Raw genomic sequence first — 44824 nt, forward strand, 5'->3', positions numbered from 1 at the left:
AAATAAAAAAGTAAGTTTTTTTATCAGGAAAAATAGCTGATATTATTGGTATTCACGAATCTTATGTTGTCAATGCCCATTTGTTTTGGTTACTTGCTGTTCTTTGGTTTTATAGCCAAAAAGGTATTAGCTAAACAAGGGATGGCTATTGTTATAAAGGGCAGTAATGAGGTCCATTTTTGATGTGTTTCTTAGGCAGAAGAAGATAAAGTTAAAATCGTAAAAATAAAAAGATATCTTGGATCGAATAATAATTATGGAAGTGATTTTTAGCATTATCTTTTTTGTTTTTATTACATTTGTATTCGAATAAAAAAATGACCAATAAAACAAGTTGCCTTGTGAAAATGAGGGAACTTGATTTACGATAACTAATTAAGTAATGAAACAAATATATCTGGATAATGCCGCTACAACTTCTGTTCGACCAGAGGTAATTGAAGAGATGGTGAAAGTATTGAGAAATGATTTTGGTAACCCCTCATCTACCTATTCTATCGGTCGGCATGCGAAAGCGTTAATTGAAAGTGCAAGAAAAACAATTGCCAAGCAATTTAATGTCAATTCTTCAGAGATTATCTTTACTTCTTGTGGAACAGAAGGAAATAACTGGATTTTACTTTCTGCTGTACGCGATTTGGGAGTGAAGCGAATCATTACAACTAAATTAGAGCACCATGCAGTTTTAAATACCGTAAAACACTTGGAGCAAACCTATGGAATCGAAGTGGTGTTCTTAAACATCAACCCAAGTAGTGAAATTGATTATGCTCAATTAGAACGTCTTTTGCAAGAAGATACAAAAACACTAGTGAGCTTGATGCATGTGAACAACGAAGTGGGAACGGAACTTGATTTGGAAAAAGTAGCCCATCTATGTGTCGCTCACGATGCGCTTTTTCACTGTGATACCGTACAATCTGTAGGGAAGAAAAGACTAGACTTAAGTGCGTTACCCATTGATTTTATCGTAGCAAGTGCGCATAAATTTCACGGACCTAAGGGAATTGGATTTGCCTTTATCCGCAAGAAAAATGTTTTAAAACCCGTTCTTTACGGAGGTGAACAAGAAAAGGGATTACGTGCAGGAACAGAAGGAGTACACCAAGTTGTGGGGATGGCAAAAGCACTCGAAATGGCGTATGAACTATTGGATGAGGAAAGTGCTTATATCGCAGCTATTAAATCGTACTGTCAACAACGCTTGATTGAAGTATATCCAGCAGTAAAATTCAACGGAAACCAAACTGGTTTTTACAATATCTTAAACGTGCTATTACCCCTAACACAAGAAAAAGCAGCGATGATGTTGTTTCAATTGGATATGAAGGGAATTGCCGTTTCAAGAGGAAGTGCATGCCAATCAGGAAGTCAAAAGCCTTCTCATGTTTTGGCGCAATTCTTAGACGAAGAAGATTTGAAGAAACCGAGCTTGAGATTGTCGTTTAGTCACGAAAATACAAAAGAAGATATCGATAGACTTATTGAACTTCTTCAAGAGATTTAAGAAAAAAAATCTACTAATTCAAATTAGTAGATTTTTTTGTTTTTCAATTATTCAAAAAATAAATAAAAAAGAGGTAAAAAAATGTTAATGTAAAAAGCTTTGTTTTACAATAACATTCGCATTAAATTTGCACAAACAACACACTATTTATGAGTTCAAGTAATAGATACGCGTTACGCGGAGTTTCTGCTGAGAAAGAAGATGTTCACAATGCCATAAAGAACATAGATAAAGGATTGTTTCCTAAAGCATTCTGTAAAATTATTCCCGATCACCTAACTGGAGATGAAGAATATTGTTTGATCATGCATGCTGATGGAGCAGGAACAAAATCGTCATTAGCTTATATGTATTGGAAAGAAACAGGAGATCTTTCTGTTTGGAAAGGGATCGCACAAGATGCCTTAATCATGAATATTGACGATTTATTATGTGTAGGTGCAACAGATAATATCTTGTTGTCTAGCACAATTGGACGCAATAAAAACTTAGTTCCAGGAGAAGTGATCTCTGCTATTATCAATGGAACAGAAGAACTAATAGAAGAATTAAAATCGTTTGGCGTAACAATTCACTCAACAGGTGGAGAGACAGCTGATGTAGGAGATTTAGTTCGCACGATTATCGTTGATTCTACTGTTACAGCGAGAATGAAGCGAAGTGATGTAATTGACAATGCTAATATTCAAGCAGGGGATGTAATTGTCGGATTGGAGTCATTCGGACAGGCAACTTACGAAAAACAGTACAACGGGGGAATGGGGAGTAACGGACTTACGTCTGCAAGACACGATGTTTTCGATCATTCTTTAGCGGCTAAATATCCAGAAAGTTACGATGCATCTGTACCGGAAGAATTAGTGTACTCTGGTCAAGTTAAGTTAACGGATGCCGTAGAAAATTCGCCTATTGATGCAGGAAAGTTAGTATTATCTCCAACGAGAACCTATGCGCCGATTATCAAAGCCATTTTAGATCAATACAAATCAGATCAAGTGCATGGAATGATTCACTGTAGTGGGGGAGCGCAAACAAAAATTTTACACTTCGTAGATCATCTCCATATTATTAAAGACAATTTATTTGACGTACCGCCGTTGTTCCAATTGATTCAAGAACAATCAAAAACAGATTGGAGAGAAATGTATCAAGTTTTCAACTGTGGACACCGTATGGAATTGTACGTAAACCCTGCCATTGCAGAAGATATTATCGCTATTGCAAAATCGTTTAACGTTAGAGCACAAGTGGTAGGTCGCGTAGAAGCTTCAGCGGATAAAAAATTAACAATTCAATCAACATACGGGACATTTACCTACTAGGATGGGACGTTTATTAGCTATTGATTTCGGACAAAAGAGAACAGGTATTGCGGTAACCGATGAATTGCAAATCATAGCATCGGGGTTAACAACAGTCAATACGAGCGAATTGATGTCTTTTTTAAAAGATTATTTTCACAAAGAACAGGTAGAGCAAGTCATTATAGGAGAACCGAAACGGTTAAACAATGAACCTTCGGAAATTACCCCTATTTTAAATGCATTTATCGAGGCATTTAAAAAAGAGTTTCCTACAATGCCGGTAGAGCGTATTGACGAGCGTTTTACCTCTAAAATGGCCTTTCAAACGATGATTGATAGTGGCTTAAAGAAAAAACAAAGACAGAATAAAGCGCTAATCGATGAGATTGCGGCTACCATCATCTTACAAGATTATATGGGACGTAATGCGTTTTAATCGATTCTTTTTTAAAATTTTAGCATTAAAAAACGAATTTTCCTGTAGATAAAAATTAATTTTGCACATAAATAAATATTCGATATAATGTCAAGTATACAAAAATATGAGGTTGACGTTGTTTTGGTAGGAGCTGGAATCATGAGTGCTACTCTTGGTATCTTACTAAAAGAATTGAATCCGAACCTAAAAATTGAGATCTTAGAGCGTTTAGATCGCGCTGCAGCTGAGAGTTCAGACGCAATGAATAATGCGGGTACAGGACACTCTGCATTTTGTGAATTAAACTATACACCAGAAAAAGCGGATGGTAGTGTTGATGCTACAAAAGCAATTAGCATTGTAGAACAATTTGAAGTATCAAGGCAGTTCTGGTCATACTTGGTAAATAAAAATGTTTTAAAAGATCCTAGAAAATTTATTAACTCTGTTCCACATATGAGTTTCGTTTGGGGAAAAGACAACGTAAGTTTCTTGGAGAAACGATACAAGGAGCTTCAAAAATACCCGTTGTTTCACGGGATGAAGTTTTCAAAAGACGTCGACCAAATTAAAACTTGGGCGCCTCTTTTAATGGAGGAAAGAAAACTCGATGACGTATATGCTGCTACGTATATGCCGATCGGAACTGATGTAAACTTCGGTGAGTTAACACGTGAGATCTTTGCTCACTTAACCACAGAGGATGGCGTTAATGTTCACTTTAATCACCAAGTTACGGATATTAAGCGCAAAGGCGATAAATGGAGCATTTCAGCAAAGGACGAAAAAACAGGTGAACAGAAAAAAGTAAAAGCGAAATTCGTTTTCGTTGGTGCTGGTGGTGGAGCAATTTTATTGTTGCAAAAAGCAGATATTCCAGAAAGTAAAGGATACGGTGGTTTCCCTGTTGGTGGAGAATGGCTAGTTTGTAGCAACCCTGCAATTGTGCAAAAACACATGGCTAAAGTCTATGGAAAAGCATCTGTAGGTGCACCCCCGATGTCTGTACCACACTTAGATACTCGTTTTATTGATGGTAAACACTCGTTGTTATTTGGTCCATACGCTGGATTCTCAACGAAATTCCTGAAAAGAGGATCAAATTTAGACTTGTTTAAATCACTTGAATTAAACAATATCGGACCCATGCTTGGCGCGGGTATGAGAAACTTAGATTTGACGAAATACCTAATCGGACAAGTATTGCAATCGGATAAATCAAGATACGAATCGTTAAGAGAGTATTTCCCAGATGCAAAAGAAGAAGATTGGAAAATTGAACATGCAGGACAACGCGTGCAAGTGATTAAACGCGATAAAGACGGTAAAGGTATCTTGCAGTTCGGAACAGAGGTAGTTAACTCCGCAGATGGATCTATTGCCGCTTTATTAGGAGCCTCACCAGGAGCTTCAACAGCAACAGCAATCATGTTGAAGTTATTAGCTAACTGTTTTCCAACGGAGTTTAATTCCCCCGCATGGCAAGCAAAATTTAAGGAAATGATCCCTTCTTACGGATTAAAATTAAATGAACACCCAGAGATGGTTGCTGATATTAGAGAAAACTGTTCGAAAGTTTTAAAGATTTATCCCAATAACTAAAGAACACTGAAATATATAACACCTTTATTCTTAGAGTAAAGGTGTTTTTTTTGAATAGCTGTTTGTTGTTTGTCGTCTTGTTGCGACCAACAACCAACAATAATATAGTATTAGTTTTATTTATCTAATTTGAATTAGTCATAGTTTTTTCTTATATTGATATAACCTAATGGTATAAGAATATCAACTGTAAAGATATGGTTATTAGTATCTTTGGATTAGAAAATAATAAATAAAGCAGATAACTATGGAAAACAAAAAACTAACAACGGCCTCAGGAAGACCTTATGTAGAGCATGAAAATTCAATGACAGCTGGTGAAAGAGGTCCAGTATTATTGCAAGATTACATCTTGCATGAAAAGATGGCTCATTTCAATAGAGAGCGTATTCCAGAACGCGTAGTCCACGCCAAGGGATCTGGGGCATATGGTACTTTTACAGTAACCCACGATATAACGAAGTACACCAAAGCCAAGTTATTTAACGAAGTAGGAAAACAGACCAAGGTATTCTTGCGTTTCTCAACCGTTGGTGGAGAAAAAGGTTCAGCAGATTCTGAGCGTGATCCACGTGGATTTGCTGTTCGTTTTTATACGGAAGATGGAAATTGGGATGTAGTGGGAAATAACACACCTGTATTCTTTATTAAAGATGCGAAAAAATTTAGCGACTTTATTCATACCCAAAAAAGACACCCACAGACGAACTTAAAATCAGCGACTATGATGTGGGATTTCTGGTCCTTAAACCCAGAGAGTTTACACCAAGTTTTGATTTTAATGTCGGATCGCGGAACACCTTTCGGATACCGTCACATGAACGGATACGGAAGTCACACTTTCTCGATGATCAATGCTGAAAACGAACGCGTATACGTGAAGTTTCACTTTAAGACAGCACAGGGAATCAAAAACTTAACTGGACCAGAAGCAGATCAAATGCGCACTACGGATATGGATTATGCACAACGTGATTTATTCGATCACATTGCAAAAGGAGAATTCCCGAAATGGAATTTGAGAATTCAGGTAATGACGGAAGCGGAAAGTAAAGCAGCGAAAGTTAATCCGTTTGACGTAACAAAAGTATGGCCACATAAAGACTATCCGTTGATTGATGTTGGAGTATTAGAGTTGAATGAAAATCCTCAAAATTATTTCCAAGATGTAGAACAAGCGGCTTTTGCACCTACGCATATTGTTGATGGAATTGGGTTTTCACCAGACCGCATGTTACAAGGACGTATTTTATCCTATCCCGATGCGCAACGCTACCGTTTAGGCGCAAACTACGAACAAATCCCTGTAAACCGTTGTCCTTTTGCTACCAATACGTACCAAAGAGACGGCGCTATGCGTATCGACGGAAACGGAGGAAGTGAGCCAAATTACTATCCAAATAGTTTTGATTCAATTGTTGTTGATCAAAGCTACAAAGAACCAGCCTTAGATTTAGGAACAAACGTGGTAGCAGATCACTACGATCGAAACGGAGTAGGAGAAGATGATCACTTTACACAACCAGGTAACTTATACCGCATCATGACGGATGAAGCAAAAACCAATACGGTAAACAATATCGTAGGAGCTATGAGTGGTATCGATGGACCAAAACGCGAAGAAATTATCTTCCGTCAGTTGTGCCACTGGTTTAGAGCCGATGCAGATTTAGGAATGCGCATTGCTAAAGGATTACAAGTAGATGTTAGTCAATTTATGAAATAGTTTATATTTAATTATTAAAAAAAAGGCGAATTAATTTTATTGATTCGCCTTTTTTATTATTTTAGCTTAAGTTTAACATAAATAAATAGAGTTGAAAAAGATACTTATTTTTTGCTTTCTCCTTGTATTCGGCTTGTCTTCTTGTGAACCGCTCTATTTTGATGGCTCAGAACGTTACGTAGTGAAGGGAACATTTTTAGTAGAAGGAGAACCCCTACAAGACGAATTAATCACTATTGATGCGTTTGCAACTAATTCGCTAGTTATTAGCACTACTTATACCGATAAAAATGGAGCCTTCACGGTGAGTTTTCCCAGAGGAAATTATGACTTTTGGTTGGATGTAAAAAATTATAGCACAAAAATAGTAGATGGTAAGCGTACAAGTACTCGTGAATTAATTGACTTAGGTGTAATCGATATTGCAAAAAAGGAAAAATAAGATGATAAAAAAGAATATAAGTAGGTTTATTGCTTTAATCAGTGGAATAACCCTGCTAAGTTTTCCTGTTTATGGGCAGGAAAAAGAGACGCAGGACAAGGTGATTTGGTTTCGCAATACGGGTGTTTTTTTTGGGAATTCCTTTTACTTCGGTGACAATATGATTGCTGATTCTCACCGTTTACACAATATGGGAGCTGAAATTAAACTCGGCATTGCTAAATACAAAAATGTAGGACTGACTTTATTTACTGGTTTCACCACGTTAAAAGTAGACGACACTCGAATGATAGGAGAAGTTAATTCTTCTAAAGAAGTAAAAGGTGGAGCTTCTGTGTTTTATCAAATGGATATAACAGAAAAAAGCACCTTCAAACCTGAGCTTGGTATTTATGATGTATCTTTCACATCTACAGGTGTTGGGATAGATGTTGAATCTATGTCGGGAACAGGTTTTTTAATAGGAACAGATTATCAATATAATCTTACAGCGCGATTTCGAACGGTTGTTGGGTTACATTATCACTGGAATACCTATAACGTAAAAACAGCGTCTCAGTATAAAAATTACTTTGAACGTGCCCAATTCATCCAATTGTCTGTTGGAATTAATTTCTAACGGATGACCCTTTATTACTCTTCTCCATTGATTTTCTTCAGTGCTCGATTCAACGTTCGCGTTGTAATTCCCAAGTAAGAGGCCATATCTTCTTTGGAGATATCCACCTGATTTTTCTCTTGTAAGTGTAATAGTTTTTCTAACGCGTGTTCAACGGTATATAATTGTTGAAAAGAAGCGCGCTCACTCGTGTGATAAACACGTAAAGCTTCTACGGATAATAACACATTATTGAAGGTAATATCCGTTTTAAGTAAGTGATCAAAGATAGACAGCGGAATTACATAGGCTTCTACAAAGGATAAAGCTTCTACCGAACACAAACAAGGCATTTTACCTAAATATTCTATTTCTCCCATGATTTCTCCTCTACTTAAGAATTCTGGAATATACTCCTTCCCATTCTCCTCTGTAATGAAACACTTCGTTATTCCCTCTCGAATAACGATGATCTTCGTGATCTGCTCTCCTTGAGTTAGTAAAATGTCTTTAGGATTATATTGAATCAGTTGAATTTTATCTGCAATAATGTCTTTATGCGCAATGGATTCGATATAAGATAAAAAATCAAGATTTATTCTTAACATATATTTATCATTGGAAGGACAAATGTCCTATTAAAGGTTGAAATTAATGTGGAATTTTGTTTTGTTCAAATGTAAAGAATTAAATCTTAGCGTTGTGTTGCGTTAAGATAGATTTAAACAAATGGAACGCAAAAACAAGATAGCAAAAATACAACCTAAATAAAAACAGAAGAAATGTGTGTAAGTGATAAAAAAATCTTCTGTTTTTTTACGTATAAAATATCGTGTTGCGTTATATGTAAAAACATATAACGATGTGTTGTTTTTCAAATGATAAATTTGAAAATAAAAAAAGTGTGGTTAGATTAAAAAAAAGTCCTTTAAAAGGACTTTTTTTTTGGTCTATTTTTAAAACATACAGAAGATAACCGATCACGCATAACCGGTCTAGGTTCTTTCTTCAAACCGGATCCTTATAGACACGGTGGGGGATACTATTTTTGGCGGGTAACTAATAAAACACAAGAACGATGATTGAGCGTAAAGCGGTTATTCGCCATGATTGGACAAAAGAGGAGATTCAATCTATATATGATTTGCCTTTAATGGAGTTGGTGTATCAAGCAGCTACCATCCACAGACACTATCACAATCCTTTAGAAGTACAGGTAAGTACCTTGTTGTCGATTAAAACAGGGGGCTGTCCTGAAGATTGTTCCTATTGTGGACAAGCAGCTCGGTACCATACCGATATTAAGGTACAGCGTTTATTGCCTTTAGAAACGGTATTGGATCACGCTAAGAAAGCGAAAGCCAATGGGTCTTCTCGTTTTTGTATGGCAGCCGCTTGGAGGGAAGTTCGAGATAACCGCGATTTTGATAAGGTCATCGCTATGGTTGAAGGAGTGAATGCCTTAGATATGGAGGTTTGTTGTACCTTGGGTATGCTGACAGAAGACCAAGCGAAGCGCTTACAGGAAGCTGGGCTATATGCCTATAATCACAACTTAGATACTTCAGAATCTCATTATAAAGATATTATCTCCACAAGAACTTATGATCAGCGGTTAAATACCATTCAAGCTGTGCGCAAAGCGGGTATTACCGTTTGTTCCGGAGGAATCATTGGGTTAGGTGAGACAGATCAAGATAGAGTTTCTATGTTATTAACCCTGTGTACCATGGAAAAACACCCAGAATCAGTGCCAATTAATGCATTAGCACGTGTAAAAGGTACACCACTAGAAGATTTGCCTAAAACAGATAGTTGGGAAATGGTTCGTATGATTGCTACAACCCGTATTCTAATGCCTAAAACAATGGTGCGCTTGAGTGCAGGACGCATGGAAATGAGCGAAGCAGAACAAGGTTGGTGTTTTTTGGCAGGTGCTAATTCAATTTTTGCTGGTGAGGAACAGACGTTGCTGGTTACCCCCAATCCCGCTTTGAGTCAAGATCGTCAATTATTCGAAAATCTTGGACTAAATCCTATGTTTTCAAGCAAAAAAAAGTAGTAGAAAAAAGTATAGTTCCGTAATCGGAAAAAAAAGATCGTATTTGTATGTAATGCGATCTTTTTTTTTTAGAATCTTATTTTGTGATTTTTTAGTAAAAAAATAGTGCATTTGGTTGGCTTCATTTACCGTTATTTTATATCAAGCGGGGGTGTGTAACGAAATGTTTAACGCGATTCTTTTAAAGACTAAAAATGTTTTTAAAGATACATTTTGTTAATATATAGTTAATATTTAGCGCTTTTTTAAATAGTGTTGGGATAATTGTTTGATTTTAAGTCTGCTGTGCTTATGTGGTATTTACATACCTCAAATATCGGTAAAGTATCGTCAATACTGATGATATTTGTCATTTTTACTCGATTAATTATCAAATACTTTTGCCTCAACAAAGTAAGAAACAAAGACGTCTTTTAAAATTTAGTTCATTGTTTTAACTGTTATTTTTTTCGATATTTACCTAATTAGGTTAAAATATGATTTTTATAATAAAAATTAGTAAAAAATTTATTTGTTAAGTATTTTTTAGTAAATTAGATACGATTAATAAAATTAGTTTAAAACAAAAATTAAAAATAACTATTGTTTAACCCCTTAATAGACTATGTTATGAAAAAAGTTTTTAAATGGATGTTGGCTGTCATGGTGTCAGTCAGCCTCGGATCATTAGTGGTGAGTTGTAGTAATGATGAAGGTGGAAATGAAATCCAACAAAAATCGATTAAATCAGTGAAGGCGAATAATCTAGAAAAAGATTGGATTGTGGCTCAGTTTGAATTCACAGCAGATTGTAAAGGAGCAAAAAAATTTGCTTATCAAGTTTCTTCTGTGCATATTTCGCTAAAGGATAAGATCTTTACCGCTGTGGATAAGTATAGTTTGAAAGAAGATCGAGGAACTTGGCTGTTAGAAAATGAAGTAGTTACAGTTTCTAGTGGACTGTTTGGGCAAGATTTTACATTTAAAATTAGAGAGATGAAAGGCAATTCTTTATTTGTAGATGTACTAGGACATGAAGATTTAAAAGGAATCGAATTAGTTACTTTTGATCGTTAAGCGAAAAAAGACAAATGTTGTAACGAATGCTTTTGTAAGTTTGTATCAAAAAATACAAAATACATGGAAAGAAAATTTTTTATTGTAAGAAATGATCAGAAGTATGGTCCTTATACAAAGGAAGAACTTACTGGATTTGGAATTACGGCCTATACCTTAGTTTGGTATGAAGGATTACCTGATTGGACTGAAGTACGCAATGTAGAAGAATTACGGGACTTATTTCCGAACGAAATAGCAACTTTACAAGGTGGATCGGTAGCGGCAAGGGTAGAAGAGCGAATAGGAAATGTGGTGTATCACGCGGATCAAATCCATGTTACACTTTATACACCTCAAGGAGAAATCTATTATCGCTATGCTGATTTTGGTGATCGATTTGTAGGGTTGATATTGGATCGTTTAATTTGTTTAGTTTTAAGTTTTTTACCTATTGTAGGGCCTTGGTTGTACTATGCAATTTTGCATTCGAGTGCGGATCAAGCAACTGCAGGACAACGTGTAATGAACATAAAATGTCTAAGCGATGAAGGGAATAAAATTGACTTTGGACAAGCAACAGGCCGTTTTTTTATGTCTATTATTTCAAGTTTAATGTTCTGTATTGGTTATTTCCTCTATTTTGGAAACAGTAAAAAACAAACCTTACACGATAGCGTGGCTAAAACGATTGTCGTTAAAGAAATTGGTCGTAAAGTGTACAATTTTTAGCGGTAGAAAAAGTGAAAAAAATAAAGAGCTAGCTGGTAAAGCTAGCTTTTTTTTGCTTTTTTAAGCGAAATTATTTCCTTTGAGGAGGAATTCAAGATACAGTTGTACATTTGTACGATTCAACACATAATTATTCCTGTTGGGTAAGTAATCTCAACAGTTCGGATCAAATCTTTTTACTTTTGATAAAATAATGGAAAGAAACTTGAGAAAAAACAATACAGATCAATCGCTGTTTACGAAGCATTATCGGCTTGTAGTCATTCCAGCGGTTTTTATCTTATATCTGTTTTCACATTTTTTGCTCAATCCGTATGATCCTGAATGGTATTCAACCATTGACGAAACGGAACTATGGCAATCGGGAATCATGGTATTGGTGTATTGTACCCTTATTAGTGAAGTTAGCTTGAGATTGAGCCATGTGTTAAACGCTATATTGCCGTGGACAAAGTATGCGGCTTGGCGCGTCATTGTTCAACTGTTATTGCTGATCTTGTGTATCTTTTCTATCTATTGTTTAGTCAACATTATCTACTTGGTTTGGATCCCCTATGAACCTGGTGATATACTCGATTTAGAAGCTAAAATCGATATTTGGCAATCGCTGTTGATTAGCATTAATACTGGAATTTTTATCAGTGTGATTCACACGGGTTATTTTTTAATTAAAAACTGGAAAAATTCGATGATGGATGCAGCTGAATTAAAACTTAAAGCCGAACAGTTTGAGCGCATTGCAAGTCAAGCGGAATTAGAAACGCTGAAAATGCAACTAGATCCTCATTTTTTATTTAATAACTTTAGTACGTTATCGGAATTAGTGATTGAGGATCAGCAAGTAGCAGTGAAGTTTATTGATAATTTAGCTTTAGTTTATCGCTATATGCTTTCTAATGTTCGAAAAAATACAATTAGTTTAAAAGAAGAAATTAGCTTTGTAGAGTCTTATTTCTACTTGATAAAGGAGCGTATGGGACGCAAAGTTGATATGGTTATTGACATTGAGGAATCTGTTCAAAATACGCATGCCGTAGCGCCCATTGCTTTACAGCTATTGGTTGAGAATGCGGTGAAACACAATACAGCCTCTAAAGAGCATCCGTTGATGATCCACATAGAAGTAGTTGATCAATACGTTGTTGTGCGTAACAACCTGCAAAAATTAATGGTTGAATTGCCTTCAGCTAAAGTTGGTCTAGCCAATATCATCGATCGCTACCGCTTGTTGAGTAAATTAGATGTTCAAATCACAAGTAATGAAACGGCATTTCTTGTGAAATTGCCGCTGTTAACGGTTAGAGAAAAAAGTTTTACAAATTAAAAAAAGGAGTGGTATGAAGGTTTTGATTGTTGAAGATGAAGAGAGAAACGCAAATAAATTGATGCGTCTTTTGCATCAAATAGAACCCAATATGCAGGTTCTCGCAGTAATGGAAAGTATTCAAGCCAGTGTTAATTGGTTGCGCGACAATGCAGCACCTGATCTAATATTTATGGATATTCGCCTCGAAGACGGTTTGTGTTTTGAAATCTTTGAGCAAATTCAAATCAATGCTCCGGTCGTATTTACCACTTCTTATGATGAGTATGCCTTGAAAGCATTCAAAGTTAATAGCATTGATTACATCATGAAACCCGTGCAAGAGGAAGATCTCCTTCACGCATTAACCAAATACAAAAACCTCAGTGCAACAGGACTCAATGATTCGATTCAACACATTTTGGGAAGTCTAAACAAAAGAGAAGTCGTCTATCGATCTCGTTTTCTTATACCTTATAAAGATGGATTTAGAGCGGTGAAAGTAGAGGAAATTGACTTCATTTATTCCGAATTGAAAATTACACATCTCGTGCTCAAAGACAGAAGTGAAATGATCGTTAGTCAAACAATGGAAGAAGTGGAGGAAGAGTTAAACCCCTCTTTTTTCTTTCGTGCTAACAGGCAGCATATCGTAGAGATTGACAGCATTCACAATATTCAAAATTACTACAATGGAAAATTAAAGGTCACGTTGATTCGAGACCCTCAACGCGAAATAATCATCAGTCGAGATAAGGCACCCTTATTCAAAAATTGGTTGAACTCTTAAAGCTACTTCGTTAGCTTTTTTCGTTTTACTCAAACAGATTAGTATTTATTTTTTACGCTTCAGTCTTCATTTTTTACGCTTCAAAACAATAAAAAAACAAGGAAAATTCCTTTTTTTCATTTTTGTTGCGTAATACGAAATTTTATGAATAGAATTTATCGAAACCTTAGGGTATTCGCTTATGTAGGGATTACTACGCTTGTGTTAGTAACTACAGTGGGGTGTAAACAAACCGCCAGTGATGCAACGCAAATGGCTGGAGAAATAGAAGTAAGAACAGAACGTGTGGAACGCGGTGATGCTGAAGTGATGCATCAGTATACGGCTGCTTTACAAGGAAAGGTTAATGTTGAGGTAAGAGCACAAGCCACAGGTTATATGGAGCAAATCTTAGTCAAAGAGGGAAGCTATGTCAAGAAAGGACAAGCTTTGTTTTTAATTGATCGTCAACCGTATCAAATTAAGTTGCAAAATGCTGAAGCTACCTTGAAGGCAGCTCAAGCGGCTTTAGTAGATGCTCAATTGGAACAAGAAAAAGTAAAATCGCTAGTTGAAAATAAGTTTGTATCACCTATTCAATTGCAAACGGCTACTGCAGCACTAGATAGCGCTAAAGCCATAGTGGCTCAAGCAAAAGCAGCTGTGGCAGAAGCACAGTTGAATCTGAGCTATTGTACCGTTACGGCACCAGTAGATGGATTCCTAGGGAGAATTCCCAAACTCGTCGGTAATTTAGTTACGGCAGGAGAAGCTGAACCGTTGACGACGATGTCTGATATTACACAAATTTATGCTTACTTCTCCGTAACGGAAGCAGATTATTTTGATCTAGTTAAGGGCAGTAATGGGGAAACAAATGTTCTTCCGATGGATATTCAATTGCAATTGAGCAATGGAGATCTGTATCCAATCAAAGGAAAAGTAGATATGATTAATGGTGAATTTGACAAGGCAACGAATGCACTGAGTGTCCGTGCTGTTTTTGATAATCCGGATAAACTATTGCGCAACGGGGGAACGGGAATTGTCAGCTTGATCGCCAAGAAAAAAGACGTCGTACAAATTCCTATTGCGGCAACACTAGACTTACAAGATAAAGTCTTTGCGTATGTTTTAGGAAAAGACAATCAAGTAGAACAACGTCAGTTGAAAGTAGTTGGTAAAAACCTGCAGACCTATTTTGTTCAAGGTGGGGTTGATAGTGGAGATATCATCATTACAACAGGATTGGATAAAATTGGCGATGGCGATGTGGTGAAACCTTTAGAAACAAGTGCGAATCAGCAACTAAGTGCGTTGAAAAAGGAGGAGGAAACAACGCGTGAATCGTCGGTTCTTTAACGACTACTACCGCCTCAAAAAAACAAACAACAAGCATTCAATTTAACTCAGTAAATTCATGTTAAAAAAAATAATTCACAGGCCTGTATTGGCTACCGTGATCTCTGTTATTTTGGTCATCTTAGGTCTTGTTGGACTTAAAGAATTGCCCATCCAACAGTTTCCTGATATTGCACCACCGAGTGTTGCAGTTCACGCTTCTTATCCTGGAGGAAATGCGGAAACTGTATTAAAATCAGTTGTTACTCCCCTTGAAGAAGTGATCAATGGAGTGGAGCGAATGACGCATATCGAATCTACAGCAAGTAACGATGGTACAGCCCTTATTACGGTGTTTTTTGAATTGGGAACAGATCCGGATCAAGCCGCTGTTAACGTTCAAAATAGAGTAGCGCAAGTACAGGGTATTTTACCGGAAGAAGTAATTCGCGCGGGAATTAATACCCAAAAAGAACAACGAGGAATGATCATGGTTATCGATTTAATCAGTGATGATGCAGCTTTATATGATGAGACGTTTGTTCAAAACTATGCGAGAATTAATCTCGTTCGCGCATTAAAGCGAATCAAGGGGGTTGGAAACGTACAGCTCTTTGGAGAGAAAGACTATGCCATGCGTGTATGGTTGGATCCACATAAATTAGCGAATCGCGGATTAACACCTTCAGATGTTGAACGCGCCATTCAAAGTCAGAGTTTAGAAGTTGCAGCTGGTAACTTAGGACAAAATGCTGGCGGTGCAGTGCAATATACATTGACATACCCAGGAAAATACAATACCCCAGAACAGTTTGAGCAAATTGTTGTACAAGCGGATAACAACGGAAATGTCCTTTATTTAAAAGATATTGCTCGCATTGAATTTGGTGCAGTTGCCTATGATGAGGAAAATAAAGTAAATGGAAAAGAAGCTGTTTCTATGGCTGTTTTTCAAACGAATGGTTCTAATGCCAACGAAATTCAAACGCAAATTTACAGCGTATTAGAAGAACTAAAACCGCAGTTGCCTAAGGGCTTGAACTACAATGTAACCTTTGCTAGTAAAACGCAGCTAGATGAGTCGATCAATCAAGTAAAAACAACGTTAATTGAAGCCTTTCTACTAGTGTTCTTGATTGTGTATGTATTCTTACAAGACTTTAGATCAACGCTAATCCCTGCTATTGCAGTTCCTGTTTCTCTGATTGGTACTTTCTTCTTTTTGAATATGCTGGGATTCTCCATTAATATGTTGACGCTCTTTGCCTTGGTTCTCGCCATTGGAATTGTCGTTGACGATGCCATTGTTGTCGTTGAGGCTGTCCACGCGACGATGATGATTGATGGACTCAATGCGAAAGAGGCAACGACTAAAGCAATGAGTGAAATTACAGGGGCGATTATCTCGATTACCTTGGTGATGTCTGCTGTATTTTTACCCGTTGGATTTATGACTGGACCTGTAGGGGTATTCTATCAACAGTTCGCCTTTACCTTGGCAATTGCGATTTTGATTTCTGCCGTAAATGCCCTGACTTTAAGTCCAGCATTATGTGCATTACTACTGAAAAATCACTATACAGAGGAACATGGAGAAACAAGTAAAAAAGGGTTTTTAAAGCGTTTCTTCTCAAGTTTTAACAGTGGTTTTAATGCTTTGACAGATCGCTACGTGGGGGGAATTAAATTCTTACTGAAGCGAAAAGTACTAGGTGCATCTCTTATTTTGGGCTCTATTGTAGGAATGGTTGTCTTAATGAATGCAACACCTAAAGGGTTTATTCCAAACGAAGATCAAGGTTTCGCAATGTTTGCTTTGTCTTTACCTCCAGGGTCATCGATTGACCGTACAACGAAGGTATTGAAGGAAGGAGATGAAATCATGCGCAACCATCCCGCTATTAAATCTGTAACGACGATTTCTGGGTTTAATATTTTAGGAAATGCTGCCAGTCCTGCATATGGAATGGGATTTATCGCCTTTAAAGATCGTGTAGAACGAGGAGAAGTGTCGGACATTAATGAAATATTAGCGGAAATTAACGGTCAATTATCTACCATTAAAGAAGGAGATTTCTTCGTGTTTGCCAATCCTACAGTACCTGGTTTTGGAGATTTTGACGGATTAGAATTAGTTGTTCAAGATCGAAAAGGTGGGACAATCAATGAATTTGCAGAGGTAGTAACGCAATTTAATACGGATTTAAGCTCATCCGATGAAGTAGTACAAGCGTTTACCATGTTTAAGTCGGATTTCCCTATGTACAAGATTATCGTTGATCCTGTAAAAGCTAAAATGCACGGTGTGGAGGTGAGTGAAATGATGGCTGCTGTTCAATTGTTTTACGGAAGTGCGCAGGTCAATGATTTCAATCGATTTGGAAAGCAGTTTAAAGTATTCGTACAAGGTGATGCGCCGTTTAGAGCGAATGAAGATTCTTTTAAAACGCTTTATGTGCATACAAATACAGGTGAAATGATACCGATTAGCTCAATGGCTAAATTGGAAAAAGTATACGGACCACAAGCAATCAGTCGACACAACCTCTTTAATTCCATTACGGTGAATGGGATTATTAGTCCAGGGGTAAGTACAGGAGATGCTATGGCCAAAGTAGAACAGATAGCAGCAGAAAAATTGCCAACAGGATATGGTATCGAGTGGTTGGGGTTAAGCAAAGAGGAAAAGCAATCAGGGAATCAGATGATCTTCATTTTCGGATTGTCTATTCTATTTGTTTACTTCATTTTGGCAGCACAGTACGAGAGCTATATTTTGCCTTTAGTGGTGTTATTCTCGCTTCCCGTTGGTATTATAGGGGTGTTTGTGGCTATTGGTTCCGTGGGCATTGCCAATAATATATACGTACAGGTTGGGCTTATCATGCTCGTCGGTTTGTTGGCTAAAAATGCTATTTTGATTGTAGAGTTTGCCGTACAACGACGAAATGCGGGCTTGTCTATTGTCGAAGCTGCCCTAGAAGCTTCTCGCTTGCGCTTGCGTCCTATTTTGATGACTTCTTTTGCTTTTGTGGCAGGTTTAGTGCCTTTGATGTTTGTTCAGGGATCTTCTGCACAAGGAAACCACTCGATTAGTATTGGTACAGCAGGTGGAATGCTCTTTGGTGTGGTATTAGGCGTTTTTGTGATTCCCATTTTGTATGTATTCTTTCAATACCTCCAAGAGAAAATATCGGGAACACCTGCTGCTGCTGCTGCTGAGGCAACTAAAGCTATTTAAAAATTAAGTAAAAATGAAAAAATACCTATATATAGTACCTGTTGCTCTTGCTTTTACGTCTTGTAAGGTCGGAAAAGATTACGAGCGACCTTCTTTGGAAACTCCAGCTCAATTCTATACTGGAACACAAGGAGATTCTACCGAAAATAAGCTGGCTGAATTGTCGTGGCAAGGTTTTTTTGCCCAGGAAGAGTTAGCTTCTTATATCCAAGTGGCTTTAGAACAAAATGCAGATTTGCAACTAGCCATTAAAAATATCGATCAAGCAAATTTGCTGTTTAAACAGTCTAAAATGGCCTTGCTTCCCGATTTGACAATGCAAGTTGCAGGAACACATAGCGAATTATCTGAAAACAGTGAAGCAGTGCGTAGTGGTGCTTCTCGTACAAATAAATCGTACACCGCTCATTTGGATTTGTCTTGGGAATTGGATGTTTGGGGAAAAATAAGAAGGGAAAAAGAAGCCGCTTTAGCTTCGTACCTACAAACGCAAGAGGTAAAACGCGCAGTTCAAAATCGCTTAGTAGCGGAGGTCGCTACAGCCTATATCAATTTATTGATGCTGGATGAGCAACTGAGAATTGCAGAAGAAGGGTTGACTTTACGCGAGAATACGTATGCGGTAACTCAAAAAATGTACGAGGTAGGGAATGAATCAATAGTTGCTGTTCAACAAGCAGAAGCACAGTGGCTTGAGGCACAAGAATTGCTACCTCAGATCGAACAAGAAATCGCCCTACAGGAAAGTGCATTAGGTATGTTGTTGAATCATTTTCCACAGCAAATTAAACGCAGCGCAACGTTGAATTCGGTTCAGTTTTCCACCGCGTTGAATACAGGGGTACCTGCATCATTTTTAAGTCAACGTCCCGATATTCAAATTGCGGAATTAGAATTGAAAAAAGCCAATGCCAAAGTAGGAGCTGCACAAGGTGAAATGTATCCTAGTTTGACCATTTCTGCTCAAGGTGGATTAAATGCGATAGAAACCTCACAGTGGTTCAATACGCCTGCGTCCTTATTTGGAACCGTGGTCGGAGGTTTAGTTCAACCGATTTTTCAAAAGAAAAGGCTGAGAACAGCCTACGAAGTTGCGGTAATCGAACGTGAAAAAGCAGCTATTGGCTTTAGAAATGCCGTGATAGTTGGCTATGCAGATGTGCATGATGCCTTAGTGAAGATGGATAAGATGCAAGAAAGAGAACAAGTTGTACAGCAAAGGGTAACCCTGTTAAACACGTCTTTAGAAAGCATTCAAATCATGTTTGGATTAGATAAGGCCTCGTATTTGGAGGTGATTAATGCGCAAGCATTAGCCCTGCAAAGTAATTTGAATTACGCGACGTTAAAACGCGATTACTTAGCCTCAAAAATTGATTTATACCGCGCACTGGGCGGTCATTAAAGATCATGTTATCGTTGTTAAAAAAGCTGATTCCTTTTTGTTTAAAGGAGTCAGCTTTTGTTTTAGGTAGTTGTTAGATTGTCTTAGAATAAAAAATACAACTCCCTTGAAAAGAGCGTTAAAAAAGGAGGATAGTTGTTATATTTGTATCTCTTATAGATGCATGATATGAAGAATAGAAAAGTTAGAGCACAACAAATACTAATGACTGTTGGCTGTATTGGTTTCTTGGTTTGGGTAGGCATTCGCGGAATGAATGAACGCCAAGGAAATGATAAAAGTACGGATACAACAACGGCAAAAACGTTGTCTCTTGTTTCTGAAGATGTACGTGTGGAACCAACAACGGAGGAGATTGTCGTGGTCAATCAAAGCTATTCCACTCAAATAAGTGCAGCTCCTTATTTTTCCATTTTGGCTGATCAAGGTGGTGAACTTGTTCAAGTAACAGTGGATATCAATAGTCGCGTTGAAGTAGGGCAAGCGATTGCTTTACTTCGGGTAGCTGTAGCACAAGGAGATACCTTAGGACTAGGCAAGGCTACTAAAAAGGTCAAAGATGCCAAAGAACACGTCAAAGACCAATTAGAGCTCTTGTTGTCCATTGATCGAGATGAAGAAGGTAATGAAGCAAAGGAAAATTACGAGAAACAATATGCTTTGTACAATGAGGCCAAAAAAGTATTATCAAATTACGAAGAACAAGTCAATAAAATCTCTTCCAGCCAACTGAAATACGTTGAACAGCCAATAAAAGCTAGGCAAGCGGGAACAGTGAAACAGGTATTGGTTGGAGCAGGGAGTGCCATTAGCTTAAACCAACCCTTGCTGAAAATGCAAGCAGGACAAAGTCAAACCGTACAAATTGAAGTAACTAGCGACAACTATTTACTCTTGCGCAACTATGCAAAACAGCTAAAGGCAACCTTAGTTTTCAATGATGAATCAACCTATGACTTACCAAGTTCGGTATTGGCTACCCTAACTCAAAAATCAATTAACGAAGAAGGTCACATTGTGATGACTTTAAATGCAGCTTCTATTCCCAACAAAAAAGACATCCAAATCTTAACCTTGCGTATTCCCAATGTGCCAACGCGTGTATTTGATGAAAAGGCTATTTTTATGCGCGACAATACAGCCTATGTTTGGACGGTAAACGAAGAGGATCTTGCAACGGCTGTTCCTGTTATGATTGTAAAAAACGAAAAAGGGAAAGTTTATGTGCAACAGGGTAATACTTCGTTGAATCGCGTATTACTTGGTGATTTTACACAAGTGAAAGAGGGAGAAAAGTTTACAGCTGAGCAGTAGAAGAACTTTTATTTCAATCAAAAAATTCAAACTATCAAGCAAGTCAATGAATACGCGGCCGCATTGCATGTTCACCCGCACTATCTCAATGATGTAGTGAAAGAAATAACAGCGCATCCAGCAAGTTATTTCATTCACAAGCAATTGATCGATGAGATTAAGTCTCGGTTGATTCAAACCAGTGATACCGTGGCAATGATTGCAGGTGACCTCAATTTTTCAGAAGAGTCTTATTTAGGTCGATTTTTTAAGAAACAAGTAGGGATAACACCTATTCAGTATAGGAAAAAACACAAACAAAACAGGTTTAATCTAGTAGATTAAACCTGTTTTGTTTGTGTTTTAAATTGAAACGCTTAGAGATTCGTGAAAAGTTGATGTCCTTTTAGCTGTAGTACTTCCTAGCTTGCTCTGTGAAGACGGCAATATAACAAACGAGGAGGAAAAAAGCAGCCAATACCTCTAAATCAGCTCCTACAGCAATGATCCAATCAAATTGTGAAGCGTTGTACTATTCTTGTAAAGCAGAAGATGGTGCGGCTTCCGATTCTTTTCGCTTGTATTTTAATCGGATGAGTTTTCGTTCTATATCGAGCATTTCCTCATTAACTTCTTTGATACCAAAATAGATGCTAAAAGGCATCAAAACAAGAAGGAGAATAGCTGTTACTGTGACGGCTTCCCAATACCCCATATATCCCATCATTGTATTATTTCTTAGGGGGATGTAAGGACCAATAAAGATGAAAAGAATACAAAAGGGAATTCTACCTAGAAATTTCCATTTCTTTCTTGGTAGTTTAGCTAATTGTTCCCGAAGTTGTTGCTCTTCTCGGTCAAATTTTAAAAGTGTACTCATCCTGTATAAAACCTATGTTAATAAAAGAAGTAAAAAAAACTAGGATAAGAAAAATCCCGGTGGAAAGTTAAAATTAAAACACAATGTATCCAAAGGATTATACAAAAGAAACTTCTTATTAGTAGGGTATTAGGTGTTAGTTGAGATACTATTGTAAAAAAAAGCAGGAGGATACGCTTTCGTAAAAGTTAATTATCTTAGCAGTTAAATCAAAGAAATGAAACACTATATTATTTGGATTGTTCTACTGTGTTGTACAACAGGAGTAGCACAAGAAAGTTATACAGAATGGGTTATTCAAGCAGAGAATTTAGCAGAAAAAGAAGAGGAGTCAAGTAGAAAAGAGGCTTTGTCTCTATATAAAAAAGCCTTTACACAATTTACCGACAGTATTGAAGTCAGTGATTTATACGAAGGTGCTATTTTAGCTTCATCGCTTAAAGAAAAAGACCTAGCTTTTACCTATTTAAATCAGCTCTTAGGGGATAAGAAGGACGGAAATGGGTTTCCCGGTTGGATGAATATCACACATGAAGATGCTGTGGAAGAATGTGAAAATCTAATAGATGACCCGCGTTGGCAGGTTGTTTTGAAGGAAGCATCAAAACAAAAAAAACAATTTGAATTCGCTTTAAAAAGTGAAGAAGAGGTTTTTTTTCAAACGAAGTTACAGGTACTGTATACACCTGAGAATGGAAAAGAGGTATATGAACAACTTAAGAATGAACTTGTGTTTCTACCCAAAGCGCAACGCGATTATTCTTTGAGTTTTCAACTAAACGACTCAACTAAGACGTCCTATTTCATTCACTTACCCAAAAATTACAATCCCACAAAATCATATCCCTTGTTGTTCTTTTTACACGGAGCGGTTCGATACAGCCCCTTACTCGACTTTCAAACAGCAGAGATGAATCTGGGAGGTTGGAATCGTTACTATACCAAATATGCCGATCAACACGGTGTAATACTCGTTTTTCCTAGCGCAAATAAACAGTACAATTGGATGACTTCAGATGAAGGGTTTTTTATGATTCCCGCTATATTGAAGGATATCAAAAGTGCAATCAACGTTGATGATGACAAGGTGTTTTTAGCAGGGCACTCCAATGGTGCAACGGGAGTTTTTTCCTATTTGATGAAGAATGCAACGCCTTTTGCAGGCTTTTACGGATTTAATACCTACCCTAAAGTTTTTACAGGAGGTACCTTCGTAGAAAATGCTAAGAATAGAAATTTTATCAATTTCTCGACAGATCAAGATTACTATTATCCACCCAATGCCAATGATGATTTTACAGCCCTGATGAACCAAACAAAAGCCGATTATAAAGAGGTGCGCTATGCAGGATTTCCGCATTGGTTTCCTGAGTTTGACGAATCGGAAGCCGCTTATCAAATTCTATTTGCCGATTTAATGCAGCGAAAAAGAGAAACATTCCCATCTTCCTTGATGTGGGAGTTTGACGATGAGGCGAATGGCAGTGTAGATTGGTTGCAAAATATCAAATTAGATACGATACAACCCAAAGCGGATTGGCATCAACCGTTGAATTTTAAAATTACAAAATGGTTGGAATACGAAAGTGATGATGAAGACGATGACAGAATGAAAGAAGTTGTTGTCGATAAAGATGCCTTTGATTTTCCACGTGCTTCTGGTAAAATTGTCGCGGAATATAAAGACAATGTATATCGCATCCAAACTTCTCGTATTAAGTCTTTTGCCCTAGCTATTTCTCCAGAGATGATCGATATAAAGAAAAAGGTGAAGGTCTATGTCAACGACCAATTGTACTACAACAGTAAAGTCACGTATGATGGCGTCTTTACCCTTAAAAACTTTGTGCAAAACAAGGATCGAAAAAGATTGTGGATTAATTTAATTCCAATTGAACTAAAATAGGAAGGAGGCCACGGCCTCCTTTTTTTATGCTTTGTTTTTTACGACTATCGTTGGTTGATGGTGAACAGGAAAGGCAACGGAATTTGCAATAAAGCAAAATTCATTCGCCTTTTTGTGTTAAGCTAAGGCTTGTGCCATCATGTCTTGACTTTGAACCGTTCCTATACCTTGATTAACCTTCCAATCAATTGTAGTGCGGTAGTGATGTTCTTTCAGGTGCGTACCTGTTTAGTGTTGCTTAACGTGGGCTTGCTTTTATCAAGAAAAAAGTCAGGATAAATATAGGAAAATGTTCGATGTAAGCCGTGATGAAAAAAAATAAGTCAAAGGAGTTGACACGAGATAGGTTCGAATATTTTATATTTGATGTATTATTTATATAAAATTATGAAAAAAGTCTACCGATATTTTCCACATATTTTAGCGTTTTTTGGTTTTATGTTAATTGCCTTGCTGTATTTTTCTCCTGTGATGGAAGTCAAAACGATCTATCAATCAGATATTGCACAATACATAGGCATGTCGAGTACGCAGAAAGATTATAGTTTAGAAGAAGGCGTGGAGTTGTATTGGACAGACAATTCTTTTTTGGGCATGCCGACCTATCAACTGGGAGCGGATTATCCCTATAACTACATAAAAGAATTAGATCGTACGATTCGATTTTTACCTCGACCAGCAGATTATTTAGTTTTGTATTTGCTATCCTTTTATGTCTTATTGCTCACGTTGAGGGTCAAACCGCTAAAAGCTTTTTTTGGGGCCTTAGCTTTTGGGTTTTCAACGTATTTGATTATTATTTTTGGTGCAGGACACAATGCCAAAGCACACGCTATTGCGTATATGCCTTTAGTTCTGTCCGGAATTATACTTGTTTTTCAAAAGCACTATTTCTTAGGCGGTGTGCTCACCACCTTAGCTGTTGCGCTAGAAATACAAGCCAATCACTTTCAAATGACCTATTATTTGTTGTTTGTCCTTTTCTTTTTAGGGGTGTATTACACAATTCAAATCGCAAAAGAACAAGATTATAAGCATTTGTTTCGCTCAATAGGAATACTTGTTGTCGCTGCGGTCTTAGCTTTAGGAGCTAATGCGACGAGTCTGTTGGCTACTGCTGAGTTTTCTCAGTTTACCATTCGCCATAAAAGTGAATTAACTTTTAATCCAGATGGTTCGACCAACGACACACAATCAGCCATGAACTATGACTATATTACGGAATATAGCTATGGTATTGGCGAAAGCTTAAATCTTATTTTTCCTCGATTATTCGGAGGCGGGATGGCTGAAGATGTGGGAGAAAATTCAGTCTTATATCAATATGCGATTAATCAAGGGGCTCTGCCAAGTGATGCAAGAGATTTTGTATCCAAAGTACCTTTGTATTGGGGAGATCAACCTATTGTAGAAGCCCCTGCGTATATCGGAGCTATCGTTTTTTTTCTCGCTGTTTTGTGCTTACTTGCAGATAAGCGAAAGATCAAATACGTTTTTATCGCTAGTATTGTAGTAACGCTCTTCTTGTCCTGGGGGAAAAACTTCCCTTGGTTGACGAATTTCTTTATTGACTATGTGCCTTTATACGATAAATTTAGAGCGGTTTCTTCCATTCAAGTTATTGTGGAGCTGTGTATGCCTATTCTCGCTATTATGGGCTTGCAAACCTATTTTCAGTTAGATGAAAAAGAGCAAAAGAGGTATTTACTTCAAAGTGGGGGGATTTTCTTTGCTTTAGTCGTTGTTCTTTGGTTGGGAAAACAAGGATTTAGCTTTACCTCTTATCGCGACCAAATGTATATGCAAACAGAACAAGGACGTGTCTTTTTAATGCAATTAGTTAAAGAAAGACAACGCGTGTATACTGCCGATTTATGGCGTTCTTCTCTTTATGTGGGCGCTGTTATCGTTGCACTGTTTTTGACGGCTAAAAAGTATATACCTGCTGTGGTAGCTACGGTTATAGTAGGGAGCTTCATGGTGGCCGATTTAGTGCTTATAGACCGAAACTACGTGAATGACGATAACTTCGTTAGTTCTTACGAGATGAGTGTTCCCTTTCAAATGAGTCAAGCAGATGAATATATCCTACAAGACAAAGGACACTATCGCGTATATAATCCGCAAGGACGCCTACAGGCGAGAACCAATTTCTTCCACAAATCGGTAGGGGGCTATAGTGCGGTTCGACCTCAAAAGGCAGATCAGGTATTCCTTTATCAGGTAGAACCTCAATTGCATACCCTGCTGAATCACATCGATTTAGAGACTTTGACGTTAGAAAAAAGTCTCCCCGTATTGGATATGCTCAATGTCAAATACCTTATTTTAGAAACAGAAGACAGAGAGGAAGTACCTATTGTCAACCCTAGAGCCAATGGTTCTGCATGGTTTGTTCAAGCGGTGAAAGTGGTTGAAACCGCTGACGAAGAAATGAAAGCGTTGACTACGTTAGATGTAAAAAGAGAAGCCGTGGTCAATGGAAGCAAGTTTGCTGAACTAGCAAAACAAACCGATTATGTCGTTGATTCAACAGCGACAATTAAGCTGATTGGCAATCGTCCGGATCACTTGCAATATGAAGTAAACAATCAACAGCAGGGGTTTGCTGTTTTCTCAGAGGTGTATTATTCAAAGGGATGGAATGCTTATTTGGATCATCAACTTGTGCCGCATTATGAAGTGAATTATTTATTGCGCGGACTGCCTATCCCAGCAGGACAACATAAGTTGGAATTTAAATTTGAACCAGAGGTCATTCAAAGGGGAACGACGATCACGTTACTTACTTTGGCAGTAGGATTATTACTTTTTGGTTTGGCTATTTTATATCAATACAAGAAGAGCAAAAAATAGAACGACAAAGGTAACTCCTGTATAAAAGAGTTGCCTTTTTTTATTCTGGTTTATTTACCACTGGGGTTGACTGATGTGGAAGCGCAAAACTCCTTTGTTTTATCCAAATACCCCATTGATGTAATTCTTCGTCATTTCGTGTTTTGGATTTTCGAAGATATCTTGTGTCAATCCACTTTCTTTTACTTCTCCTAAATACATAAAATAAGTATGATCCGCGATGCGTTGCGCTTGTTGCATATTATGCGTAACAATGGCAATCGTGTATTTTTCTTTGAGATGGAGAATTAACTCCTCAATTTTAATTGTACTCACAGGATCCAAAGCCGAACAAGGTTCGTCCATTAAGATGACTTCTGGACGTAAGGCCACCGCTCTTGCAATACAAAGGCGTTGCTGTTGACCTCCTGATAAACGATGCGCAGGCATTTTTAAATCGTCTTTTACCTCATCCCATAAAAAGGCTTCCGTTAAGGCTTTTTCGATCACGCTCTTATCGTGTGGAAGGTTGTTGATTTTTAAGCCATACGCAATATTGTCATAGATGCTCTTAGGAAAGGGATTTGCCTTTTGAAACACCATTCCAATGCGCTTTCTAATTTCCGTTACAGGTATGTTTTTAGCGTAGATATCTTGATCTTCTAATTGGATTGTACCTTGAATCTTAGCATAGGGAACCAAGTCGTGCATGCGGTTAAAGCTGCGCAACAACGTACTCTTTCCACAACCCGAAGGACCAATTAAAGCTGTGATTTTATTTTCTTCAAATTGTACACTTACATTCTTTAAAACGTGTTTGCTTCCAAAGCTAATGTTTAACTGATCAGCAGATAATTTAGTTTTCATTTTTTCTGAATTTATAACGGATATAAAATGCGCTTAGGTTTAATAAAAACACCACAATAATTAAGACTAAAGCCGTTCCATAGGCAATGGGTCTCACTTCGTCAATCGATTGGTGTTGGGTAGATAACATGTATAAGTGGTAGGGGAGTGCCATGAACTCTTGATTGATATACCCATTAGTATCGCTGATGTAAAAGGCAGCACCCGTAAAGAGGATGGGGGCAGTTTCTCCGGCGGCTCTAGATAGGGTTAATACCACTCCCGTCAAAATACCAGGAACAGCAGATGGAATCACCACATCTTTGATCGTTTCAAATTTGGTTGCTCCCACAGCTAAAGCAGCTTCTCTGGTGCTGTTGGGAATTTGCATTAATGCTTCTTCCGTTGTGGTAATGATATACGGAAGAGAAAGTAATCCTAAGGTTAATCCAGCAGCTAAAAGAGAGGTACCCAACTGAAGGGTTTGTACAAATAAAGCCAAACCAAATAACCCGTAGATAATAGATGGCACACCTGATAAATTTCGAATAGCTGCGCGAATGATACGCGTTAACCAATTGTTTTCAGCATATTCATTCAAGTAAATCGCACAACATACGCCAAAGGGAATACTGAACAAGGCTGTGATTAGTGTAATTAAGACCGTTCCGATGATTGGCGTTAGGATTCCTCCTTTGGTCATTCCTTCTTTCGGAACGCTCGTGATAAACTCCCACGAAAGACTTCCCACTCCTTTACTTACAATTTCCAAGAGGATAACAACCAAGAAAAAGCAAACAATAAGCGTGGTTCCCACTAAGGTTCCCCATTCAAGGATAGAAGATAATTTAAATTTATTAGGCTGCATGGTATTTTCTTAAGCGGTTGATAAAATATTCTCCTACAAGATTGGCAATTAAGGTCATAAAGAACAAAACAGTCGCTAATGCATATAAGCCGTAGTAGTGCGTGGTTTGATAGGGTACTTCCCCCATTTCAATGGCGATAGTCGCTGTCATGGTTTTTACCGAATCGAAAAACCCTGTTGGGATTAGAGCAGCATTACCTGTTGCCATTAATACCGTCATGGTTTCTCCAATCGCGCGTCCTACACCCAACATAATAGCGGAGATAATTCCAGGCGCTGCTGCGGGGATGATTACCTTGCGAAGGGTTTGCCATTTCGTAGCACCTACACCATAGCTTGCTTCTTTATAGGTTTTAGGTACCGCGTGAATCGCATCTTCGGCAATGGTAATAATCGTTGGTAGCGCCATGACTGCTAGTAATATCGCACCATTTAAGGCATTCAAACCATTGGGTAAACCAGCCATATCTGCTAATCCTGGACTCACGACAACAATGCCCAAAAAACCAATCACAACAGAAGGTACAGCAGCTAGCATTTCAATCGCGGGTTTTAAAATGTTTTTGAGTCGTGTTCCCGCATATTCAGAGATAAAAGCGGCTGTACCAATCCCTAGGGGAATGGCGATCAGCATTGCTCCAAATGTAACAAGTGTTGTACTCAATATCAGTGGTAACATACCGTATGCTGGGGTTTTTGCCGTTGGATTCCATTCCATTCCCGTGATAAAATCAAGTGGTTTTACAGCGGTAAAAAAAGAAATCGAATTGTAAATCAAAAGCGCTAAAATTCCACCTAGCAAACAAAGAACTAATAACCCTGTTGCTTTAAAGATATATTGAAAGGCAATATCTAAACTTATTCTAACTTTATATTTCATTTTATGGTCGTTCTATGATGTAATATCCGTGTTCCTTAATCAGCTGTTTACCTGCTTCACTGTTCTCAAAGTCGATAAACGGCTTCACCTTTTCCCAAGAATCCTCTAGGATAAATTGATATAAAGGACGTTGAAAAAAGTAGAGACTGTTATTGATGGCGTGTGCATCGATAGGGGAGTACGCAACTGAGGTAGGCGTTTCTTTGATACTGAGTATTTTAACTGTTGGATTGGTTGCCGTTTCATGGGAGATATAACCCGCACCTACATAGCCAATACCCGATTTATCGGTTTTGATTCCCTCGAGAATCTGGGCATTACCCGTCATCTCTTTGGCAGCATTAGAAAATTCTATTTTGAGTTTCTTTTTAATAAATGAATGCGTTCCTGAACTACTCTGACGCCCATATATATTAATAGGTAAATCTACATCCGTCAGTTGATTCCAATTGGTGAGTTCGCCTTTCATGATTTTGGCTAGTGTTTCAAGGTCGATCTCTTCAATGGGAAGATCCTTGTGAACGACAAAAGCTGTAGCATCTTCAGCAAAAATAACTGTTCTTACCTCGATTTTTTTGTCTTCAAATTGTTGGATTTCCTTGTCTGATAAAGGACGAGAAGAATTGGCAATATCCGCCTGACCGTTTAACAAAGAGGTGATTCCGATTCCCGATCCCCCTCCAGAGATAGCAATACTAAAATCGGCATCTACTTCAGTGTACTTTTCTGCTAAGTTAACCGCAAGGTTAACCTCGGTATCCGATCCTTTCATCTTGATCGAATGATTCTTGTCTCCACAGGATAACAACAGCAAAGACGAGAGAATGAGCAGGTTTTTTCGTGTTAGAATGTATAGCTGTTTCATTGGCACAAAAAACAGTGTTTCTTTTAACGTAATGATTACTCTAATATTATCAATGTGTTAAGCGTGTGTCGGGATGAAGTGAAAATTAATGTAGACTTTTCACTGTAGTTAAATGGGGAGATTCTAACTGCTTGCTGTGTTTTGTCTCTTTTTCACTCTAGTAGAAAGACAAGGGAGCCAAAAAAAAGGAAGGAAAGAGGGAAAGGGTAGAGGAGTCGCTCAGTAGTTTATAAGCAAAGAAAAAGCGCTAACTAGTACAAGAAACTAGTTAGCGCTTTTTTGTAAAAGGGTTAGCTTTTTATTTCACCCAATATTGAACAATTCTACCTTCATATACATTAGAAGAGCCAATTCGGTTCAGTCGGTGTGGTCGCCAATTGGACCAACCTGCTTTACAGTTACTTTCTCCACCGAAATCATCCGTGCTATCACTACACGTACCAATGTGGTGATTTAATTGACGCTCAGTATTCATGTAAAGACCAAACAAATCATTGATGTCGTATTTGCGGAAAATAAAGGAGTTTCCAGCACCTGCTGTTCCCGAAGGATAAACATAGGCAACTGTAGTTGACGTATTTCCAGCATACCCCAATGCTCCGTAAAAACCGGTAAAGAATCCCGATTGACTATACATACCTGGAGGATTCGCAGCAAAACGAACTCCATCAAAATAGTAGTAGTAATCTGGATTCGTTGTTCCTGGTTTGGTTAGCGTTTTTCCGAATAATTTACCCTCTGAGGTATTGTTTGTTAGATTTCCTGCAAAATTAGAAGTTGCTGGATTACCTGTTAAAGTGGTTACGTTCCAATAGTTATCTAACGTCCAACGGTCGTTAATTGGTGCAACAGTAGTGCTTTCAACCTCTTGATAGGTCGCGTTTGGATCTGTTGTATGTCCTTTTTCTTTAATGGTAAATCTAAAGTTTTTAGTAGCTCCTAAACTGCGTCCAACATTATTTACAGTTGCCGCTGGTAAAGAGAAGTTATACTCGTTAAACTTGCCTGTTTGTGAGGTAACCATTCCTCTTCCCGGTTGACTTCCAATTGATTCGTTTTGGCTTCTGAAATCGACTAAAATGAATTTCTCTGACATCGATTTTACCAAAGTCCAGCCGCCATTACTCATATCACAATACGTTTTGTACTTGTTGCTTGAACCATCTTGTACCCAATAATACCCATCTGTTGCCGTTGGGTTTTCATCGAGAATTTGGATGCATCGATCTGCTGGTTGTACAAATGTACCTCTTCCACTTTTTATTTGAACGGTAAACGAACACTGAGCTGCCGGAGAAGTAGGAATCGCAAACGTATACGTTGTTGAACCTATAGCTGCCGGAGTTCCCTGTGCATAAAAGCGAATAGAGGTTGTAGCGTTGGTAATATTAATAGAACCCGTTGAGAATTTAATCCCATTAATTGTCGGTGTCTCAAGTAAGATAGAGCCTGTTGTGATTACATCCGTTACTGGAATATCTACATAGTGACCTCCTGTAACCGCTAAATTCGCATAGTAATCACCCGTTACGACCGCTTGACTACAGTTTACGTTAAATTGTGTAGAAGCACCAACAACCGTAATTTTAGGTAAACTACAATTGGCGATCACATCAACACCGTTAAATTTTACGGTAATTTCATCCGTTGTTGGACCGTTTAAAGGAGATCCTTGTCCTTCTAACACCACCAGCTGATTGCCCGTTTCTGTAAAAACACCAGAACCAGAAAACGAATACCCATTTCCTGTATTAATTAGGATTTGATACGTTCCTGGTTCAGATATATTTAGCGATAAAGTGTATGTATTTGACGTGTTTAGCGCACTTCCTTGTGTGTAAGTTCCCTGTGGTCCAACAGGTGGATCACAGTTGAGGAAAGTAAATTGTGCAGGATCATAGGTACCGCACATACTCAACCAACGTTTAATTTGACCATCGTAATAATTTAAACAGTTTGTTGTTGTATTAAAAATCATCAACCCATTGGCTGGATTTTCAATGCCGTTTCGCTGAATCGTCGACAAACGAGGAATTAACAGCCCCTTGCTATTAGACGTTATTTCCATTTGTGCATTTTCATTAATCATATTGGTTCCAATACCAATACTTCCATTTTGGTAAATGCTTTCGTGGTTCATCGATGCAGGTAAACCCGTATCTGCAGACATCCAAGGTTCAGAATCCATTAAATGCCACATACTTGTATAAGCATTAAAAACATAAAATCCTGCATTGTAAATATAGGAAGTTGTAGGACCTTGTCCATCTGAATCCATTACATAAACCATTGTTCCATGTTGATCTTCCCCATATTTGCTCGCGTCGTTATCCAACTGTTCTACGGTTACTCGAGGGAGTAATAGACCATTGGGAGGGCCAGAAGTAGTGGCCTTTATTTCCATACTCACTTTGGGATCTCTTGTATGCACACCCACCTGAGCAAGCATACTAAAGCTATAGAGTAAGGATAATAGAATAAATACTTTTGTTTTCATAAAAAAATGTGTTTTTATTCAGAAATTATTTTAAATCCTAAAATTATCATATTTTTATGTTAAAAGCAATGTGTAGTGTTATTTTTGTTAAATAAATAAAAAAATACTTTAATATGTCAAAATAAATAGAATAAAATATATAAATTATTGATTTAATGTCGTAAAAGGTGAATTGTTTGAGAAATGTGTGGGTGGTTTACTCGTGATTTAGTCCTAAATACATTGGTGTTTCTGTTTCTTATTCGTGAAATGCGATTTTTCGTGAACTAAAGTGTTGATTATTATGAGGTTTGATCATTAGGGGAAATGCTTATCTGTTGCCTTACAGGTAATTGTTGCGATTAAGGGGGCTCAACGATGTGTGCTTATTTTATTAAGGAAGAAGGTCCTAATTTATTGAGGTTTAGGAGTGCTGAATTTGCTCCCTAAATAATTGCCGAGAAGTGAAAGGTTAGCAGTATCCAACCATGAAGCTTGTGATTACACCAAAGTAAAAAGAGCCTTACACAAAGTCACTTCGAGTTTATGCAAATTAAAATCTTTGTTAGCTGTCATTGGTTCTGAATTTTGAGTTGTTGATTTTGTAGATGAATCACCCTCTTTTTTCTTAGCACCTCCGACCAATAAAAAAGCATTACTCAAGAGTAAACGAGCTATTTTTTATTTAAAATACTTACGCAAGGTACTACTATAGTCCTTGAGGTAGATCATCTTCTAAATTATCCTGTATTTGAAGTAGAACCGCAGAAGATAGGTGTGGTGTTTTATTTTCCAAATAGATTTTGCCAAAATCCCTTTTTCTTCGTTTCAGCTACTTCTTCTACTGTCGTTTTTACGTACTCAGTATGCGAAAGTATTTCACTATCTGTTAAGTTGGGGTCTGTTTCAATCTCTTTTAATTGCTCAATGACTGCTGCTTCATATAGTAAGGCTCCTTCTAGGTCACAATTAAATAAATTGGAATAACAAGTAGATTCATTGAGGTCTAGTGGATTAGGTTCGATAACTTCGGTTGCTTCTAAAAGACCTAGATTGTGCTCTTTGGCATAGGTTAACGCGTTGATAAAAACATTGATTCTCCCATGTGAATAGAAATCGTCTAGTTCTTTTTTAATGCTGTCATTTGCGTGGTAGTCTGATAGTAATTCCACAACATTTGCCGCCGACATATAAACGCCAGAGCTGTAGTTTTCACTTATCGCATTGTGGATCGGGTTAGGAAGATCAACAGTTAAGACCTCTTGCCACGGGGTTGTGTATTTTTTAAACAATGGATGCTCTTCCATCAAAAAAGAATAGGCAGAACCTCGGGTGTAAAAGAAGGTTCTGAAAAAGCCTTGTATTACAGCTATATAATAGCCATGTGTCTTGTCAAAATTAGCCGTTGGGGGTGTTTGTTTCGCTACGTCAAGGGTATCCCTGTATTTCTCTATATAAAAATCATCCATTTGATGTTTTTTAGCCAATTCCTCAAGGGTTGTATCGTCTTGAAGCAAATCAAAATACCAGGCTTGCATTTCTTGTTCTTTTATCGGATGGTAGCTTATATCAAATCCCATAGCTGTTTTTTTATTTGTGCGTGAAAAGATGTCTTGCAATTGTGTGGAATAGATTTGTATTCGGCTCCATTTCCTACATGCAAAGAATTTGAGCTAAAGTACTACATGTTTTTTTTATTTCACTCTCTTACATCTAATTTCTGTGTATTTAATTGCATTATCTTCCTTATTTAGGGGATTAGGTAGGGAAGTCATAAACGTGAATTCATCCTCCGTCAAATGAGTGATGAGCATTTCTTCTTTTACACCTGTATCGTCTACGGTATGGATGGTGTGATCTTGAAGGGTATAAGATAACTGAATTACCTCCTCCAAGCACTGGTCGTTTTCGTCTTTTCCTATATAGGTAACAAGCTCGATTTGATCCGTAGTAAAAATCCAAGTTAGGTTTCCACACCCAAATTCATCTTTTGGTGTCGTTTCGGTTAAAAACTTGGCCTCTCTATCGTAAAGCCTAGCTGATGTTAGTTCCCATGTTCCTATTACATCTGCTTCGCGATATGTTTTTGTGGCTTCTTGCTCCTTGCAGCTATATAAGGCTAAGGTCAAGATAACAAGTAGGAAAAGGTGGACTTTTTTTTTCATAGTATGCTGTTTTGATTTCATCCGTGGTTCATGCTAAATTCATTTTGTTTCTATTCTTGATTAAAAGTTGGAGGCGAAATTTCTTTGACAAAGAGTAAACCGTCATAGGCCTCGTAGAATATCTTATGGATTAAAATTCGATGCAAAGGTTTAGGTTGGTACCCACCTCCACCAAGGAGTAAATATTTTGCTTTTTTGGTAAAAAAAGGAGTGGGTTCAGTTCTATACGAATCTTCCATATCGATGAAAAATATAGGTTTATCTACCGCCATTAATACCTTCGCGTATGTATTGGGGAAAGGTTTAGTGATAAGATACGTTTTCCAATAAGGTCCTTTTTTCTTATCCGTTACATATCCGTGTATTGTACCTGTACCAAAGTCGAATCCGACACTGTAATACTCATCTTGATAGTGCTCTTTCAAATGGCGTCCTAGATTAATTATTCCACTGCCAGTATCATACATTTCCTTTTTGTTTATATGTTCGTTATGTGCCCAGATAAAAACTTTTTCGTTTGCTGCTTGCTGATCCACAATGTATTTTATATTTTCAAACATTTTTAAATCTCGGAATTCAGCACTAGTAGGATATTTATCTTTCATGGTGCTTGCATATTCGGTATAACTAATCAAGTAATTTAATGCTCTTTCAATGCTTTGATAGCTTTCCTTATCTAAATTGTAACGCAAGATTTGTTGTTTTAGTTGCTGTAATTTAGGTACTTGAAGTGACCACCAATCCGTAGGTTTTTCATAGTCAATCTTTTTAGTTGAACAACTGTCTGCTACCACTAGTAGGTCTTCATCAATCGCAATTTTATTCAATGCAACAAAATCTCGTATTTCAAGATTAATTTTCTGACCTAGCTGCATGTCCATACCATAAAATCGTATCTGTTCTTCTTCTGGTTTGTCCCTATTGTAAGTACGCATCCATTCCAAAAGATCAATGACTTCATTGGCATACCAAAATGCAAGATTAAAGTTATTGGCTATTGTTTTTTTATCTCTTTGTCCTCCTTTTATCCATTCATTTATTCCCGCTTCAGCTTGATAGCTTTCTTCCATAATAAACACTTTAAGGCCTTTGTTTTGGACTAAATACTTAAAGAACTTTGCCTTTATATCAAAGAATTCTTTGGTATTATGCGAAGCCTCTCCGAATCCATAAATTCTTGCCCTTTCAAATTGAATAGGCATGTTGTTATGAAAGATAGTAAGTTCAGAATCGGGATTTGCATCTTCAATAGTGATGGAATTCTCCGTTAACCAATGTATGGTTTCTTTTTTTTGTGCAAAGAAAAGAAGGGGAGCAAGGAGTGCTAGACTAGTGATGATTTTTAGCATACTAAATTAATAGGGGGGATAAAATTGTTTTTCGTCTATTTTTAATTCGTGGATAAAAGCTAATTTTACTTTGTCGGCTTCATAAAAATCGAAATAATTAAGATCAATATTTTTAGTGGTTTCGAGCTCCTTGTATAGCGAAATTATTCGTCCCTTATAGGAACAACTAGCAATAAAGTTATTGAAAAATTGTTCACTTTCTATTTTGTCGGCATACAAAATCAGAAAATCAATGGGCATTATGCTTTTTTCTGTGTATGTATTGAACTGTGTTCCATTTACTTTCAAAAAATCAATTGCATTTTGAATATTGTCAAATAAATTGAAAATAGGTAATGCGTAATCATTTAGTAATGCTGCAATCTGATTTATTTCATTTGTTCCATTCATTCCTGCTACATTCCATTTTCTATAACCACAGGGACTTAAGTAACCTAGTGTATTCGAATAAACTGCTCCTTGACAATGTTGGTTTCCCGTTTGTTTGATTTGCCAATCTTTAAGTTTTTTAGAATAAATAGTTAGATGGGGAAGAACTTGAATGTCACAAGCAGCATTTAAATAACTTGACTGAAAGTAAATTTCATAGATCAAATCCTTATTCACTGAAACTTTTTTCAGTGTTTGTCCTTTTTGTAAAACTTTAAAATTGCTGTCTTTCAAAAGATTTGCAATTTCAGAACAAGCGTCAAGAAATATTGTTCGGGTGTTTTTTTTACTTTCCATGTTAAAAATTGTCAGATTTCGAGATTGGTTATAAGCGTTGTTTTACGCTTGCTACTACACGTTTTTGTTGGCGAAATAAAACTCGATGGTGTTTCGTCAACGAACACGTAGCGGTGTATTGCGTTAAATTATATACGAATATAATTAGTTTTTTGTGAATTAGGCAGGGGTAACCTCCGCTCATTTTAGTTGACCAAACAAGGATTAAGTCAAACTACCTCGGTTGTATTTTTTTATTTTCAGCATCAAAGTAGGGGAGTGGCAATTTGTCCTACTAATAGGATCGTTCCTTTCAAAAAAGAAATTGCAGCGCTCCTAACAAGGTAAATAGGTACAAAAAAACAATACCTCACTCCGCTAGCGTGGTGCTTTTTTATTATTTCCATGATCATTTTTTTTATATCCCCCCCCCCCCCTTATTTGCTATTCGTTTGTTGTAACTTTGTTGCTTCGACTGACTCCCAATCGTTTAACTGTTTGTTTTTCTTCGTTTGGGTGATGAAAACGATCACAATAATATGAAGAAAGAACAAGGGGATAAAGAACGAGTACATTGGACGGTATGTATAAGCTGTCATGGTCTTGGAAAGAAAAACAAAGGACCTCGAAAAAAAGCGAAGTTGACCAAACAAATACCAGTTCATTCCGCGGGGGGTAAAGGGCATTTGTCTTCTTATCTTCACGCTTGTTCTACATGTGGAGGATCGGGTATTGTTCCCGCTCCTTTTCCTCCAACTCCAACAGCGAAATACCCACATGTTGCTATCATAGGCGGCGGTATCGGTGGCATGGCATTAGCGGTTGCTTGTTTACACCGTGGAATTCCCTTTACCATGTTTGAGCGCGATGAGAATTTAGATGCTCGTTCTCAAGGGTATGGACTCACCTTACAACAAGCGAGTAAGGCTTTGAAAGACTTTGGTCTTTTAACGTTAGAGGAGCAAGTAGTCTCGACCAAACACGTGGTTCACCAAACGGATGGAAAGGTTCTCGGTAGCTGGGGATTCCGAAAATGGCAACTTTTAGCTCCCAATACATCCCCAAAAAAATGCAATATCCACATCGCTCGTCAATCGCTTCGCTTCGCTTTATTCAATCAATTGGGAGAACAGCCAAAGGTAAAATGGGGACATCAATTACTCGATTACAACTCTGTCGCAACTGATGAAATTGAATTGACATTTCGGGTGAATGGAGTCCTTAAAAAAGAGAAAGCGAATCTCGTTGTAGGTGCTGATGGAATCCGCAGTGCTGTTCGTCGATTGAGTATGGGAGATGAAGTTACACCGCTGCATTATTTGGGCTGTATGGTTATTTTAGGTATTTGTCCTTTAGCTGCTGTAAAAGATTTGACAACCAGTACTTTGTTAGATGCTACGACGGTCTTCCAAACCGCTAATGGCCAAGATAGAATCTATATGATGCCTTATACCCATGATTCAATGATGTGGCAACTTAGTTTTCCTATGGAAGAAAAAGAAGCGATTGCCTTAGCGCAATTGGGGGGTGAAGCACTCCTGGCAGAAGCTTCTAGAAGAACCCCATGGCATGATCCCATTCCACAGCTTGTTCAAGCTACTTTACCCGTTAAAATATCAGGTTATCCTGTATACGACAGAGCATTACTAACTCCTGAAAACTGGAAGGAAAACGATGCTATTACACTTTTAGGTGATGCGGCTCATCCCATGAGTCCGTTTAAAGGGCAAGGCGCAAACCAAGCCTTATTAGATGCCTTACTCTTAGCGCGTATGATTACTAAAGGATGTGCAGCAACACCGTGGAGAGAAAAGGGTTTAAGAACTGCTGTATTAAACGACTTTGAAGCGGCTATGTTCACACGAAGTGCTGAAAAAGTAAAAGGCTCGGCTCAAGCCGCTCAGCTGCTTCATTCCACCTTCGTTTTAGAAGAATGCGATCAACCTAGGGGGTCCGCAGTAAAATCAAAAAAACATAACATCTGAAACAAGAACAAATAGGGGAGAGACTGCAAGGCCGTTTGAACTGTTTTGAATTATAACTTTTGGGTTTTGCGTTTGTTGATGTTGAAGCTATGCATTCCTAGTGCTTCTTCTTTTATATGTAGGTTCATTGACCATTACTGCCGTTTATACGCTTCGTGGTTGTGGTTAAAAATTGAGGGTAATAACTTCGTTCAATTCGACTAAAGTCTCGAGTGCAATCCGTGACTTTACCGTTACTTTATCTATACGTCTATATCTAGCCCATAAACACCAATCTGCAAGAGCAAGTCATTTTGAAAGCTCGATTCTAATTTCGTGTGTCTCAAAACATAAGTTGCTGTTTTTTATTAAATTTAATTAGGTTTTGGCGGAATAGAAAGCCAAAACTTTAAATTTTAATCTTAACCTGCGATTGTGGTAAACCCTTGTTAGCGTTAGTAATTTTTGTCAATTTTTATTTATAATCTCTTCTAGTTCTATGTCAGATAAAACTCTGTTTTCATCTAAAAAATAATTTTCCCCAACATTCGTTGCTTCTGATAAAATAGCGATTACTTTTGTACCTGTTTTTGTCTTTGTTTCATTCCAACATTTTGTCAAAAATGAGCTAAGTAAGAAAAACTCAATATCATTAAATTCTTCTAAATCAAGGTCATCAAATTCTTCAAATTCTTCATCATTTCCAGTTAGCTCATACCATAATTCACTAAATATTTCACGAAGTAATAAATTTTGATTGTCAGTTTTTATTTCAAACCTTGGATAATCTTCATAGGTGTAATTATCTCGTAAACTTGGAATTACAAAAAGGTAAAAGTATTGGCACAGATAATAATAGACACTGAACTTGTCTATTTCTTCTGAAATGTTTTTTTCTTTTTCAAAACCTTTGGTTTGAATTTTATAAAACATTTCAAAAACTTGATTTTCAATAGGGATAAGAACAAATTTTGGGTAAATGTCTTTCCATTTTTCAACTAAAAAATCAAAAATTTTTTGATACTTCCAGTTCATTTCATCTGTGTTGTTGGAAAAACATACTTTGTATTTTTCTTTCGCAACTACATAAGTTTCACCAATTAAATCCCAATGTTTTTTTAGTAATTCAGATTGTATATTTAGTTCTTCGTGTTTATTCATCAGTTTCGTTTTACTATTACCGCTAATGCGGAAGACTACAAAAATAACACCTATATGCGTATTTCGTAAAATCTTAAGCTAATTTACATAAAAAGCCAATTATATATTTTGGTGTAAAATTGGGTGTTTATGATTTAACTGATTAAGTATCAGTGTTTATTTCGGAGAAAGAGGGATTACAGACTCGATGGCGCGGATTTAAGGTACAAATCCGCGCCATCGGGACAGAATATTATCAGAGGTATAGCGTTTAATAAAGTAATGGCGAAACGCATGGGGAGTGAATATGTACACGAACTTTGGACATTGGGGAAGTTTAGTAAAGTAGACACTTTCCTCAAAGGAGGAGGAGAGGTAATCAGTAGAAAGGCTACGCAGCTAGCAGACATTTCCCTTGATACTGCATATAAATACATAGAGGAGATAGGAAAAAAATATCATAAGAAAACTGTGATGAATCCAAAAAGAGCAGGAACAGATGTGTTAAAAGGAGATAAAAAACTCCAAGTCCCAAAACAGGAGAAGGGAATACCTGATGCTGTTAAGGAACATGCAGGTAAGGCAGATGTAATCATACAAGAAGTAGAAGAAGTAACAATGAAAATGCTAGAATGGTGGAATAAAAAATAAAAACAATGAGAAAACTAAGATACATATACCAAAATTGGAGTAGAGAATATTATAAACTTAAGTCAGAAGAAGATACTTGTTGGTACTACAGTAATTTCTATAAATCAGATATACCTAAGAAAGTCTTAGCTGAGAAGACTGTAGATGTAGAGACATGGGCGAAGTATGCTTATGACATGAATAGAGAGTTTATGAATAGAATGTGGGCAGGAGAATTTGCTTTTTGTAGTAAAGAGTTTAATGAGAAGGTAGATGATATTGCTCGCGCTTTTAATGTAACTGCACTCATAGACGTTATTGATCAACCTTATGCTTATATTAGATTTGGAGGGGCGTTTGCTACACTTTTCTTTTTAGATGAGCACAAGCGAGTGTTTATGCAATATACATTTCAGAATGCAGTATCCTTTGATACATCAGAATTTAATAAAGAGCGCTTCAGAAGAGGAGAATTATTCTTAGTGGAGCTAGAAATTTTTAAATATCCAGAAGAGATGATAGATGGCGATTGGAGGAATAAGGATTATATCTCTTATGCCTTTAACCCTGATGGATATCTAGAGGTCACGAAGATGTATGATATCCGCAGTGGTAACGGGATAGAAGAGAAGTATGTAGCTGAGTCACCTGTGAATGTAGAGAGTAACTGGGAGCCCTACCCTAACTTCGGAGAATGGGATTCTATCTTTAGGATGAAGCGATGGGCAGAGGGAGAACTTGCAGAGGGATTTAAGAACCCTACGGACTATACAGAGTAAAAAGGAAAGTTATGAGCAAGTTATCAGATTTATTATTCGGAAATACTTATTGCTGGGTATTGGATATCCATTTTTGAACTTACACACTTTAAGAGACAGTGCCATTATAAATAGTAAATTATGTATATAACTCGATGGCGCGGATTTAACTTCGTTCTATTCGGCTGATGCCTCGGGTGCAATCCGTGACTTTAGTTATACACACAGGCTAGAAGTCCACACAATCAGGTTTAACTTCGTTCAATTTGGCTAAAGCTACGAGTGCAATCCGTATCTATATCTATCCTTTAAACACAGCCTCAAGATTATTTTTAAATCTGAATAATTACATATCAAACTGAAAAAGTAATTATGTATTTACAACAACCTCTTTTTTTACAATTTAGCGCACGGATTACAAATCCGCGCGATCGGGTGATCTGTTACTATGCTTTATCGCTTATTTCCCTTGATCTTAGCTAAAGGAGCAAAGTTGCCTTCTTCGAATACCCAAGTGATAATATCATCTGCTGTAGCCTCGTACAAAAAAAAACTAAGAAAGATTAACTCACTTAGTTTTTTTGAGGATTATTTGCTTTATATAGACATCTGAAAGACTCTCAATAAAAGATACAATTTAATTATTGAATTCCTATAACATCCATTTCATATAAATCTATATGATATAAAATACTTTTATAATCACAAAGAGTAAAGTCCAAAACGTTCTGAATCAACTAACCCAGGTTGCTTAAAATGTAATCCGTTTTCACAACAATAGTTATAAATTCTATCACTTTCAGATGCTTTTTTAAACGTTATATAAGCTACTTTTAAAAACTTTAGCTCTTTTAATCGCTCAATGAAAATATCTGCATTTATATCTACCAACTCTGTAATCATTAAAGCTTTTAAATTAGTCATACTAAAGATTGAATTTACATCTGTTAATTTTTTTAAACCTACACATTGAAATAACTCTATATTATTGGCGTATTTAAAAATTGGAAGTTTTTCTACAGTAGAAATATGTCCCAACCTAATAGCTTTCAAATCTAAACTTGAAATAGTATCTTCAAGATTAAGTTTATTACATCTTTCTAACATTAAAGTCCTTAAATTAGGAAAAACTGCATTTAATAACTCTGCACTTTTTAATTCTTTTGAAATAAGTAATATTTTCATAAAAGGATTAATAGATAATTTACTTAAGTCTAATGAAGATACTCTTAATATTTTTAAACTATTTTGTATATTTAAAAATTGGTGTTGCTTATTAGTGATCCCGCTCTCAATTCTAAAGTGTTTTAACGTTGTAAATTTATTCAACACTTCTAATGAAATACCCTTTTTAAACCTATTCATTAGTTCTAAACTTTCTAAATGCTTAATATTTCCAAGTTGATCAAGAGTACTAATTATCCCCATATTAACTGCAATACATAAATTTTGGACATTACTTAGATATTGTAATGCACTTAAATCGCCTTCTTCCAAAAGTTTTTTTGTTTCGATTTCATACAGTACTAATATTTCGGAATACTTGACAAGAAGCTCATTTAGCATCCTCAAGCATTTAACATCATAATCTTTATTAATTATACAAATACTTGATGTATTAATTAATTTATCCTCTAATGTTAAAACATTCTCTTGGTTTATCTTTGAAAAAAAAAGTCTCTGCTTCATTATTATATTATTTTGTTATTTACTACTTCCAATACATCCACCACCTGATCCATTTGTTCCATAATGCTCGTTAGCTCTAAAAGGTTGTTGTACTTGATTGTATTGAACATCTTCTTAATTTTAACAATAGGGGGGGCTATGTATGTAGCAGTTAACAATACTATTGATAAATCGGAGTAGCAGATACTAGTTAATGAAAAAGCTAAATTAATAAATCAATTAGAAAATGTAAATCAATTTTTTGTTGAAAATCCTACATAATTAACTGTATACTCAAGATTATTTTCAAAAGCATATTCTGTCCCATTGTTTAGGGGTATACGAAATAAGCTCTTTTGGTATATTATCATCAAATTCTGATGAAAGAAGAACTTCTAATGTCATCTGTTCATCCAATATTTTATCGATAATACCATTATATTTGGTAAATTCTAATCTATACATATTTTATCATTTAGGAAAAGTCTAAATATTCTCCTTTTAGTAGATTTTTATAGTCTATTAAATATTCATAATCAACATATGTCAATGGTTTTTTTATGAAATTACTAGATACATTTACCTTTGCTTCTTTTGTTAGTTTGGAATACGTTTCTTTTATTTTTGAATATTTCGACTCATAGTAGCTCATATTTTCTTTTTCATTATCAAATGAAATTTGTTTAGTTATTCGTTCAGAGTTGTTATTAATTTTAAGCTCAATTTGACTTAGAAATAACTTTCCTTCTGGGTATTCTTCTATTATGTCATTCATAAATTTTCTCCAATTATACTTATGAAGGACAATCCGCAAGAAGCTTTCATATAAATTATCTTCTAATGTTAGATATTCAATTATAATATCTAAACTATCAACAGATATAGAAACAATTGCAATATCATCCAAATAAAAGGTTAGATAGTAATTCTTATTGTGTTCATAAGCATACTGAGCCCATTTATTAGAAGTTTCTAAATGTTTTTTTTCTTCTTTTGTAGGATTATTATCTAAGTCTATATCAATAATATACTCTAATGTTTCTTCTTCTGTACTAATAATCTTATTTACTGAATTATACGCACTAAATTCAATTCTATATTTTTTCATCATTTAAAAATACTTGTTATATCATCAATAATTTTAACATTTCTATCTGCTGCATATTTTAATAAGTCATCAGAAACACCTTTCATATTTTCTACTTGTAAATATACTGTCTTATCCAATGTTTTACCTGTTTCTACTATTTTTGCTTTAGAATATTTGGCTGCATCACGAATATATGCTTTTGTTGTTTCAGGTTTAATCTTTGTTAAATCAGTTGCTTTTCGTTCTATAGCTATTGTTCCATCAATGATAGCATCGACATATTCTTTCGCACCATTGGCACGACCTGCTTTTTGGTTCCACCTGTTGATATCCCATTTGTGACTAAGAGAAGTCTCTTTGCGAATACCATCTACTGTGATTCTAAGGTAAATACCTCTTAAATCACTTTTCTCTCTACTTGGTTTGAGAAAGAAATTAATTGATAACTGTTTTTCTAACATAATTCAACTGTTTTAAATAGTAATAAATGTCGAATTAAAACACCCAAAATCACAGTTTAAAACTCTCTGGTACCCTTTGGTGTCAGGGTTTGCTCAGTTAAAAGGTGCACATTGCTTACCTATTTTTTTGTGCACCGAATCTGTAACTTTTTTTTGAGCATTTTTGAATAAAATGCGATACCCTTAAAAAAGAAAAAACCTATAACTCGTTGTGAATCATAGGTTTTGTGCTTTTTTGATGACTTTTGAAAAAGTTATCTTTTATAAATCAGCGGAGAAAGAGGGATTACAGATCCTATTCGGGGTAAATAGACACAAAGAAAACCAATACCTCGCTACACTCGGTATTGTGCTTTTTTTATTTCCAAAAAGTGATGCTGAGAGTAAAACTCTCCAATGAAGAGAGGGATTAAATATCCTATTCGGGGTAAATAGACACAAAGAAAACCAATACCTCGCTACACTCGGTATTGTGCTTTTTTTGGATCAAGCGCAAAAGTTGGGGAGGAAGTTGTAAAATAATATATTTGCATCATGATGGATAGCAAAGAAATACTAAA

The 44824-nt window shown here is 36.7% G+C and carries 37 protein-coding genes; 22 read left to right on the plus strand and 15 right to left on the minus strand.

The genetic code is table 11. The annotated features are described in order from the left end of the window. Positions 1-382 precede the first annotated feature (382 nt). From ACPDG9_RS12500 to ACPDG9_RS12530, 7 genes are all read left to right on the plus strand, one after another. Entirely contained in the window at positions 383-1507 is a 1125-nt protein-coding gene (locus ACPDG9_RS12500; RefSeq protein ID WP_430528057.1) for a cysteine desulfurase family protein, read from the plus strand. 149 nt (positions 1508-1656) lie between these two features. Then, positions 1657-2829, plus strand: coding sequence for an AIR synthase related protein (locus tag ACPDG9_RS12505; RefSeq protein WP_430528058.1), 1173 nt, complete (start codon positions 1657-1659; stop codon positions 2827-2829). Between the two features lies 1 nt (position 2830). Then, on the plus strand, positions 2831-3247 hold the full coding sequence (ruvX, locus tag ACPDG9_RS12510) for a Holliday junction resolvase RuvX (RefSeq protein ID WP_430528059.1): 417 nt from the start codon (positions 2831-2833) through the stop codon (positions 3245-3247). A gap of 87 nt (positions 3248-3334) precedes the next feature. Then, entirely contained in the window at positions 3335-4831 is a 1497-nt protein-coding gene (gene mqo / locus ACPDG9_RS12515; RefSeq protein ID WP_430528060.1) for a malate dehydrogenase (quinone), read from the plus strand. A 247-nt stretch (positions 4832-5078) separates the two neighbouring features. Then, positions 5079-6557 carry a catalase gene (locus tag ACPDG9_RS12520; RefSeq protein ID WP_430528061.1) on the plus strand — a complete coding sequence of 493 codons (1479 nt, stop codon included), beginning with the start codon at positions 5079-5081 and terminating at the stop codon, positions 6555-6557. 91 nt (positions 6558-6648) lie between these two features. Further along, the gene (locus ACPDG9_RS12525; protein WP_430528062.1) at positions 6649-6999 is read left to right on the plus strand and encodes a hypothetical protein; all 351 of its coding nucleotides are present in this window, start codon (positions 6649-6651) and stop codon (positions 6997-6999) included. A gap of 1 nt (position 7000) precedes the next feature. Next, complete coding sequence (locus tag ACPDG9_RS12530) at positions 7001-7618, plus strand: hypothetical protein (protein ID WP_430528063.1); 618 nt, start codon at positions 7001-7003, stop codon at positions 7616-7618. Positions 7619-7632: 14 nt separating this feature from the next. On the opposite strand, the gene ACPDG9_RS12535 is transcribed toward ACPDG9_RS12530, so the two are convergent. After that, positions 7633-8205, minus strand: a complete 573-nt coding sequence (locus ACPDG9_RS12535) for a Crp/Fnr family transcriptional regulator (protein ID WP_430528064.1) — start codon at positions 8203-8205, stop codon at positions 7633-7635. 470 nt (positions 8206-8675) lie between these two features. Between ACPDG9_RS12535 and bioB the strand changes: the two genes are divergently transcribed. The 10 genes from bioB (at position 8676) to ACPDG9_RS12585 (ending at position 21123) form a co-directional block, all read left to right on the plus strand. Continuing rightward, positions 8676-9659, plus strand: a complete 984-nt coding sequence (gene bioB / locus ACPDG9_RS12540) for a biotin synthase BioB (protein WP_430528065.1) — start codon at positions 8676-8678, stop codon at positions 9657-9659. Between the two features lie 609 nt (positions 9660-10268). Continuing rightward, positions 10269-10715, plus strand: a complete 447-nt coding sequence (locus ACPDG9_RS12545) for a hypothetical protein (RefSeq protein WP_430528066.1) — start codon at positions 10269-10271, stop codon at positions 10713-10715. A gap of 63 nt (positions 10716-10778) precedes the next feature. Continuing rightward, the gene (locus tag ACPDG9_RS12550; RefSeq protein ID WP_430528067.1) at positions 10779-11426 is read left to right on the plus strand and encodes an RDD family protein; all 648 of its coding nucleotides are present in this window, start codon (positions 10779-10781) and stop codon (positions 11424-11426) included. 193 nt (positions 11427-11619) lie between these two features. Continuing rightward, positions 11620-12750, plus strand: coding sequence for a sensor histidine kinase (locus tag ACPDG9_RS12555; RefSeq protein WP_430528068.1), 1131 nt, complete (start codon positions 11620-11622; stop codon positions 12748-12750). A gap of 13 nt (positions 12751-12763) precedes the next feature. After that, entirely contained in the window at positions 12764-13519 is a 756-nt protein-coding gene (locus ACPDG9_RS12560) for a LytR/AlgR family response regulator transcription factor (RefSeq protein WP_430528069.1), read from the plus strand. Positions 13520-13663: 144 nt separating this feature from the next. Next, positions 13664-14860 (plus strand): efflux RND transporter periplasmic adaptor subunit, encoded by a 1197-nt coding sequence (locus ACPDG9_RS12565; RefSeq protein ID WP_430528070.1) that lies wholly within the window; start codon positions 13664-13666, stop codon positions 14858-14860. A 58-nt stretch (positions 14861-14918) separates the two neighbouring features. Beyond that, a complete protein-coding gene (locus ACPDG9_RS12570; protein WP_430528071.1) occupies positions 14919-18080 on the plus strand; it encodes an efflux RND transporter permease subunit in 3162 nt (1053 codons plus the stop codon). 13 nt (positions 18081-18093) lie between these two features. After that, positions 18094-19485, plus strand: coding sequence for an efflux transporter outer membrane subunit (locus tag ACPDG9_RS12575; RefSeq protein WP_430528072.1), 1392 nt, complete (start codon positions 18094-18096; stop codon positions 19483-19485). A gap of 168 nt (positions 19486-19653) precedes the next feature. Then, on the plus strand, positions 19654-20799 hold the full coding sequence (locus ACPDG9_RS12580) for a biotin attachment protein (RefSeq protein WP_430528073.1): 1146 nt from the start codon (positions 19654-19656) through the stop codon (positions 20797-20799). A gap of 63 nt (positions 20800-20862) precedes the next feature. Further along, positions 20863-21123, plus strand: coding sequence for a helix-turn-helix domain-containing protein (locus ACPDG9_RS12585; RefSeq protein WP_430528074.1), 261 nt, complete (start codon positions 20863-20865; stop codon positions 21121-21123). A gap of 187 nt (positions 21124-21310) precedes the next feature. Here ACPDG9_RS12585 and ACPDG9_RS12590 read toward each other — a convergent pair whose 3' ends face one another. Then, the gene (locus ACPDG9_RS12590; RefSeq protein WP_430528075.1) at positions 21311-21658 is read right to left on the minus strand and encodes a hypothetical protein; all 348 of its coding nucleotides are present in this window, start codon (positions 21656-21658) and stop codon (positions 21311-21313) included. A gap of 217 nt (positions 21659-21875) precedes the next feature. Between ACPDG9_RS12590 and ACPDG9_RS12595 the strand changes: the two genes are divergently transcribed. Beyond that, positions 21876-23564, plus strand: coding sequence for an alpha/beta hydrolase-fold protein (locus ACPDG9_RS12595; RefSeq protein WP_430528076.1), 1689 nt, complete (start codon positions 21876-21878; stop codon positions 23562-23564). Positions 23565-23951: 387 nt separating this feature from the next. After that, positions 23952-26420, plus strand: coding sequence for a YfhO family protein (locus ACPDG9_RS12600; protein WP_430528077.1), 2469 nt, complete (start codon positions 23952-23954; stop codon positions 26418-26420). Between the two features lie 99 nt (positions 26421-26519). Here the strand turns inward: ACPDG9_RS12600 and pstB are convergent, their stop codons facing one another. The 9 genes from pstB to ACPDG9_RS12645 form a co-directional block, all read right to left on the minus strand. Then, a complete protein-coding gene (gene pstB, locus ACPDG9_RS12605; protein WP_430528078.1) occupies positions 26520-27266 on the minus strand; it encodes a phosphate ABC transporter ATP-binding protein PstB in 747 nt (248 codons plus the stop codon). Further along, the gene (gene pstA / locus ACPDG9_RS12610) at positions 27256-28113 is read right to left on the minus strand and encodes a phosphate ABC transporter permease PstA (protein ID WP_430528079.1); all 858 of its coding nucleotides are present in this window, start codon (positions 28111-28113) and stop codon (positions 27256-27258) included. The genes pstB and pstA overlap by 11 nt, the downstream gene beginning before the upstream one ends. Continuing rightward, the gene (gene pstC, locus ACPDG9_RS12615; protein ID WP_430528080.1) at positions 28103-28993 is read right to left on the minus strand and encodes a phosphate ABC transporter permease subunit PstC; all 891 of its coding nucleotides are present in this window, start codon (positions 28991-28993) and stop codon (positions 28103-28105) included. Before pstC ends, pstA begins: the two co-directional genes overlap by 11 nt. A 1-nt stretch (position 28994) precedes the next feature. Next, a complete protein-coding gene (locus ACPDG9_RS12620) occupies positions 28995-29858 on the minus strand; it encodes a PstS family phosphate ABC transporter substrate-binding protein (RefSeq protein ID WP_430528081.1) in 864 nt (287 codons plus the stop codon). Between the two features lie 298 nt (positions 29859-30156). Then, on the minus strand, positions 30157-32355 hold the full coding sequence (locus tag ACPDG9_RS12625; RefSeq protein WP_430528082.1) for a fibrinogen-like YCDxxxxGGGW domain-containing protein: 2199 nt from the start codon (positions 32353-32355) through the stop codon (positions 30157-30159). Positions 32356-33119: 764 nt separating this feature from the next. Further along, entirely contained in the window at positions 33120-33914 is a 795-nt protein-coding gene (locus ACPDG9_RS12630; RefSeq protein WP_430528083.1) for a hypothetical protein, read from the minus strand. A gap of 114 nt (positions 33915-34028) precedes the next feature. Then, positions 34029-34499 carry a lipocalin family protein gene (locus tag ACPDG9_RS12635; RefSeq protein WP_430528084.1) on the minus strand — a complete coding sequence of 157 codons (471 nt, stop codon included), beginning with the start codon at positions 34497-34499 and terminating at the stop codon, positions 34029-34031. 50 nt (positions 34500-34549) lie between these two features. After that, complete coding sequence (locus tag ACPDG9_RS12640) at positions 34550-35848, minus strand: erythromycin esterase family protein (RefSeq protein WP_430528085.1); 1299 nt, start codon at positions 35846-35848, stop codon at positions 34550-34552. A gap of 6 nt (positions 35849-35854) precedes the next feature. Continuing rightward, positions 35855-36574, minus strand: a complete 720-nt coding sequence (locus ACPDG9_RS12645; protein ID WP_430528086.1) for a hypothetical protein — start codon at positions 36572-36574, stop codon at positions 35855-35857. 518 nt (positions 36575-37092) lie between these two features. On the opposite strand from ACPDG9_RS12645, the gene ACPDG9_RS12650 reads away from it, so the two are divergent. Next, the gene (locus tag ACPDG9_RS12650) at positions 37093-38538 is read left to right on the plus strand and encodes an FAD-dependent oxidoreductase (protein ID WP_430528087.1); all 1446 of its coding nucleotides are present in this window, start codon (positions 37093-37095) and stop codon (positions 38536-38538) included. Between the two features lie 447 nt (positions 38539-38985). On the opposite strand, the gene ACPDG9_RS12655 is transcribed toward ACPDG9_RS12650, so the two are convergent. Continuing rightward, positions 38986-39678, minus strand: coding sequence for a hypothetical protein (locus tag ACPDG9_RS12655; RefSeq protein ID WP_430528088.1), 693 nt, complete (start codon positions 39676-39678; stop codon positions 38986-38988). Between the two features lie 261 nt (positions 39679-39939). Here ACPDG9_RS12655 and ACPDG9_RS12660 point away from each other — a divergent pair, with 261 nt between their 5' ends. Then, positions 39940-40308 carry a hypothetical protein gene (locus ACPDG9_RS12660; protein WP_430528089.1) on the plus strand — a complete coding sequence of 123 codons (369 nt, stop codon included), beginning with the start codon at positions 39940-39942 and terminating at the stop codon, positions 40306-40308. A 5-nt stretch (positions 40309-40313) separates the two neighbouring features. Continuing rightward, entirely contained in the window at positions 40314-41066 is a 753-nt protein-coding gene (locus tag ACPDG9_RS12665; RefSeq protein ID WP_430528090.1) for a hypothetical protein, read from the plus strand. A gap of 681 nt (positions 41067-41747) precedes the next feature. On the opposite strand, the gene ACPDG9_RS12670 is transcribed toward ACPDG9_RS12665, so the two are convergent. The 3 genes from ACPDG9_RS12670 to ACPDG9_RS12680 form a co-directional block, all read right to left on the minus strand. Further along, on the minus strand, positions 41748-42734 hold the full coding sequence (locus tag ACPDG9_RS12670) for a hypothetical protein (RefSeq protein ID WP_430528091.1): 987 nt from the start codon (positions 42732-42734) through the stop codon (positions 41748-41750). A gap of 454 nt (positions 42735-43188) precedes the next feature. Further along, positions 43189-43824, minus strand: a complete 636-nt coding sequence (locus tag ACPDG9_RS12675; protein WP_341324253.1) for a hypothetical protein — start codon at positions 43822-43824, stop codon at positions 43189-43191. Beyond that, complete coding sequence (locus tag ACPDG9_RS12680; RefSeq protein ID WP_430528092.1) at positions 43821-44264, minus strand: hypothetical protein; 444 nt, start codon at positions 44262-44264, stop codon at positions 43821-43823. The genes ACPDG9_RS12675 and ACPDG9_RS12680 overlap by 4 nt, the downstream gene beginning before the upstream one ends. Between the last annotated feature and the right edge of the window lie 560 nt (positions 44265-44824).

The organism is Myroides sp. C6-3 (assembly GCF_050522425.1).
Classification (GTDB): domain Bacteria; phylum Bacteroidota; class Bacteroidia; order Flavobacteriales; family Flavobacteriaceae; genus Flavobacterium.

What these genes read in the sequence shown, in the direction of transcription:
- ACPDG9_RS12500 (WP_430528057.1), top strand. Translation starts at nt 383, where the DNA reads ATGAAACAAATATATCTGGATAATGCCGCTACAACTTCTGTTCGACCA.
- ACPDG9_RS12505 (WP_430528058.1), top strand. Translation starts at nt 1,657, where the DNA reads ATGAGTTCAAGTAATAGATACGCGTTACGCGGAGTTTCTGCTGAGAAA.
- ruvX (WP_430528059.1), top strand. Translation starts at nt 2,831, where the DNA reads ATGGGACGTTTATTAGCTATTGATTTCGGACAAAAGAGAACAGGTATT.
- mqo (WP_430528060.1), top strand. Translation starts at nt 3,335, where the DNA reads ATGTCAAGTATACAAAAATATGAGGTTGACGTTGTTTTGGTAGGAGCT.
- ACPDG9_RS12520 (WP_430528061.1), top strand. Translation starts at nt 5,079, where the DNA reads ATGGAAAACAAAAAACTAACAACGGCCTCAGGAAGACCTTATGTAGAG.
- ACPDG9_RS12530 (WP_430528063.1), top strand. Translation starts at nt 7,001, where the DNA reads ATGATAAAAAAGAATATAAGTAGGTTTATTGCTTTAATCAGTGGAATA.
- ACPDG9_RS12535 (WP_430528064.1), bottom strand. Translation starts at nt 8,205, where the DNA reads ATGTTAAGAATAAATCTTGATTTTTTATCTTATATCGAATCCATTGCG.
- bioB (WP_430528065.1), top strand. Translation starts at nt 8,676, where the DNA reads ATGATTGAGCGTAAAGCGGTTATTCGCCATGATTGGACAAAAGAGGAG.
- ACPDG9_RS12545 (WP_430528066.1), top strand. Translation starts at nt 10,269, where the DNA reads ATGAAAAAAGTTTTTAAATGGATGTTGGCTGTCATGGTGTCAGTCAGC.
- ACPDG9_RS12550 (WP_430528067.1), top strand. Translation starts at nt 10,779, where the DNA reads ATGGAAAGAAAATTTTTTATTGTAAGAAATGATCAGAAGTATGGTCCT.
- ACPDG9_RS12555 (WP_430528068.1), top strand. Translation starts at nt 11,620, where the DNA reads ATGGAAAGAAACTTGAGAAAAAACAATACAGATCAATCGCTGTTTACG.
- ACPDG9_RS12560 (WP_430528069.1), top strand. Translation starts at nt 12,764, where the DNA reads ATGAAGGTTTTGATTGTTGAAGATGAAGAGAGAAACGCAAATAAATTG.
- ACPDG9_RS12565 (WP_430528070.1), top strand. Translation starts at nt 13,664, where the DNA reads ATGAATAGAATTTATCGAAACCTTAGGGTATTCGCTTATGTAGGGATT.
- ACPDG9_RS12570 (WP_430528071.1), top strand. Translation starts at nt 14,919, where the DNA reads ATGTTAAAAAAAATAATTCACAGGCCTGTATTGGCTACCGTGATCTCT.
- ACPDG9_RS12575 (WP_430528072.1), top strand. Translation starts at nt 18,094, where the DNA reads ATGAAAAAATACCTATATATAGTACCTGTTGCTCTTGCTTTTACGTCT.
- ACPDG9_RS12580 (WP_430528073.1), top strand. Translation starts at nt 19,654, where the DNA reads ATGAAGAATAGAAAAGTTAGAGCACAACAAATACTAATGACTGTTGGC.
- ACPDG9_RS12590 (WP_430528075.1), bottom strand. Translation starts at nt 21,658, where the DNA reads ATGAGTACACTTTTAAAATTTGACCGAGAAGAGCAACAACTTCGGGAA.
- ACPDG9_RS12595 (WP_430528076.1), top strand. Translation starts at nt 21,876, where the DNA reads ATGAAACACTATATTATTTGGATTGTTCTACTGTGTTGTACAACAGGA.
- ACPDG9_RS12600 (WP_430528077.1), top strand. Translation starts at nt 23,952, where the DNA reads ATGAAAAAAGTCTACCGATATTTTCCACATATTTTAGCGTTTTTTGGT.
- pstB (WP_430528078.1), bottom strand. Translation starts at nt 27,266, where the DNA reads ATGAAAACTAAATTATCTGCTGATCAGTTAAACATTAGCTTTGGAAGC.
- pstA (WP_430528079.1), bottom strand. Translation starts at nt 28,113, where the DNA reads ATGCAGCCTAATAAATTTAAATTATCTTCTATCCTTGAATGGGGAACC.
- pstC (WP_430528080.1), bottom strand. Translation starts at nt 28,993, where the DNA reads ATGAAATATAAAGTTAGAATAAGTTTAGATATTGCCTTTCAATATATC.
- ACPDG9_RS12620 (WP_430528081.1), bottom strand. Translation starts at nt 29,858, where the DNA reads ATGAAACAGCTATACATTCTAACACGAAAAAACCTGCTCATTCTCTCG.
- ACPDG9_RS12625 (WP_430528082.1), bottom strand. Translation starts at nt 32,355, where the DNA reads ATGAAAACAAAAGTATTTATTCTATTATCCTTACTCTATAGCTTTAGT.
- ACPDG9_RS12630 (WP_430528083.1), bottom strand. Translation starts at nt 33,914, where the DNA reads ATGGGATTTGATATAAGCTACCATCCGATAAAAGAACAAGAAATGCAA.
- ACPDG9_RS12635 (WP_430528084.1), bottom strand. Translation starts at nt 34,499, where the DNA reads ATGAAAAAAAAAGTCCACCTTTTCCTACTTGTTATCTTGACCTTAGCC.
- ACPDG9_RS12640 (WP_430528085.1), bottom strand. Translation starts at nt 35,848, where the DNA reads ATGCTAAAAATCATCACTAGTCTAGCACTCCTTGCTCCCCTTCTTTTC.
- ACPDG9_RS12645 (WP_430528086.1), bottom strand. Translation starts at nt 36,574, where the DNA reads ATGGAAAGTAAAAAAAACACCCGAACAATATTTCTTGACGCTTGTTCT.
- ACPDG9_RS12650 (WP_430528087.1), top strand. Translation starts at nt 37,093, where the DNA reads ATGAAGAAAGAACAAGGGGATAAAGAACGAGTACATTGGACGGTATGT.
- ACPDG9_RS12655 (WP_430528088.1), bottom strand. Translation starts at nt 39,678, where the DNA reads ATGAATAAACACGAAGAACTAAATATACAATCTGAATTACTAAAAAAA.
- ACPDG9_RS12660 (WP_430528089.1), top strand. Translation starts at nt 39,940, where the DNA reads ATGGCGAAACGCATGGGGAGTGAATATGTACACGAACTTTGGACATTG.
- ACPDG9_RS12665 (WP_430528090.1), top strand. Translation starts at nt 40,314, where the DNA reads ATGAGAAAACTAAGATACATATACCAAAATTGGAGTAGAGAATATTAT.
- ACPDG9_RS12670 (WP_430528091.1), bottom strand. Translation starts at nt 42,734, where the DNA reads ATGAAGCAGAGACTTTTTTTTTCAAAGATAAACCAAGAGAATGTTTTA.
- ACPDG9_RS12675 (WP_341324253.1), bottom strand. Translation starts at nt 43,824, where the DNA reads ATGATGAAAAAATATAGAATTGAATTTAGTGCGTATAATTCAGTAAAT.
- ACPDG9_RS12680 (WP_430528092.1), bottom strand. Translation starts at nt 44,264, where the DNA reads ATGTTAGAAAAACAGTTATCAATTAATTTCTTTCTCAAACCAAGTAGA.